Origin of the sequence: Nocardioides sp. NPDC058538 (assembly GCF_042719275.1) — a bacterium.
Lineage (GTDB): Bacteria > Actinomycetota > Actinomycetes > Propionibacteriales > Nocardioidaceae > Nocardioides.
In genome coordinates this window covers 265,585-322,036 of record NZ_JBHXNY010000001.1, presented here as the reverse complement: position 1 = coordinate 322,036, position 56,452 = coordinate 265,585, and the positions used below count along the sequence as shown (strand labels likewise).

At 69.5% G+C, this 56,452-nt stretch carries 49 protein-coding genes and 1 pseudogene (1 of these 50 cut by a window edge); 25 read left to right on the top strand and 25 right to left on the bottom strand.

Features of this window, described 5'->3' with window-relative positions; translation table 11 throughout:
* The 3 genes in view from ACFWQC_RS01540 to ACFWQC_RS01530 are tightly spaced (each overlapping or abutting the next) and all read right to left on the bottom strand, a layout consistent with a single transcriptional unit that may run on beyond the window.
* Positions 1–382 carry the start of an amino acid ABC transporter ATP-binding protein gene (locus tag ACFWQC_RS01540; protein WP_378672048.1) on the bottom strand. 437 nt of this gene lie to the left of the window's left edge, so the window shows 382 of its 819 coding nt (coding positions 1–382); the start codon lies at positions 380–382; the stop codon falls past the left edge of the window.
* The gene (locus tag ACFWQC_RS01535) at positions 379–1,275 is read right to left on the bottom strand and encodes an amino acid ABC transporter permease (protein ID WP_378672045.1); all 897 of its coding nucleotides are present in this window, start codon (positions 1,273–1,275) and stop codon (positions 379–381) included. Before ACFWQC_RS01535 ends, ACFWQC_RS01540 begins: the two co-directional genes overlap by 4 nt.
* Entirely contained in the window at positions 1,272–2,183 is a 912-nt protein-coding gene (locus tag ACFWQC_RS01530) for a transporter substrate-binding domain-containing protein (protein WP_378672042.1), read from the bottom strand. The genes ACFWQC_RS01535 and ACFWQC_RS01530 overlap by 4 nt, the downstream gene beginning before the upstream one ends.
* A 245-nt stretch (positions 2,184–2,428) precedes the next feature.
* Between ACFWQC_RS01530 and ACFWQC_RS01525 the strand changes: the two genes are divergently transcribed.
* The 5 genes from ACFWQC_RS01525 to ACFWQC_RS01505 are packed head-to-tail and all read left to right on the top strand — an operon-like array spanning position 2,429 to position 8,576.
* Positions 2,429–3,667 (top strand): CaiB/BaiF CoA transferase family protein, encoded by a 1,239-nt coding sequence (locus ACFWQC_RS01525; protein ID WP_378672039.1) that lies wholly within the window; start codon positions 2,429–2,431, stop codon positions 3,665–3,667.
* Complete coding sequence (locus ACFWQC_RS01520; protein ID WP_378672036.1) at positions 3,664–4,734, top strand: 2-hydroxyacyl-CoA dehydratase family protein; 1,071 nt, start codon at positions 3,664–3,666, stop codon at positions 4,732–4,734. Before ACFWQC_RS01525 ends, ACFWQC_RS01520 begins: the two co-directional genes overlap by 4 nt.
* Complete coding sequence (locus tag ACFWQC_RS01515; RefSeq protein WP_378672034.1) at positions 4,731–5,975, top strand: 2-hydroxyacyl-CoA dehydratase; 1,245 nt, start codon at positions 4,731–4,733, stop codon at positions 5,973–5,975. The genes ACFWQC_RS01520 and ACFWQC_RS01515 overlap by 4 nt, the downstream gene beginning before the upstream one ends.
* Before the next feature lie 4 nt (positions 5,976–5,979).
* The gene (locus tag ACFWQC_RS01510) at positions 5,980–7,209 is read left to right on the top strand and encodes an MFS transporter (protein WP_378672032.1); all 1,230 of its coding nucleotides are present in this window, start codon (positions 5,980–5,982) and stop codon (positions 7,207–7,209) included.
* 26 nt (positions 7,210–7,235) lie between these two features.
* Entirely contained in the window at positions 7,236–8,576 is a 1,341-nt protein-coding gene (locus ACFWQC_RS01505) for an alpha/beta fold hydrolase (protein ID WP_378672029.1), read from the top strand.
* Positions 8,577–8,933: 357 nt separating this feature from the next.
* Here ACFWQC_RS01505 and couO read toward each other — a convergent pair whose 3' ends face one another.
* From couO to ACFWQC_RS01480, 5 genes are read right to left on the bottom strand one after another with little or no spacing between them, the layout of a single operon-like run.
* Complete coding sequence (gene couO, locus ACFWQC_RS01500; protein WP_378672026.1) at positions 8,934–9,830, bottom strand: 4-hydroxyphenyl-beta-ketoacyl-CoA hydrolase; 897 nt, start codon at positions 9,828–9,830, stop codon at positions 8,934–8,936.
* Positions 9,827–11,353 carry a long-chain fatty acid--CoA ligase gene (locus tag ACFWQC_RS01495; RefSeq protein WP_378672023.1) on the bottom strand — a complete coding sequence of 509 codons (1,527 nt, stop codon included), beginning with the start codon at positions 11,351–11,353 and terminating at the stop codon, positions 9,827–9,829. Before ACFWQC_RS01495 ends, couO begins: the two co-directional genes overlap by 4 nt.
* 33 nt (positions 11,354–11,386) lie before the next feature.
* The gene (locus ACFWQC_RS01490) at positions 11,387–12,346 is read right to left on the bottom strand and encodes a 3-hydroxyacyl-CoA dehydrogenase NAD-binding domain-containing protein (RefSeq protein WP_378672020.1); all 960 of its coding nucleotides are present in this window, start codon (positions 12,344–12,346) and stop codon (positions 11,387–11,389) included.
* A complete protein-coding gene (locus ACFWQC_RS01485; protein WP_378672017.1) occupies positions 12,343–14,337 on the bottom strand; it encodes an acetoacetate--CoA ligase in 1,995 nt (664 codons plus the stop codon). Before ACFWQC_RS01485 ends, ACFWQC_RS01490 begins: the two co-directional genes overlap by 4 nt.
* Complete coding sequence (locus tag ACFWQC_RS01480; protein ID WP_378672014.1) at positions 14,334–15,131, bottom strand: crotonase/enoyl-CoA hydratase family protein; 798 nt, start codon at positions 15,129–15,131, stop codon at positions 14,334–14,336. Before ACFWQC_RS01480 ends, ACFWQC_RS01485 begins: the two co-directional genes overlap by 4 nt.
* An 84-nt stretch (positions 15,132–15,215) precedes the next feature.
* Here ACFWQC_RS01480 and ACFWQC_RS01475 point away from each other — a divergent pair, with 84 nt between their 5' ends.
* The 5 genes from ACFWQC_RS01475 to ACFWQC_RS01455 are packed head-to-tail and all read left to right on the top strand — an operon-like array spanning position 15,216 to position 19,609.
* Complete coding sequence (locus ACFWQC_RS01475) at positions 15,216–15,635, top strand: MarR family winged helix-turn-helix transcriptional regulator (RefSeq protein WP_378672011.1); 420 nt, start codon at positions 15,216–15,218, stop codon at positions 15,633–15,635.
* A gap of 48 nt (positions 15,636–15,683) precedes the next feature.
* On the top strand, positions 15,684–16,703 hold the full coding sequence (locus ACFWQC_RS01470; RefSeq protein WP_378672009.1) for an ABC transporter substrate-binding protein: 1,020 nt from the start codon (positions 15,684–15,686) through the stop codon (positions 16,701–16,703).
* 7 nt (positions 16,704–16,710) lie between these two features.
* Complete coding sequence (locus tag ACFWQC_RS01465) at positions 16,711–17,769, top strand: FecCD family ABC transporter permease (RefSeq protein ID WP_378672006.1); 1,059 nt, start codon at positions 16,711–16,713, stop codon at positions 17,767–17,769.
* Entirely contained in the window at positions 17,766–18,794 is a 1,029-nt protein-coding gene (locus ACFWQC_RS01460) for a FecCD family ABC transporter permease (RefSeq protein ID WP_378672003.1), read from the top strand. The genes ACFWQC_RS01465 and ACFWQC_RS01460 overlap by 4 nt, the downstream gene beginning before the upstream one ends.
* Entirely contained in the window at positions 18,791–19,609 is an 819-nt protein-coding gene (locus tag ACFWQC_RS01455; protein ID WP_378672000.1) for an ABC transporter ATP-binding protein, read from the top strand. Before ACFWQC_RS01460 ends, ACFWQC_RS01455 begins: the two co-directional genes overlap by 4 nt.
* Before the next feature lie 42 nt (positions 19,610–19,651).
* Here ACFWQC_RS01455 and ACFWQC_RS01450 read toward each other — a convergent pair.
* Positions 19,652–20,137: pseudogene (locus ACFWQC_RS01450) on the bottom strand (EamA family transporter); the annotation flags it as partial.
* A gap of 459 nt (positions 20,138–20,596) precedes the next feature.
* Here ACFWQC_RS01450 and ACFWQC_RS01445 point away from each other — a divergent pair.
* A complete protein-coding gene (locus tag ACFWQC_RS01445) occupies positions 20,597–21,061 on the top strand; it encodes an Lrp/AsnC family transcriptional regulator (protein ID WP_378671998.1) in 465 nt (154 codons plus the stop codon).
* 10 nt (positions 21,062–21,071) lie between these two features.
* On the opposite strand, the gene ACFWQC_RS01440 is transcribed toward ACFWQC_RS01445, so the two are convergent.
* Positions 21,072–21,479 (bottom strand): hypothetical protein, encoded by a 408-nt coding sequence (locus ACFWQC_RS01440; RefSeq protein ID WP_378671995.1) that lies wholly within the window; start codon positions 21,477–21,479, stop codon positions 21,072–21,074.
* 131 nt (positions 21,480–21,610) lie between these two features.
* On the opposite strand from ACFWQC_RS01440, the gene ACFWQC_RS01435 reads away from it, so the two are divergent.
* Positions 21,611–22,282, top strand: a complete 672-nt coding sequence (locus ACFWQC_RS01435) for a TetR/AcrR family transcriptional regulator (RefSeq protein WP_378671992.1) — start codon at positions 21,611–21,613, stop codon at positions 22,280–22,282.
* On the opposite strand, the gene ACFWQC_RS01430 is transcribed toward ACFWQC_RS01435, so the two are convergent.
* Positions 22,258–23,025 carry a crotonase/enoyl-CoA hydratase family protein gene (locus ACFWQC_RS01430; RefSeq protein ID WP_378671989.1) on the bottom strand — a complete coding sequence of 256 codons (768 nt, stop codon included), beginning with the start codon at positions 23,023–23,025 and terminating at the stop codon, positions 22,258–22,260. The two genes, ACFWQC_RS01435 and ACFWQC_RS01430, sit on opposite strands and share 25 nt — an antisense overlap.
* Positions 23,022–24,665, bottom strand: a complete 1,644-nt coding sequence (locus ACFWQC_RS01425; RefSeq protein ID WP_378671987.1) for an acyl-CoA dehydrogenase family protein — start codon at positions 24,663–24,665, stop codon at positions 23,022–23,024. The genes ACFWQC_RS01430 and ACFWQC_RS01425 overlap by 4 nt, the downstream gene beginning before the upstream one ends.
* 63 nt (positions 24,666–24,728) lie before the next feature.
* On the opposite strand from ACFWQC_RS01425, the gene ACFWQC_RS01420 reads away from it, so the two are divergent.
* Positions 24,729–25,466 carry a PaaX domain-containing protein, C- domain protein gene (locus tag ACFWQC_RS01420; protein ID WP_378671984.1) on the top strand — a complete coding sequence of 246 codons (738 nt, stop codon included), beginning with the start codon at positions 24,729–24,731 and terminating at the stop codon, positions 25,464–25,466.
* Positions 25,467–25,485: 19 nt separating this feature from the next.
* On the opposite strand, the gene ACFWQC_RS01415 is transcribed toward ACFWQC_RS01420, so the two are convergent.
* Positions 25,486–27,198: an aldehyde dehydrogenase family protein gene (locus ACFWQC_RS01415; RefSeq protein ID WP_378671981.1), complete on the bottom strand. Its 1,713-nt coding sequence runs from the start codon at positions 27,196–27,198 to the stop codon at positions 25,486–25,488.
* 1 nt (position 27,199) lies between these two features.
* Positions 27,200–28,780, bottom strand: a complete 1,581-nt coding sequence (locus ACFWQC_RS01410) for a GMC family oxidoreductase (protein ID WP_378671979.1) — start codon at positions 28,778–28,780, stop codon at positions 27,200–27,202.
* A gap of 182 nt (positions 28,781–28,962) precedes the next feature.
* On the opposite strand from ACFWQC_RS01410, the gene ACFWQC_RS01405 reads away from it, so the two are divergent.
* Positions 28,963–30,186 carry a PucR family transcriptional regulator gene (locus tag ACFWQC_RS01405; protein ID WP_378671976.1) on the top strand — a complete coding sequence of 408 codons (1,224 nt, stop codon included), beginning with the start codon at positions 28,963–28,965 and terminating at the stop codon, positions 30,184–30,186.
* Positions 30,187–30,582: 396 nt separating this feature from the next.
* Complete coding sequence (locus ACFWQC_RS01400) at positions 30,583–30,801, top strand: amphi-Trp domain-containing protein (protein ID WP_091045126.1); 219 nt, start codon at positions 30,583–30,585, stop codon at positions 30,799–30,801.
* 41 nt (positions 30,802–30,842) lie between these two features.
* Here the strand turns inward: ACFWQC_RS01400 and cls are convergent, their stop codons facing one another.
* The gene (gene cls / locus ACFWQC_RS01395) at positions 30,843–32,276 is read right to left on the bottom strand and encodes a cardiolipin synthase (protein WP_378671973.1); all 1,434 of its coding nucleotides are present in this window, start codon (positions 32,274–32,276) and stop codon (positions 30,843–30,845) included.
* Between the two features lie 358 nt (positions 32,277–32,634).
* On the opposite strand from cls, the gene ACFWQC_RS01390 reads away from it, so the two are divergent.
* The 3 genes from ACFWQC_RS01390 to ACFWQC_RS01380 are packed head-to-tail and all read left to right on the top strand — an operon-like array spanning position 32,635 to position 34,994.
* On the top strand, positions 32,635–32,994 hold the full coding sequence (locus ACFWQC_RS01390) for a carboxymuconolactone decarboxylase family protein (protein WP_378671971.1): 360 nt from the start codon (positions 32,635–32,637) through the stop codon (positions 32,992–32,994).
* Positions 32,966–34,081: an AI-2E family transporter gene (locus ACFWQC_RS01385; protein WP_378671968.1), complete on the top strand. Its 1,116-nt coding sequence runs from the start codon at positions 32,966–32,968 to the stop codon at positions 34,079–34,081. Before ACFWQC_RS01390 ends, ACFWQC_RS01385 begins: the two co-directional genes overlap by 29 nt.
* A gap of 7 nt (positions 34,082–34,088) precedes the next feature.
* The gene (locus tag ACFWQC_RS01380; protein ID WP_378671965.1) at positions 34,089–34,994 is read left to right on the top strand and encodes a YhjD/YihY/BrkB family envelope integrity protein; all 906 of its coding nucleotides are present in this window, start codon (positions 34,089–34,091) and stop codon (positions 34,992–34,994) included.
* A 24-nt stretch (positions 34,995–35,018) separates the two neighbouring features.
* On the opposite strand, the gene ACFWQC_RS01375 is transcribed toward ACFWQC_RS01380, so the two are convergent.
* On the bottom strand, positions 35,019–36,437 hold the full coding sequence (locus tag ACFWQC_RS01375; protein ID WP_378671963.1) for a DUF2252 domain-containing protein: 1,419 nt from the start codon (positions 36,435–36,437) through the stop codon (positions 35,019–35,021).
* 96 nt (positions 36,438–36,533) lie between these two features.
* Positions 36,534–37,481, bottom strand: a complete 948-nt coding sequence (locus ACFWQC_RS01370) for a 1,4-dihydroxy-2-naphthoyl-CoA synthase (protein WP_378671960.1) — start codon at positions 37,479–37,481, stop codon at positions 36,534–36,536.
* Positions 37,482–37,537: 56 nt separating this feature from the next.
* On the opposite strand from ACFWQC_RS01370, the gene ACFWQC_RS01365 reads away from it, so the two are divergent.
* Positions 37,538–37,987 (top strand): nitroreductase family deazaflavin-dependent oxidoreductase, encoded by a 450-nt coding sequence (locus ACFWQC_RS01365; protein WP_378671957.1) that lies wholly within the window; start codon positions 37,538–37,540, stop codon positions 37,985–37,987.
* A gap of 103 nt (positions 37,988–38,090) precedes the next feature.
* Positions 38,091–38,693: an amino acid-binding protein gene (locus ACFWQC_RS01360; RefSeq protein ID WP_378672292.1), complete on the top strand. Its 603-nt coding sequence runs from the start codon at positions 38,091–38,093 to the stop codon at positions 38,691–38,693.
* Between the two features lie 3 nt (positions 38,694–38,696).
* Here the strand turns inward: ACFWQC_RS01360 and recD are convergent, their stop codons facing one another.
* From recD to ACFWQC_RS01340, 4 genes are all read right to left on the bottom strand, one after another.
* Positions 38,697–40,451 (bottom strand): exodeoxyribonuclease V subunit alpha, encoded by a 1,755-nt coding sequence (gene recD, locus ACFWQC_RS01355; protein WP_378671954.1) that lies wholly within the window; start codon positions 40,449–40,451, stop codon positions 38,697–38,699.
* Entirely contained in the window at positions 40,448–43,750 is a 3,303-nt protein-coding gene (locus tag ACFWQC_RS01350; protein ID WP_378672289.1) for a UvrD-helicase domain-containing protein, read from the bottom strand. Before ACFWQC_RS01350 ends, recD begins: the two co-directional genes overlap by 4 nt.
* Positions 43,751–43,752: 2 nt before the next feature.
* On the bottom strand, positions 43,753–47,145 hold the full coding sequence (gene recC, locus ACFWQC_RS01345; protein WP_378671951.1) for an exodeoxyribonuclease V subunit gamma: 3,393 nt from the start codon (positions 47,143–47,145) through the stop codon (positions 43,753–43,755).
* 112 nt (positions 47,146–47,257) lie between these two features.
* Positions 47,258–47,848: a hypothetical protein gene (locus tag ACFWQC_RS01340; protein WP_378671948.1), complete on the bottom strand. Its 591-nt coding sequence runs from the start codon at positions 47,846–47,848 to the stop codon at positions 47,258–47,260.
* Positions 47,849–47,881: 33 nt separating this feature from the next.
* On the opposite strand from ACFWQC_RS01340, the gene ACFWQC_RS01335 reads away from it, so the two are divergent.
* Positions 47,882–48,415, top strand: a complete 534-nt coding sequence (locus ACFWQC_RS01335; protein WP_378671946.1) for a hypothetical protein — start codon at positions 47,882–47,884, stop codon at positions 48,413–48,415.
* Between the two features lie 678 nt (positions 48,416–49,093).
* Positions 49,094–49,819 carry a hypothetical protein gene (locus ACFWQC_RS01330; protein ID WP_378671943.1) on the top strand — a complete coding sequence of 242 codons (726 nt, stop codon included), beginning with the start codon at positions 49,094–49,096 and terminating at the stop codon, positions 49,817–49,819.
* A gap of 99 nt (positions 49,820–49,918) precedes the next feature.
* On the opposite strand, the gene ACFWQC_RS01325 is transcribed toward ACFWQC_RS01330, so the two are convergent.
* Positions 49,919–50,314, bottom strand: coding sequence for a RidA family protein (locus ACFWQC_RS01325; RefSeq protein ID WP_378672286.1), 396 nt, complete (start codon positions 50,312–50,314; stop codon positions 49,919–49,921).
* Positions 50,315–50,413: 99 nt separating this feature from the next.
* Here ACFWQC_RS01325 and ACFWQC_RS01320 point away from each other — a divergent pair, with 99 nt between their 5' ends.
* The gene (locus tag ACFWQC_RS01320; protein WP_378671941.1) at positions 50,414–51,385 is read left to right on the top strand and encodes a helix-turn-helix transcriptional regulator; all 972 of its coding nucleotides are present in this window, start codon (positions 50,414–50,416) and stop codon (positions 51,383–51,385) included.
* 6 nt (positions 51,386–51,391) lie between these two features.
* On the opposite strand, the gene ACFWQC_RS01315 is transcribed toward ACFWQC_RS01320, so the two are convergent.
* From ACFWQC_RS01315 to ACFWQC_RS01305, 3 genes are all read right to left on the bottom strand, one after another.
* Positions 51,392–51,889 (bottom strand): PGPGW domain-containing protein, encoded by a 498-nt coding sequence (locus ACFWQC_RS01315; protein WP_378671938.1) that lies wholly within the window; start codon positions 51,887–51,889, stop codon positions 51,392–51,394.
* Between the two features lie 56 nt (positions 51,890–51,945).
* The gene (locus ACFWQC_RS01310) at positions 51,946–52,320 is read right to left on the bottom strand and encodes a DUF805 domain-containing protein (RefSeq protein WP_378671936.1); all 375 of its coding nucleotides are present in this window, start codon (positions 52,318–52,320) and stop codon (positions 51,946–51,948) included.
* Positions 52,321–52,486: 166 nt separating this feature from the next.
* Positions 52,487–54,328, bottom strand: a complete 1,842-nt coding sequence (locus ACFWQC_RS01305; RefSeq protein ID WP_378671933.1) for a phosphoenolpyruvate carboxykinase (GTP) — start codon at positions 54,326–54,328, stop codon at positions 52,487–52,489.
* A gap of 332 nt (positions 54,329–54,660) precedes the next feature.
* On the opposite strand from ACFWQC_RS01305, the gene ACFWQC_RS01300 reads away from it, so the two are divergent.
* Positions 54,661–55,122, top strand: a complete 462-nt coding sequence (locus ACFWQC_RS01300; RefSeq protein ID WP_378671930.1) for a hypothetical protein — start codon at positions 54,661–54,663, stop codon at positions 55,120–55,122.
* 36 nt (positions 55,123–55,158) lie between these two features.
* Positions 55,159–56,307, top strand: coding sequence for a bifunctional glutamate N-acetyltransferase/amino-acid acetyltransferase ArgJ (argJ, locus tag ACFWQC_RS01295; RefSeq protein WP_378671927.1), 1,149 nt, complete (start codon positions 55,159–55,161; stop codon positions 56,305–56,307).
* Positions 56,308–56,452 lie beyond the last annotated feature (145 nt).

Here is a 56,452-nt window from a genome sequence, read left to right as displayed (position 1 = left end):
GGTTCTGGCCGTGGACGGAGACCGCGGGCTCGGTGATGTTCTTGAGCACGGTCCAGTGCGGGAACAGGTTGAACTGCTGAAAGACCATGCCCATCCGCCGGCGCTGCACGCACACCCGGCTCTCGCTCAGCGTGCGGTGGCCCCCGCGATACGCCTCGTAGCCGAGCAGCTCGCCATCGAGGAACACCGCACCGCCGTCGATGGTCTCGAGCTGGTGGATGCATCGCACCAGGGTCGACTTGCCCGAGCCGGACGGCCCCAGGACGGCAACGACCTCCTGCTCGTTCACCTCGAGCTCGACACCGTCGAGCGCCACCTTGTCGCCGTAGCGCTTGCGTAGGTCCTGGACCCGGATGACGGGTTCCGATGATGCCTGTGTCATGCGTGATCCCCTTCCAGGGAGCGGGCTCGGACGGACGTCGACCGGTCATAGCCGCGGCCGAGGCGCTTCTCGATGCGGCGCTGCACGAGGGTCAGCAGCGTGACGACGAGGAGGTACCAGATCACGGCCACGAGGAGCAGCGGCACGACCTGGTAGGTCCGGCCGTAGATGATCTGCACGGAGTAGAGGAGGTCGGTCAAGGTGATCACGCTGACCAGGGAGGTGCCCTTGAGCAGCGCGATGAACTGGCTCCCCGACGGCGGCACGATCACCCGCAGGGCCTGAGGGAAGACCACCTTCCAGAACGTCTGACGCCCGGAGTACCCCATGGCCCGGGCCGCATCGCGCTGCCCGCTGTCGACCGACATGATCCCCGCCCGGATGATCTCCGCCATGTAGGCGCTCTCGTGCAGGCTGAGGCCGATGATCGCGGCGGTCAGCGGGGTGATGAGGTCGTTGACGGACCAGGACGCGAACCCGACCGAGAGCCGCGGCACCAGGTAGGCGAGGTTGAACCAGAAGATCAGCTGCACGAGCGGCGGTACGCCTCGCAGCAGACCGACATAGAGCTGGCACGTCCATCGGATCGGGCCGAAGTCGCTCAGCTGACCCGCGGCCGCCGCGGTGCCGATGGCGGTGCCGAGCGCCATGCAGACGACGGTGAGGAAGAGGGTCATCACCAGCCCGGACATCACCGATGGGTCGAACATGAGGTCCGCGACGACGGCCCACTCGAACCGAGGGTTGGTCGCCGCCCAGATCAGGACCAGCACGGCGGCAGCAGCGAGGAGCACCACGGACGCGAGCCGCCCCGGCTGGAACCTCGGCCGAGCGGTCGCCGCATCGGGTCGGACCGAGTCCGGCCGCGCCAGGAGCGTGTCAGCGACGGTCATGAGGGCTCACGCTTCGTGGTCGGGTTGATCAGCGGCTCCTCGACGGCGACCGGCTCCAGGCCCCACTTCTCCAGAACCTGCTGGTAGTCACCGTTGTCGAATATGTTCTGGAACGCCTCGTGCATCGTCTCCCCCAGACCGCTGTCCTTAGGGGTCAGCAGGGCAAGCAGGCTCACGCCCGAGCCTTGCTCATCCGTCTGGGTGACGTAGTCGTACGTATCGTCCGCGGCCGTCACATCCAGCGCGGCGGTCTCGGTCATCCCGGCGAAGTCGGCTCGGCCGCTCTTCACCGCCAGGAGCGTGGCGTTGGTGTCGGCGTAGTCGGCGCGCTCGTTGGCCGGCTCACCCTGCTCCGTGCACCAGGCGTTGAGCCTCTCGACCTCGCTCTCGGTGATGCTGCCGCCCACGATGGCGATGGTCTGGCCGCACGGCGCCTCGTCACCGGCGAGCCCATCGGCGTTCTCCTTCGGGAAGACGTACGTCGTCCGGGTCTGCAGCCAGGTGATGGCGTCGAAGGCACGCTCGCGTTCCGGGTTCGCCTGCACCGGCCCGTTCCAGGCCAGCCACCGACCGGACTGCATCCCGGTCAGGATGCTGGGCATCGACTGGGCGACCTCCATCCGCACGGGGACGCCGAGCTGCTCGCCCAGCACCTTCCACAGGTCAGGGTCGATGCCGGTGATCTCGCCGTCGTTCTCGACGGTGCGATAGGGCGGGTGCGCATCGCCCACGACCACCAGCTCACCGGCGTCCTGGACGTTCTTCGGGAGCGCGTCGTAGAGCGGGGCGTCGGTGTCCACCTTCCCCGACGCCGCGCCCGACTCCTCGGCCGCGCCGTTGGCGCAGGCCGCGAGAAGGGCTCCGGCGAGGGCGATCGAGACAAGTGAGGCAGTCGTCCTTACCTGCATGGTGCACTCCAGTTCGGTCGTGATCCGGTCGTGCCGCAGGTCATGTGACGTACAGCACTTCTCATGTGACTTGATATCAGCATCAGTCAGGGATCCTGTCAATACCTTCGCGGAAATTGGTCGGCGGACGCGTCCGCGCGACGTGAGGGGTCCCCGAGGGCCAATGCCTTGTGGACTCACGAATCTCCGTGATATCAAGTTGCTTGATATTAAATGCCAGGAACCCTGAGAAGCCGAGGTGTGACATGAGTTCGGGACCTTTGGCCGGAAAGACCGTCATCGATCTGACGACAGCGCTCGCCGGCCCCTACGCGACACTGCTGCTCGCCGGTCTCGGCGCGCGGGTGATCAAGGTGGAGAACCCAACACGGGGAGGCGACTCCTCCCGCAACAACTCGCCCTACCTGACCGCCGAGGGGCTGCGGCTGCGTCGATCCTCGCCGGACGACATGTCGGTGTCGATGCTGTCGCGCGGCCGCGGCAAGGAGAGCATCACGCTCAACCTGAAGCAGCCGGAGAGCAGGCAGGTCTTCTTCGATCTGGTCCGCAACGCCGACATCGTCGTCGAGAACTACAGCGCGGGTGTCACCGAGCGGCTCGGCATCGACTACCCGGCCGTCCAGGCGGTCAACGAACGCGTCGTCTACACCTCCATCAGCGGCTTCGGTGCCCAGGGGGTGGCAGGCGAAGGCAAGGCGATGGACACGATCATCCAGGCGCTCAGCGGCGTGATGATGACCGCGGGCGAGCCCGGGGACCCGCCGGTGCGGTTCGGGCTGCCGATCGGTGACCTGGTCGCCCCGCTGTTCGCGGTCATCGGCACCCTTGCCGCCGTCCTCGACGCGGAGCGTACGGGCGAAGGACAGCACGTCGACGTCTCGATGCTGGGCAGCCTCACCTCGCTGGTCGCCTGCGAACCGTTCGATGCCCTGGAGTCGGTCGGCTTCCCGCTGCGTACGGGTTCGCTGGTGCCGCGGCTCGCGCCCTTCGGCACCTTCCGGGCGCAGGACGGCTGGTTCGCCATCTGTGCCCCGACCGATGCCTTCGCGAGTGGCGTACTGGCCGCGATCGGTCAGGGAGACCTGGTCGACTCGGACCTGTTCGACACCCGGGATGCCCGCGTCGCCAACGCCGACATCCTGCATCGCATGATCGGCGACTGGGCGGCCGGACGAACCCTGGAGTCGGCCCTCGCCGCGCTCGAGGCCAGCTCGGTTCCGGTCGCTCCGGTGCGCGACACGGCTCAGGCGGTCCGCGACGAGCTCGTGACCGGGCGCGGCGAGGTCACGCCGCTGGTGCACCCGAAGTTCGGACACCATGACGGCCTCTACGGCAGCGGGATCCCGATGGTCTTCTCCCGCAGCGAGGTCGACATCACCGCCCCGGCTCCGGGCCTGGGCGAGCACACCGAGAGCGTGCTCGGCGACCTGCTCGGCTACGACGCCGACCGGGTCGAGAAGCTCCGGGAAGCCGGCGTCCTGTGACCGGCGCGGTGCCACGGATCGGGATCGTCGGCGACGACGTCCCCCGCCAGCTCGTGCTCGCCACGGGCGCCGTCCCGCAGCGCCTGCTCGGGTCCTGGCACGAGCCCGTCTCCGCCGAGTCCGGCGAGCTGCTGGGCACCGTCGACGCGGCCGCGGGTCGGATCCTGGACGGTGTGTTGTCCGGTAGGCACGACGATCTCGCCGGACTGCTGGTCTGCCATGACTCGCAGGCCAACCTCCGCATCTTCTACGTCCTGCGCATCCTCGCCCAGCGCGGGCGCCTGCCGTTCCCGGTCCACCTCGTCGACGCTCCGCGTCTTGGCAGCCCGACAGCCCGGCGTTTCGTGGGGAGGCAGTACTCCCGGCTGCTCGAGTTCTGTGAGCGGGTCACGGGCGACCGCGCCGACACCAGATCGCTCCACCACGCGGCCGAGCGGGAGCTGGCGCTGGGGCGTGCGCTCGAGGCGATGCGTGAGCGTCGACGGACCGGCGGCTGTACGGGTGCGGCGGCCCTCCGGGCCTACCGTGCCGCCGTCGCGACGCCGCCCGAGGACGCGGTCGGAGCGGTGACCGAGGCGCAGGCTCCGACCGCACCGGGCGCGACGCCCGTCTACGTGACCGGGAGCAACCACCCCGACCCCGGCCTCTACGACGTCCTGGAGCGTACCGGGGACGTCGTCGTGGTCGGCGAGGACCACGACACCGGCGATCTGGCCTGGCTCGGCGTCGCCGTCGAGGCACCCACCATCGGCGAGGTGATCGACGGGTTGGCGGCCGCACACCTCGCCCGCCCCGCCGCGGCCACGGGTGGCCTGGCCGCGGCACGAGCGGCGTACACCGCGACGTGCGCCGAGCAGACCCACGCGAGAGCGGCCCTGGCGCTGGTGCGTGAGCACGACGACGCCCCTGCCTGGGATCTGCCTCACCAGCGGCTGGAGCTTCGCCGCCGCGGGGTCCCGCTCGTGGCTCGCACCCGCATCCGGCCCGGTGACCCCTTCGCCGCGGCACAGGAGGGCATAGCCGAGATCCAGGACGGGCTCGCAGCCACAGCAGGAGGCATCTCATGAGCCGGCTCGAAGCGGCCCGTGCCGCGACACAGCACCAGAAGCAGTGGTTCGCCGACATGGCACGGCGTGCGCACGAGGGTGACCCGATCGCGCTCGTCAACGCCGACGCGCCGCACGAGGTGCTGCGCGCGTTCGACGTGCCGTACGTGGTCAACCAGTGGTGGGCCTCAATCATCTCCGCCAAGCGCCTCGGACCGGCCAGCATGCGCATGCTGGCCGAGACCGGCCTGCCGGACCACAGCCAGCAGTACGACGCCATGCCGCTGGGCGCACAGGCCCTGCCGATCGACCAGCAGCCATGGGGCGGCCTGCCGAACCCGGCGTTCGCGATCGCGGACAGCCACGGCGACGTGACCCACAAGATATTCGAGCAGTGGGGCCGCCGGCCCGGGACCGAGACGTACCTCCTCTCGCGTACTGCGGCCGACCCGGTGCCAACGCGATGGTGGGAGCTGGTGCCGTACGAGTGGGAGACGGCGTTCGGCACCGATCGCCTCGATCTCCTGCAGGACGAGATCGACGACCTGATCGGGTGGCTGGAGAAGCGCACCGGACGCGCCTTCGACGAGGACCGCTTCGCGGAGATCATGCGGCTGGCCAACGAGCAGGCCGAGTGGAACCGGCGCACCCGCGATCTCCTCGCCGCGGCCCGACCGGCACCGGTCCTGGTCAACGACACGATGCCCGCGGTGATGGTCCCGCAGTGGCACCGTGGCACGCAGTGGGCGGTCGACGCGGCTCGCCGGCTTCACGACGAGGTGGCTCAGCGCATCGACGACGGGATCGCCGTCTGTCCTGGCGAGCGGCGCCGGCTGATGTGGATCGGTCGTGGCCTCTGGTCCGACCTCGACCTCTACCAGCGATTCCACGAGGACTTCGGTGCGGTGTTCGTCTGGTCGATGTACCTGGCGATCGCGGCCGACGGGTACGTCCGCTACGGCCCCGATCCGCTCCGGGCGCTCGCGGCCCGGTTCGTCGGCCTGACCGATCTGCTCTACGTACCGCCGTGGTCGGCGGAGTGGTACGTCAAGGAGGCGCAGGCCCACGGTGTCGACGGCGTCGTCCATCTCATTGCCGACGACACCCCGGGCGGCCGGTTCATCTCCGAGGCCCTGGAGGCCGAGGGCATCCCTGTCCTGGAGATCCGCGCCAACAACGCCGACTCACGCTCGAGCGGCGCGGCTCGCATCCCTGAGCGGATCGCCGACTTCCTGCGCGAGCGGGTGCCGGCCGGGAACTGAGCACATGTCGTACGACGGGATCCTGTCTCCGCTCGCCCAGCCCGGCTTCCGCCGGTACTTCGTCGGGCAGGTGGTCACGAACATCGGTACCTGGTTTCAGAATCTCGCTCTGTCGCTGGTGGTGCTCGAGGCGACCGGGAGCGCCCAGGCCCTCGGCGGCGTGACCGTCGCGCAGTTCCTGCCGATCCTGCTGCTCAGCGTCCACGCGGGCCGGATCGTGGACCGGGTCAGCTCGCGAGCCGTCCTGCTGATCGGCGCGGCACTGTCGGCCGTGGTGGTGTCGCTGCTGGCCGTTGTGGTCTCGGCCGACACCCCGAGCCTGATCGCGGTCTATGGATTGGTCGCGTGCCTCGGTGCCGTGAACGCGTTCGAGCGGGTCGCCGCTCAGGCGATCATCCGGTCGCTGGTGAACCTGGACCGGCTCGGCCGGGCCGTTTCACTGAGCACGATCGCGGTGGCAGCCGGCCGCTCGATCGGACCGGGCCTGGCCGGCCTGCTGTTCCAGGCGGCCGGCCCGGTGGTGTGCCTGCTGGCGAACGCCGTCTCCTTCCTGCTCGTGTTCGTGCTGCTGCTCTTCGTCCATCCCCACGAAGAGCGGCTGGCGCGGCACCCCGGCCCGGTGCCCGGTCGGCTCGGAGGGGTCCTGCAGGACTCGTCGTTGCGGCTCCTCCTGGTCGTCAACGCCGTGATCGCGCTGCTGGCGCTCAACCTGAACATCGTCCTCACGTCCGTGGTGGCGCTGACGTTCGACGGATCGGCGACGAGTGTCGGCCTCAACCACGCCCTCAATGCCGTCGGCGCCGTGGCTGGCGGCCTGGTCGCGACCGCGTTGCCCAGGGTGTCGACGGGCACGCTCGCAGCGGGCTGCGCACTGCTCGGAGCCACCCTGTTCACCAGCGCACTGCCCGGCACGCTCGCGGCCTTCCTCGTGCTCGCCCCGGTGCTCGGTCTCGGCTTCGGCTTCTACACAGCGGTCATCAACGCGGTCGCCCAGGCCGCGGCACCGGCGCAAGCGGTCGGACGCGTGATGGCCCTGATGCTGCTGGGCAACGTCGGGATGGCCCCGTTCGGCGGTCTGATCAGCGGCTGGGTCATCGACCGCACGTCAGGACGGGTGTCACTGCTGACGGGCGCTGCCGTGGCTCTGACCTGCGCGTTCGCCGTCGCCCTCCACACCCTTCGACGTGGCGAGAACCGCCTCGACGCACGACCCGACCATGAAAGTGAGATGTGATGCACCTCAACGCAAGACCGAGAACCATGATCGCCGCGGCGGTCGCTGCGGTAGTAGCGGCACCGGCACTGCTGGCCGTCAGCACCCCCGCGATGGCAGCGAAGGAGACCACCGTGATCAGCGGACACCTCGACGACTCGACGCCCTACCGTTTCCTGATCCCGGACGACTGGAACGGAACCGTCTTCGTCGACCTCGACTTCGCCGGCTCAGCCACCGTCTCCGCGACGGCCGAGCAACTGGTCGAGCAGGGTGCGGCGTACGGCGGCACGACCCGCACCGTGACGGGATGGAACATCCCTGGAGCCCTCGCCAACCAGGTGGAGGCGCTGGACCGGTTCGAGGACGCCGCCGGCGAGGCGGACCGGCGGATCACGATGGGCAGCTCGATGGGTGGCTTCGTCGCCGCGGGCGTCGCCCAGCACTACCCGGACTCGATCGACGGCGTCGTCTCGATGTGCGGCGGGCTGTCCGGCACCGTCTCGCAGTGGAACCAGAAGCTCGACACGGTGTTCGTCCTCTCGACGCTGCTCGATCCCGCCGGAACGCTGCCTGTGGTCGGGATCCCCGAGGACGTCAAGGGTTCGATCGCGGCCTGGCAGGAGCGCCTCGCCGAGGCTCAGCAGACGCCGGCCGGGCGGGCCCGGATCGCGTTGGCCGCCACGATCGGCCAGCTGCCTGCGTGGTCCGAGTCGGAGCCTCGGCCGAAGCCTCGGGACACCGATGCGTACCAGCGGGGCTGGTACGGCGCCCTGGCCGCTGACTCGCTTCCCTACATCGGCCAGGCGATGAGCAGCCGGCGGTCCTTCGAGGCCCTGGTCGGCGGCAACCCGTCATGGAACACCGGTGTCGACTACGTCGCGCAGCTCGCCAAGGCCTCGCCGGAGACGCGTCGGGTGGTCTCCCGGCTCTACCGGCAGGCGGGGCTGTCGCTCGAGGCCGACGTCTCGAGGATCGACGACGGCGGCAGGATCAGCGCTGATCCTGCCGTCGTGAAGCGCTTCGCTCTCGGGACCGAGTTCGACGGCCGGATCAGCGTGCCGGTCGTGACGATGAGCAACATCGGCGACCAGATCTCGACGGTCGCCCAGCAGAGCGAGTATCAGGACGAGGTCACGCGGGCGGGCAACTCGGACCTGCTGCGTCAGACGTACGTCGAGGCGCCGAAGCACTGCGGCTTCTCGGACGCCGAGCGCGTGACGGCAGCCAACCTGCTGCTGCACCGGCTCGACACCGGCGACTGGCACGGCCGGGAGACTCCGGCCCGGATGAACCGGGTCGCGGAGTCCCTCGACCTCGGAGCGGCGCGGTTCATCCCGTTCCGGCCGGACGCGTTCAACCGGCCGTACTCCCCCGACTGGCCGTGACCGGAGGGTGACGCGCTAGAAGGTGAGCACCGGTTTCACCGTGGCGCCCCAGACCATGTCGGCGACGGCCGTCTGGATGTCCTCGTACGTGGCGGGCGTGTCAGAGCCCCTTACCGCGGTGTGTCCCGACCGTCGGCCGAGGATCGTAGACGGGTCTGGGGCGGCCGATGGGGGTACTGGCGAGGATTCGGCCCATCTGCGTCCGTGGGCCAGCCGGGCATCTGCCGTCGGGGGTGAGGGTCATCGCGGGCTCCGTTCAGGATTCCTGTTAATCAGGATTCCTGTTAATGCTGGACGATGCCCGTTCCCCCGTCAATAGATGCCACGGTCAAAACCCCCGACCGGCCGGACTCGGACTCAGGCGAGACCGAGCAGGCGGATCGCGTTCTCCTTCAACAGCAGCGGCCGAACCTCGTCCTTGATCTCGAGCTTCTCCAGGTCGCTGAACCAGCGGTCGGGGGTGATCACCGGGAAGTCGGAGCCGAACAGCACCTTCCGGCGCAGTGGCCCGTTGAGCTGCTTGACCAGCTGCGGCGGGAAGTACTTCGGCGACCAGCCGGAGAGGTCGATGTGGACGTTGGCCTTGTGGGTCGCGATCGAGATCTGCACGTCGACCCAGGGGACGGCGGGGTGCGCCATCACGATCTGCAGGTCCGGGAAGTCCGCGGCGACGTCGTCGAGGAGCAGCGGGTCGGAGTAGCGCAGCTTGATGCCGCGTCCGCCGGGCAGGCCGGCCCCGATCCCGGTCTGGCCGGTGTGGAAAAGGGCGACCACGCCGATCTCCTCCAGGGCCGCCCACAGCGGGGTGTGCTCCGGGTCGTTCGGCGAGAAGGCCTGCAGGCCGGGATGGAACTTGAAGCCGCGTACGCCGTGGTCCTCGGCGAGACGACGGGCCTGCTTCACGGCGGCCTCGCCCTTGCGGGGGTCGACGGAGCCGAACGGGATCAGCACGTCGGCGTGCTCGGTCGCGCGCTCGGCGATCTCCTCGCTCGACAGCGGCGGATGGTCGAGGCCGGTCGAGGCGTCGACGGTGAAGATCACCGCGGCCATGTCGCGCTCGCGGTAGTAGGCGGCGAGGTCGTCGACGGTCGGGGTGCGCGGGTGGTCGCCGCGGAAGTAGGCCGCCGAGGCGTCCATCAGCTCCTGGTCGAGCGAGAAGTGACCGTGATGGTCGGCCTCGACGTGGGTGTGCATGTCGAGAGCTCGGATCGAGGCGGTGTCGATACGGGGCTCGTAGCGGGTCGGGGCGGTCATGAGGTGGTTCCTTCCGGGGTGCCGTACAGCTCGCGGACGCGGGACTTCAGCAGCTTCCCGGACGCGTTGTGCGGGATCTCGTCGACGAAGACGACGGCCTTGGGGATCTTGTAGCGGGCGAGCCGACCGTCGAGGTGTTTCAGCAGGTCGTCTTGGGTGAGGGCGGAGCCGGGGCGGCGTACGACGACGGCGCGGCCGACCTCGCCCCAGCGCTCGTCGGGGACGCCGATGACGGCGGCCTCGGCGACGTCGGGATGGGTGTAGAGCGCCTGCTCGACCTCAGCCGGGTAGACGTTCTCGCCGCCGCTGATGAACATGTCCTTCACCCGGTCGACCACGTAGAGGAAGCCGTCGTCGTCGAGGACCGCGACATCGCCCGTACGCAGCCAGGGCCCGTCGAAGGCAGCCTCCGTCGCCGCTTCGTTGTGCCAGTAGCCGGGAGTCACGTTGGGACCGCTGACGTGCACCTCACCGGCCTGGCCGGAAGCCGCCTCCTCGTTGCCGGGCGCCACGACGCGTACGTCGGTGAAGAAGCAGGGGGTGCCGGCCGAGCCGAGCTTGTCGAGGCCGTCGCCGGCGCGCAGCATGGTCGTCCCCGGGGAGGCCTCGGTCAGGCCGTAGCCCTGGATGACGTGCAGGCCGCGGCTCTGCCAGGTGTCGAGAAGCGTGCGCGGGATCGGCGCACCACCGCTCAGGGCCGAGCGGAGACTGTCGAGATCGGCGCTCGCCCAGGTCGGCTCCTGGGCAAGGGCCTGGTACATCGAGGTGACGCCGAAGAGCAGGGTGACCCGCTCCCGCTCGATGGTGGCGATCGCGGCGGCCGGGTCGAAGCGGGCCGCGATGAGGGACGTACCGCCCTTGAGGAAGGTCGGGAGCAGCACCTGGTTGAGCGCGGCGGTGTGGAACAGCGGGGCGGTGACCAGGGCGATCTCGTCGGAGCGGACGTCGACGTCGACGAGCAGGTTGAAGGCGTTCCAGGCGATGTTGCCGTGCGTCAACATCACGCCCTTCGGACGTCCGCTGGTGCCGGAGGTGTACTGGATCATGAAGACGTCGTCCAGGCCGACCTCGACGTCGATCCGCTCCTTCGACGGCACGGCGAGGGTGTCCAGCCCGTGACCGTCGGCGGCTGTGAACCGATGGCTCGGCAGCCCGAGAGCCGCAACCGCCTCGGAGGAGACCGCCTCGTCGAAGTCGTCGGCGTGGATCAGCAGCGCCGGCTCGGCATCGGTGAGGATCCAGGCCAGCTCGGGCGGCGCCAGCCGGGTGTTGAGCGGCAGGAACACCGCCCCCAGCCGGGCGGTGGCGAAGAGCGTCACCGCGAGCTCGATCGAGTTCAGGCCGAGGAAGGCGACCCGGTCGCCGGTCGCGACGCCGCGGGCCCGCAGCCCGTGGGCTACCGCCTCGACGAGACGGTCGACCTCGGCGTACGTCACCACCGCGTCGTCCTGCACGAACGCCCGCGCGCCGGGGGTCATCCGGGCCCGGCGGGCGGGCCACGATCCGATGCCGCTGTCCAACATGTCGATCCTCGTTCGTCTCGTGGGCTCGGGGTCTCAGCCGAGCCCGAGGTCGGTCTTGATCTCCAGCAGTCGCCGCAGCGCCTGGTCACGGCGCCCGACCAGGTCTTCGGCAGAGGTGCCGTCGAGCTCCTCGTCGACCCCGTCGACCAGCTTCTCGACCAGCCCTGCGGTGAGCTCCGGGTGACCGAGGTCGTCCCACCATTCGACCATCGGCGGGCCGAGATGCTCGAGCACGTGCCCGAGCCCGCCCGGACCACCGGAGAGGTGCTGGGTCGCGAAGGGGCCGAGCAGGGACCAGCGCAGCCCGGGGCCGTCGGCGATCGCGGTGTCGATGTCGGCGACCGAGACGATGCCCTGGTCGACGAGGTGGTAGGCCTCGCGCCACAGCGCCGCCTGGAGCCGGTTCGCCACGTGCCCGGGGACCTCGCGGCGGATGTGGATGGGGCGTTTGCCCAGGTGGCGCAGGGTCTCCAGGGCCGCGTCGACAGCCTCAGCCGACGTCGCCGATCCGCCCACGACCTCGACCAGCGGCACCAGGTGCGGCGGGTTGAACGGGTGCGCCACGAGCACTCGCTCCGGGTGGTGCGTGCAGGCGTCCTGGAAGGTGCTCGGCATCAGACCCGAGGAGCTGCTGGTCAGCAGTACGTCGGGAGCAGCCGCCGCGTCGAGGGCGGCGAAGATCTCGCGCTTGACCTCCAGCCGCTCGGGTCCGCTCTCGAGCACCAGGTCGGCCTCGCGTCCGACCTGCTCGAGGCTGTCCGCGAACCGGAGCGCGCCAGCGGACTGTGTTGGTCTCGACACGCTCGGCCGCAGGCGGCCTCGCGGCTCGACCGACGGGGCAGGAATCTGCGCCCGCAGCCGTTCCTCGGCGCCCTCGGCCGGGTCCCAGGCGATCACGTCGAGCCCGTGCTCGAGCCCGAGCACCACCCAGCTGACCCCGATCGCGCCGGTGCCGACGACCCCGAGCGTACGAACGTCCTCTCCGCTCCTCATGCGGTCCTCCTGCTCAGCGCGCCCGAGGTCGCCAGCGCGACGAACGGGTCCAGGGACGCCGGGTCCGCGAGCGCGTCCCGGCTGGCGACGTCCTCAGGACGTACTCCCTGCAGGATGCGTTTGGCCGGCAGCTCGAGCTTCTTGCCGGTGAGGTTGCGCGGCACCGCGGGCACCGCGATCACCTGGTCGGGGATGTGCCGCGGGGAGAGCGCCGACCGCAGCGCGCGGACCAGCCGGGCCCGGAGCGGGTCGTCCAGGCGGGTGCCCTCGTCGGTGACCACGAAGAGCAGCAGCTCGCCGTTGCCGCCGTCGGGGTCCTCGAGGTGGACGACCAGCGAGTCGGCGACACCGTCCACCTCCTCGGCGACGCGGTAGAACTCGGCGGTGCCGAGGCGTACGCCGCCGCGGTTGAGGGTCGCGTCGGAGCGGCCGGCGACGTGGCAGCTGCCGTTGTCGTGGAAGAGGATCCAGTCGCCGTGGCGCCACACGCCGGGATAGTGGTCGAAGTAGGCATCGCGGTAACGGGAACCATCAGAGTCGCCCCAGAAGCCGACCGGCATCGAGGGCATCGGCGAGGTGATCACCAGCTCACCGAGGGTGCCGGTGACCGCGCGGCCGAGCTCGTCGTAGGCGTGGGCGTCGACACCGAGGCAGCGGCCGGAGATCTCGCCGGCGTAGACCGGGAGCAGCGGGTTGTTCTGCACGATCCCGGAGCAGACGTCGGTGCCGCCGCTGCCGACGTTGATCTGCGCCCCCGGCAGCTGGTCCCGCAGCCAGGCGTAGCCCTCGGGCGGGAGCGGAGCCCCGGCCGAGCCGAGGACGCGAACCCGCAGGTCACCGAGGTCCTTGAGCTCGACGCCATCCTTGCGGCAAGCCATCACGAACCCCGGGCTGGCACCCATCACCGTCGCCCCCGTCGACGCCGCGAGCCGCCACTGCCAGGTCAGGTCGGGGTGCATCGGGTTGCCGTCGACCATGACGATCGAGGAGCGGACCAGGAGCGAGGAGACCAGGGCGTTCCACATCATCCAGGCGGTGGTGGAGAACCAGAGCATCCGGTCCTTGGGCCCCATGTCCCAGGAGAGCGCATGGTTCTTGAGGTGCTCGAGCAGGATGCCGCCGTGGCCGTGGACGATGGCCTTCGGCCGGCCGGTCGTGCCGGAGGAGAAGAGGACGACCAGCGGGTGGTCGAAGGGCACCGGCTCGAAGGCGAGCTCGGCACCGTCCTCCGCACCGAGCAGGGAGGTCCAGGAGAGCGCGTCCTCGATGCGATGCGGGCCGTACTCGACATCGACCACGTGTCGCACCGACGGCAGCTCGGCCCGGATCTCGGCCACCTGGGAGCTCCGGTCGATCTCCTTGGCCCCGTAGCCGTAGCCGCCGGCGACCAGCAGCACGACCGGCTCGATCTGGGCGAAACGGTCGATCACGCTGCGCGGCCCGAACTCGCTCGCGCAGCTCGCCCAGGTCGCGCCCAGGCTGACGGTGGCGAGATAGGCGACCAGGGCCTCGGGGATGTTGGGCAGGTAGCCGGCGACGCGGTCGCCGCGACGTACGCCCAGCTTCTCCAGCGCCGCCCGCGCCCGGGCCACCTGGTCGCGCAGGTCACCGAAGGTCAGCTCGACATCGTCACGCGTCTGCGAGCGGCCGAGCACCGCGACCCGGTCGACGTCCTCGTCGGTGCCGAGCGCGTGCTCGGCATAGTTGAGCAGCGCCCCCGGGAACCAGCGCGCCCCGGGCATCTCGCGTGAGGCGAGGACGGTGTCGTACGGAGCGTGCGTCTGCACCTCGAAGAACTCCCACACCGCCGACCAGAAGCCGTCGAGATCCGTCACCGACCAGCGCCACAGCTGCTCGTGGGTGGTCATCTCCAGGTCGCGCTCGCGGGCGAGCCAGGCCAGGAACTCACCGACGCGGGAGGTGGAGAGCACGTTCGCCGGCGGCGTCCAGACGACATCGCCCTGCTCGATCTGCTGCTGGGTCGCGCTCACTGGTCCGTCACCTTCTTGGCCCTGCCGTCGAGGAAGTCCTGCATCCGCCCCTTCGCATCGTTGGTCCCCTGCGCGATCGCGGCCATCAGCGACTCCATCAGGAAGCCGTCGCGCGGGTTGGCCTCGGCGATGCGCGGCAGCGCCTGCACGACGGCGAAGTTGGTCTGCGGCGCGTTCTGGGCGATCCGGCCGGCCAGCTCGAGAGCGGTCTTGCGACCGGTGCCGTCAGCCACGGCGTACTGGCTCAGGCCGAGACCCAGGCCCTCCTGGGCGTCGTAGCGACGGCCGGTCAGCATCATGTCGGCCATCCGGGAGACCCCGATGAGCCGCGGGACGCGCACCGACGCGCCGCCGCCGACGAAGAGTCCGCGCTGCCCCTCGGGCAGGGCGTAGAAGGTGGACTCCTCCGCGACCCGGATGTGCGCGGCCGCGGCGAGCTCCAGCCCGCCCCCGACCACGGCGCCCTTCAGCGCCGCCACGACCGGGACCGGCCCGAACTCGATCTTCTCGAAGACCCGGTGCCACATCCGCGAGTGGCTGACCCCGGCGAGGGTGTCGCGCTCGGTCATCTCGGAGAGGTCGAGCCCGGCGCAGAAGTGGTCGCCGTCCGCGTCGATGACGACGGCGCGTACGTCCGGCTCGAGGCCATCGAAGAACCGCTCGATCCCGAGCACCGCCTCGTCGCTGAGCGCGTTCCGCTTCGCGGGGCGGGCGAGGGTCAGCACCGCGATGTCGTCGACGCGCTCGGCTCGCAGCGCATCGGGCAGCGCCGACCAGGGGGAGGTTCCGGGCATGATGAACTCCTCGTGATTGACAGGAATCCTGATAATCGCAGAAGTATGAGTCTCCCGCAAGCGAAGCGATGCTTGAATGACCGCATGACCGACGCACCCCTGCTGCTCTACGTCGTCAAGCAGCTCGAGCTCGCCACCCGATCCCGCCTCGACGCCGTCCTGAAGGAATCAGGGGTCACCGCCCTGCAGTACACCGCCCTCTCGGTGCTCGAGCGCCGCCCCACGATGAGCGCCGCCGACCTGGCCCGCGCCTCGTTCGTACGCGCCCAGTCCGCCGCCGATCTCATCGGCGCCCTCGAGCGCCGCGGTCTCATCGAGCGCCGCATCGACCCCGACAACCGGCGCCGGATGCTGATCAGCCTCACCACCGAGGGCCGCGCCTTCCTCGACGCGTACGACCCGCGCGTCGAAGAGCTCGAGGAGCAGATGCTGGCCGAGCTCGGGCCCGAGGACCGAGAGTCGTTCCGTACGTTTCTCGACACCGCGCGCCGGGCGCTTTCCTAGTCAACGATCACCATCCCGCCCAAGGCGAAATTAGGTTAGCCTCGCCTCATGAGACCCCACCTCGCCGTCGCCACGGCCGCCGCCCTGGCTCTGGCGCTGTCCGCCTGCTCCTCCGACATCGCCGACGGCGATGGCGCGAAACCGGCATCGGGTGCGTCCTCGGTTCCCGACGGTCCGTGGAGCTTCACCGACGGCTCGGGTGAGGTCGTGAAGCTCGACGAGGCACCGACCCGGATCATCGCGCACGCTCCGGCGGCCGCCGCGCTGATCTCCTACGGCATCCGCCCGGTCGGCATCTACGGCGACGAGTCGGTCGAGACCGATCCCAACCTGGACGGCGTCGACCTGACCGACATCGAGATCCTCGGTGAGGAGTGGGGCTCGATCGACGTCGCCAAGGCGTCCACCCTGAGCCCGGACCTGATCGTCGCCGACTGGTGGCCGGCGGAGAAGGCCCACTCGGGGCTGGAGAACGGCACCAAGGCGAAGAGCAAGAAGCTCGCCGAGCTGGCCCCGGTCGTCGGCCCGTCCCAGGGCGGCTCGATCCTCAACCTGGCCGAGGGCTACGAGGACCTCGCCGAGAGCCTGGGCGCGGACGTCGAGAGCTCCCAAGGCGCCAAGGACAAGGAGGCCTTCGAGAAGGCCCGCGACGGCTTCATCGCCGAGATGAAGGACAAGGACCTGACCGCGCTGGCGGTCTCCCCCGCCGACGACCTGCTCTACGCCGCCAACCCGGAGTACGCCCCGGAGCTGCTGGACTTCACCGAGTGGGGCCTGCAGGTGGTCACGCCCGACTCCCCCGACCCGGACTTCCCCTACTGGGAGAACCTGAGCTGGGAGAACGCCGACAAGTACCAGCCCGACGTCCTGCTGATCGACAGCCGCACCTTCGTGGACGCCACGAAGACGGCCGAGGGCCAGCCGACCTGGACGTCGATCCGCGCGGCGAAGGAAGGCCAGGTCATCGAGTGGCCCGCCTTCTGGCTGCATACCTACGCCGACTACGCCGAGGCCCTGACCAAGCTGACCGCCGACCTGGCCGACGTCGACGACACCATCGGCGACTGACCCGGCGGTGACCGCTTCCGTCGCCACCGCGACGCCCACATCAGCTCGACGGCGGCGGGCCTCCGGGCTCGCCGTCGGCCTGCTGCTGCTCGTCGCGCTCATGCCCGTCCTCGCCTTCCTCAGCGTGACGCTGGGGTCGCGCGACATCGCCCTGGCCGATGTCCTCGACGCCTTCCGGCCCGGAAATGCACACAGCGCCGGCTCCTCGGTCGAGGACACCGTGACGGTTCGTATGCGGGTCCCCCGGACCGTGCTCGGACTCCTCGCCGGCGCGGCTCTCGGGCTCGCGGGCACCCTGCTGCAGGGACTCACCCGCAACGCGATCGCCGACCCGGGGATCATGGGCGTCAACGCCGGGGCGGCCTTCGCCGTGGTCGGCTCGATCACCCTGCTCGGCGTCGGCTCGCTCGGGTTCCACGTCGTCGCGGCGTTCGCCGGGGCGCTCGCGGCGACCGTGCTCGTCTACTCGGTGGGCTCGCTCGGACGCGACGGCGCGACGCCGGTGAAGATGGCCCTCGCCGGGGCCGCGATCACCGCCGGGCTGACCGCGGTGACGACCGGGCTGCTGCTCACCGACCTAGACGCCCAGCAGCAGTACCGCTTCTGGCAGGTCGGCTCGCTGGCCGGCCGATACGCCCCGATCGTGACGGGCGTGGCTCCGTTCCTGCTGGTCGGCATCGTCCTGGCGCTGCTCTGCGGCCGCTGGCTCAACGCTCTGGCCCTGGGCGACGACGCCGCTCGCGGGCTGGGCGTCTCCCTGACCAGGACCCGCATCCTGTCGTTCCTCGTGGTCGGGCTGCTCTGCGGCGCCGCGACCGCGGCGTGCGGTCCCATCGTCTTCGTCGGTCTGGTGGTGCCGCACGTGGCGCGGTTCCTGTGCGGTCCCGACTATCGCTGGGTGCTGCCCTACTCGATGGTCCTCGGTGCTCTGCTGCTGCTCGGCGCGGACATCCTCGGTCGCGTCCTCGGCGGCACCGGGGAGCTCCAGGTCGGCGTGGTCCTCGGCATCATCGGAGCGCCGTTCTTCGTGATCCTCGTCCGCTACGCCCGGCTGGCGGACCTATGACCGTCACCGCTCTGCGGCGTACGCGTCGCGACCGTCGAGTCCGGGCAGGCGTCGTGCCCGCGGTCCTGCTCGTCGTCGCCGCCGGCCTGGCCCTGCTCACGCTCTGCTTCGGGTCGGTGCAGCTCAGCCTCGACCAGGTGCTCGCCTCGTTGCTGCACCTGCGCGACCACGCCGCCGTCGACTTCATCGTGCGCGACCTGACCGGACCGCAGGTCAAGGCGGCCCTGTGCGTCGGCCTGGCCCTCGGCGCGGCCGGCACGATCTTCCAGCAGCTGCTGCGCAACCCGCTGGCCTCGCCCGACTTCGTCGGCATCTCCGCGGGCGCGAGCGTCGCGGCCGTCGCCGGCATCGCGGTGCCCGCACTCGGCGGGGTGAGCATCCCACTGCTGGCCTTCGGCGGCGGCCTGGTCACGGCCGCCGTGATGTACGTCCTTGCCTGGCGCGACGGCATCACCGGCTATCGCTTCGTGCTGATCGGGATCGGCACCGCGGCGTTCTGCACCGGGGTCACCGGCTACCTCCTCACCCGCACCTCGCTCACCGAGGCCAGGGCCGCGCTGCACTGGCTGACCGGATCGATCGGGCAGGCCGGCGACGCGGAGAACAACGCGCTGCTGGTCGCCATCGTCGTGCTCGTTCCGCTGGTGCCGCTGCTTCAGCGGCTGCTCCGCGCCGTCGAGCTGGGCGACGACACCGCCCGCGGTCTGGGCGTACGCATCGAGGCGACCCGGCTCGCGCTGATCGCGACCGGCGTCCTGCTGACCTCGTTGGCCACCGCGGTCGCCGGGCCGATCGCGTTCGTCGCCCTCGTGGCCGGGCCGGTCGCCGACCGGATGCTCGGCAGCGCCCGCGGTGGCATCGTCGCCGCCGGCGCGGTCGGCGCGATCGTGTGCCTGATCGCCGACTACGTCGCCATGAACCTGCTGCCGGTCGAGGTCCCGACCGGTGTCGTCACCGGCGCCGTCGGCGCGCCGTACCTGCTGTGGCTCATCGCCACCACCAACCGGAGAGGGATGGGCGGATGACCCAGCCGGAGACAACTCGGCCGGAAACGACCCTGGCGCCGCGGCTCGCGGCGCGCGAGCTGACGCTGGGCTACGACGACCGGGTGGTCGTCGACCGGCTCGACCTCGACATCCTCGACGGGCGGGTGACCGCGATCGTCGGCGCCAACGCCTGCGGCAAGTCGACGCTGATGCGGGGCCTCGCCCGGCTGCTGCGCCCGTCCACCGGCGAGGTGCTGCTCGACGGGAGCCCGATCCTCGACCGTGGCTCCCGCGAGGTCGCGCGGGTCCTCGGACTGCTCCCCCAGACCCCGGTCGCTCCGGACGGCATCACCGTCGGTGATCTGGTCTCGCGCGGACGCCACCCGCACCAGGGCTGGTTCCGCCACTGGAGCGCGCGCGACGAGGAGGCGGTCGCCGAGGCGCTCGCCGCCACTGACACCGGCGAGCTCGTCGACCGCCCGCTGCGCGCACTGTCCGGGGGCCAACGCCAGCGGGTCTGGATCGCGATGGCGCTCGCCCAGCAGACCGATCTATTGCTGCTCGACGAGCCGACGACCTACCTCGACATCAGTCATCAGGTCGACCTGCTCCGGCTGCTGCGTACGCTCAACCGGGAGACCGGGCGCACCATCGTCACGGTGCTGCACGACCTCAACCTGGCCTGCCGCTACAGCGACCACCTCGTGGTGATGGCCGACGGCCGGATCCTCGCCGAGGGGCCGCCGACCGAGGTGGTCACCGCGGAGGTCGTCGAGAAGGCGTTCGGGCTTCCCTGCGTCGTCGTGCCCGACCCGGTCGCCGGTACGCCGATGGTGGTTCCCGCGGGCGACTGAGCCGCCGACCCCGCCGGAGGAGACCCGGTTGAACGTGGCCACGCCGGCCACGATGAGGGCCAGCGCGACAGCGAGGCCGACACCGATGCGCTCACCGAAGATCGGAACCGCGACGACGGCGGTCAGCACCGGGCTCACCGCGCCACCGACCGAGGCCGGACCACTGCCGAGCGCCTTGACGGAGTAGGCGTAGCAGAGCGTCGACATCAGACCGGTCCCGATGCCCTGGAGCAGGGTGAGGAGCAGCACGTCGTCGAGCTCGGCGGTGCCCGCGAGCAGGTGTGACGGCATCGCGCCGAACGAGGTCAGGGCGAGCGCGGTCAGGCTCGAGACGGCGCAGATGGTCAGCACCATCTGCAGGAGCGTCAGGCTCGTACGCTGCAGGCCCGTCGTGAACACCGCCCAGGCGAACCCTCCGACGAGCAGCAGCCCGACCCCGCCCAGCGAGGCGCCGCCGCCGACCAGGAATCCGCTCACCGCCACACCAGCGGTGATGAGCCCCAGCGCGACCACCCGCCGCGGCGACATCGAAGCCCGGCCACGCGCCAACGCGAGCAGCGTGACGAAGAGCGGCACCGTGCCCGGGACCAGCATCCCGGTGAGCGCGGCGCTGGTCAGCTGAGCGCCGAACGCGAAAACGAGGAAGTGCGGGAGCCCACCCACGAGCAGCAGGGCGAGGACCTGTGGACGCTCGCGGCGTACGGCACGGATCGTGCTCGGCAGCAGCGGGGCCAGCAGGACCACCGGCGTCGCGAACCGGAGGAACGCCGCATCAGCGACGGTCAGGCTCGACCCGCCGATGCCGCGTGTGCTCAGCGCGAACGACGACCACAGCACCACCGTCATCCCGAGCGCCGACCATCCCGCCAGCGCCCGATTCCCACCACCCGGTTGCATCCCCATAGCGCGCCACGATAGGAAAATTGGAGGCGCACATGATTGCCCGATCTGCCACGTTCACGCGGCTCAGTGGCAGAATCTGCCAACATGCGCACGATCGACGAGACCGACAAGCACATCCTCTGGGAGTTGCAGCAGAACGGCCGCCTGACCAACCAGGAGCTCGCCGACCGCGTCGGCCTCTCCCCCTCGCCGTGCCTGCGCCGCGTACGAGCCCTGGAGGAGGCCGGCGTGATCAGCGGCTACCGCGCCGTCGTCGACCCGCACGCGGTCGGCATGAACATCACCGCGTTCGTACGCATCAAGATGGCCACCCACACGACCGACGCGGTCGAGACCGTCGAGGAGCACCTCCGCGACATCCCCGAGGTCACCGAGGCGTACGTCCTGGCCGGCGACCACGACTACCTGCTGAAGGTCGTCACCCCGTCGTTCGAGACCTACGAGAGGTTCCTGCGCGACAACCTCCGCACGATGCCGGCACTCGCCTCGATCGAGACCACCTTCGCCTTCGGCAACACGAAGGAGAGCTCCCCACTCCCCCTCGGCTGACCCCTCGGCGTCAGAAACCGACTTCTCGGCGGGCCGGGGTGTCGTCGCAGAACCGCTCGAACGCACGGGCGGCGGCGTCGATCTGGGCTGCCATGCCACGCAGCCCACCGCGCCCGACCGCTCGCCTGGTCTCGCTCTCGAACAACGCCCGGTCATACGCGGGAAGCATCGCCACCAGCCGTCGCCGGGCCCTTTTCGACACGGGCCGGTCCGGCTGCAGGGGCTGGACGAAGACCTCGACCACGTTGTCCATCCAGTCCAGGTCGAACTCGACGAGGTGGGGCGGCAGGACCAGCCGGACCACGGTGCCGCCCATCCGGTCCAGCTGCGAGTAGGACGTCGGCACGAAGCGAGCCGCGACCGACTCGGCAACCGCCTGGGATCGGCGCTTCAGGATGTCGTTGTCAGTGGTGAGCACTGCGCCTCCGCCCGAACGTGACCAGTGGTCATGTGACCACCGGTCACAGATTAGGGGCGCCGCCGCTGGACGGTCAAGGACCATGTCGGCGGCACGCTACGATGCGAGCGTCCAGCCATGAGAGAGGACTGGTGGCGCCATTGCCCACGCCGACCTGGGAGCGTCTCCCGGAGGCCAAACGCGATGCCGTGCGCCGGGCTGCGGAGGAAGAGTTCGGGGTCCGGGGCTACAACGCCGCCAGCCTCAACACCATCTGTCGTGAGGCCGGGATCTCCAAGGGCAGCCTGTTCCAGTACTTCCCCGACAAGTCCGACCTCTTCGTCCACCTGATCGCCCGGGCCAGCCACGACATCAGGGCGGCGATGGAGGCCGCGAGCGCCGACTTCCCGTGGATGACCGACTACTTCGGCTCGGTCAAGATGCTCATGGATGCGTGGATCGACTACTTCTACGACCACCCGCGCCACCGGCAGATGCTGGTCTCGGCCAACCTCGAGCACAACCCCAACGCGCTCGCCGCCGTCCGCGAGGCCGTCTACGTCGACTACCTCGAGGTCATCGGCGGCATGATCGACATCGGCATCGCCATCGGCGCCCTCCGCGAGGACACCGACCGCGACGCCCTCGTCGCCGCCATCATCATGCTGCTCCCGCACATCGCCCTCGGCCCTCACGTACGCGGCCTGGACCCGCTCCTCGGCCTCGCCGGCTCCGACCACACCCACGCCATGTCCGTCGGCCGCCGGCTGATCCAGGTGCTGATGGGCCAGTACGTCACTCAGTCGGTGCCGAAGGAGCCGTGACGTCCGGCGCCGTCGGCGAACCGGGTCGCGCCGGCGACGGTGTCGGTGGTGACCGAGACGACGCCATGGCTGTATTCCACGGCCAGGGCTTCCTGCTCGCTCAGACCCTCCTGCTCCAGCATGGAGAGACGGTCGTGGCGCATGCAGGTCTGCGGGAAGGCGGCGACCTGTCGCGCCAGGTCCTGCGCGACCGCGAGGGCCTGACCGGGTGGGACGACACGGTTGGCCAACCCCATCCGCAGGGCCTCCTCGGCCCCGACGGGACGGCCGGTGAGGATCAGGTCCATGGCGTTGCTCGCGCCGATCAGCCGTGGCAGCCGGACCGTGCCACCGTCGATCAGGGGTACGCCCCAGCGTCGACAGAAGACACCGAAGACCGCGTCCTCCTCCATGACCCGCAGGTCGGCCCAGATCGCCAGCTCCAGGCCTCCGGCGACGGCATGGCCGGTGACGGCGGCGATCACGGGCTTGCCCAGCCGCATCCGCGTGGGCCCCATCGGGCCGTCCCCGTCGGGCTCGAACCGGTTGGGGTCGCCACCGGCGACCGCCTTCAGGTCGGCGCCGGCGCAGAAGTTGCCGCCTTCACCGTGCAGCACCGCGACGGCGGCGTCGGGATCGGCGTCGAACTCCTCGAAGGCGGCCACGAGGGCTTCGGCCGTCGCCCGGTCGACGGCGTTGCGTACCTCTGGACGGTTGATCCGGACCGTGGTGACCGGGCCGTCCTTGGTGACCTCGACCGTCATGCCGGCAGCGCGCGCTCGAGGATCCCGGTCACATCGCCGCGTGGCGACAGGGTGCCGAACGCGCCGCCCCAGTCGCGCCCGAGGCGCGAGGAGCAGAACGCGTCGGAGACGGGAGCCGGTGCGTGCCGGACAAGCTGTGAGCCCTGAAAGACCAGGGCCATCTGCTCGACGACCCGCCGGGCGCGGAACTCGAGGTCGTCGAAGGAGGTGAACTCCTTCTTCAACCGGTCCAGCGCGGCGTCGTAGCGGGCGTCGGCACCGGAGGCGAGCTCCGCCTCGGCCACGAACGCGTCCAGGGTGTGCGGCTCCTTCGCCAGCGCTCGCAGGGCATCGAGCGCCGCGACGTTGCCCGATCCCTCCCAGATCGAGAGGAGCGGCATCTCGCGATAGATGCGGGCGACGTCGAAGTCCTCGATGTAGCCGTTGCCGCCCAGGCACTCCAGGGCCTCGTTGACCATGAACGGCGCCCGCTTGCAGACGTAGTACTTCGTGACCGCGAGGGCGATCCTGCGCAGCGCAGCCTCGCCCTCGTCCCCGCGGATCGCCCGGTCGTTGGCGCCTGCCAGCCGCAGCATCGCAGTCGTCGCGGCCTCGGACTCGACCTGCAGGTCAGCCAGTACGTTGCGCATCGCCGGCTGCTCGAGCAGCGGCTTGCCGAACGCCGAGCGATGCCGGGCGTGGTGTGCCGCCATGGTCAGCGCGGTGCGCATGCCGGCCGAGGAGCCGATCACGCAGTCGAGGCGCGTCATGTTGACCATCTCGACGATGGTGCGGACCCCGCGGCCCTCCTCGCCGATGAGCCAGCCGGTCGCGGCGTCGTACTCGATCTCGGAAGAGGCGTTCGACCTGTTGCCGAGCTTGTCCTTGAGCCGCATGAAGCGCATCGCGTTGCGCTCGCCACCGGGCAGTACGCGCGGGACCAGGAAGCAGGAGACGCCGGCAGGAGTCTGCGCGAGGGTGAGGAACAGGTCACTCATCGGGGCGCTGGTGAACCACTTGTGTCCACGCAGGACGTAGGTGCCGTCGGGCTGCTCGGTCGCGGTCGTCGTGTTCGCGCGTACGTCGGAGCCGCCCTGCTTCTCGGTCATCGACATCCCGGCGATCAGACCCCGCTTGGACTCGGGATCGCGCAGGCCGAAGTCGTACTCCCGGCTGGTCAGCAGCGGCTCGAACCTTGCTGCCAGCTCGGGGTTTGCGCGCAGCGCCGGCACCACCGCGTAGGTCATCGAGATCGGGCAGCCGTGGCCGGCGTCGACGTTCCAGGCGTAGAACTTCGCCGCCCGGGCGACGTGGGCGCCGGGCCGGTCGTCGGCCCAGGGGGCAGCGTGCAGGCCGTTCTCGACCGCGACGCCCATCAGCTGGTGGTACGCCGGGACGTACTCGACCTCGTCGACGCGGTGACCGTAGCGATCGTGGGTGTTCAGACGCGGGGGCACCCGCTCGGCGAGGCGGCCCCACTCCTGCGCCTCGGCGGTGCCGGCGAGCCGGCCGAGCTCGTCGATCTCCGGGAGCGCCCATGCGGCGCCCTCGCGCTCGAGACCCTCCCGCAGGACCGGGTCGCCGGCCGTGTTGTGGCCCACCAACGGCGGGACCTGGTTGGTGACCACGTGGGTGGAGTGGGTCTCATGCGTGCTGGCCATGATCAAGATGTTACATAATTTCTAACAGCCGTGTCTATAAATGTTGCATGAGAGGATGCCCAGGTGGTTACCGCGCGCGATGAACTGGCTCCGCTCTCCGCCCGATCCACCATCCTGAGCCTGATGCTCGGCGCGCACCCGAACCCGCTGACCCCGGCCGACCTCGCCCGCGCCGGCCAGTTCTTCGGCATCGCACCGGCGACCGTGCGGGTCGCGGCCACCCGCGCGGTCAGCGACGGTGACCTGAGCAGGACCGAGTCCGGCTACCGGCTCGGCGAGCGGCTCGTCCAGCGCCAGGCCCATCAGGACGAAGCGGTGCACACGGCGGACAAGCCGTGGGACGGCTCCTGGGAGATGGCCATCGTCGTCACCGCCGGCCGCCCCGGCCCCGAACGCGCCGTCCTGCGCGATGCGCTCAAGGCGCACCGGCTCGCCGAGCTGCGCGAAGGAGTCTGGACCCGACCGGCCAACCTTCGGCGGCCGCGCTTCTCGGACCCGGTGCTTCGGACCTTCACAGCGACACCGGACCAGGATCCAGTCGAGCTCGCCGTCTCGTTGTGGGATCTCGGCGGCTGGGCGCGCGAAGGCGAGCGTCTGCTCGAGCTCCTCTCGTCCACACCCCAGCCCGCGCTGCGTCTCGCAACGGCCGCCGCGATCGTGCGCCACCTCAGCGACGACCCGCTCCTTCCCGTCGAGCTCCGCCCGGCGGACTGGCCGGCGGCGGACCTGCGCGAGACCTACAGCATCTACCAGCGTGAGCTGAGCGAGCTCGTCGCGCTGAACGGCCTTCGTTCTCGCTGATCGCCGTTGACCGCCGCGATCAGCCCCGTAGCGCCGACGCGAAGACCCCGGGTAGCTTCCGCCAACGTGGCGCAGCCGCGAAACGGACCAGCCGCTCCCCGGTCGTCGCCGCCGTGCGGTTGTGCACGAACCACGGCGGGACCGGCGTGAGCGCCGGACTGCCGCTCGCCCACGAGCGAGGGAACGGGCGGAACGGCCCGCGCACAACGGTGCGCTCGGGGCGCGCGAGGAGGAGTCCGTTGTGTACGACGCCGTGACCGGACTGGATGTCGTCCGGGGTGTGACCGGGGAAGGCTCCCCAGGTCGCGAACGGCGAGAGGTAGCCGACTGCGGTCCACGCGTTGACGGCGATGGTGCCGTAGCGCAGGCCGGCGAGCAGCTGCTCGAACCGGTCGGCCCCGACCGCCTCCAGGTCGCGTGGATGGATGACGATGTTGGCACCGAGGGTGCCGCGGAGCCGGTCGTTGGCGAAGGCGATGGCTTGGGCGAGGAAGTTCGCCCCGCTGCCGGACAGCTCGGTCACGCCCAGGACCGGACCGAAGAACTCCGTCGAGTACGCCGCCTCGTCCTCGAACGGATCGAGGGCCGGGAGCAGGGTGCGCTCCGGCGTGCCGCCGAGCGCCTCGAACGGCGTGGCACCGCTCCGGGCGGCGTCGATCCGGGGTCCGGAGCCGGGATACCAGGCGGGACGTACGGGCGCATCGGCGAGCGCGCGCCGCAACGCGGCGAGGAAGTCGTCCTTCTGCTTCCAGTCCTTGCTGACGACGACCACCTGGCCCGCGACACAGTTGGCCCCGGAGTTGTGCAGCCGCATGGTGGCGACGTGACGTGCCTGGAACTCCAGATCGCGCTTCGACCATCGGCCGGGCGTGACGATGACGGGCGCGACCCCGCCCAGCTCGCTGGTGATCGGCTTGCGCATCAACGGCGTACCGGCCGCCTTGTTGGCCGCGCCCTCCGCACCTGGGCCCCAGACGATCGCGTCGTGAGTCGCCTCGGAGCCGGTCATGTGGACCGCGTCGAAGCCGTCGTGGGCGATGAGTGCCGAGCCGAGCTCGAGGTCGCTGGTGAAGACCTGCACCACGCCCAGCTCGATGAACGGAGCGAAGATCGCCTCGAACACCGGCAACAGCCGGTCGGTGACAGGGTTGAGCTTGAGCGCGACGGAACGGTTGTCGGCGTAGAGGACGTAGAGCGCGTCGAGCGGGGCGATCGAGAAGATGTTGCCGGCGCCGAGGACGACGCACGTGCCGCGCACCGCCTCGGGCTCGCACAGGCCGAGGCCGGCAGTCGCGCGCACCTCGTCGGCGGAGACCCCGGGCTCGCACCACACCTCGGCGGAGAAGCCGGACAGCAGCAGCCGGTCCCAGACCGAGTGCGGAAGCACCTCGACGGCGACCCGGTCGCCGGGAACGGGGCGGATGTCGAAGCCGTCCGTCGGCGCACCGCCCTGCTCCATCGTCGCCAGGGTCTGCGCGAGGTGCCCGGCGTAGTAGAGCGTGGCCCAGGGCCCGGAGATCCACTCTTCCCCGACGGGCGGAGTGCCCGGGGTGAGGCCCTTGATATCGGTGGCGATCCGAACCCACTCGGCGGCGTGCTCGTCGACGAGTCCGACGAACTGCTGCAGCAGGGCGCGACGTCCGGCCAGGCTGACGCCGGACCACGCTCTGGCGCCGGCCCGCGCTGCAGACGCGATCTCGTCAGCCCGCTGAGGAATGGTCTGGGTGGACATCTCAGGCTCCGCTCTTGATGAGATCCGCGGCCTTCTCGCCGATCAGCATGGTGGGTGCGTGGGTGTTGCCATGGGTGACCCGCGGCATCGCCGACGCATCGGCGACCCGCAGGCCGGTGACGCCCTGGACCCGCAGGGAAGCGTCCAGCACGCCCTCGCCCTCGACGCCGATCCGGGCGGTGCAGCTCGGGTGATAGGTGTGCTCGACCTCCGCGCGCACGGCTCGCTCGAGGTCGGTCCGGCTCGCGCCGTACGAAGGGCCGGGGTGGATCTCCTTGCCGACAGTCCCGCGCATGGTCCGGCTCGCCATGACCTCGCGCGCCCGCTCGATGCCGTCGATCATCGACTGCATGTCGCGCGGGTCGGCGAAGTAGTTGTTGCGGATCCTCGGCGCCGCCGCCGGGTCCGCGGACCGCAGCCGGACCGCCCCCTCGGATCGTGCGCCGACCATGGACAACCCGATCGCGATCGCGGTCTTGTCATAGGACGCCGCGCCGTGCTGGAAGAAGTAGACCGGCGCCGTGATCATCTCCATCTGAGGCGCGATGTCGTCGACGCTCGTGTGGAAGAAGCTTCCGGCCTCCCCGACGTTCGAGGTGAGCATGCCCTTCCGACGGGTGACGTACTTCAGCAGCTCGCCGGGCTTCTCGGCGTGGGTGAGGTTGTCCCGATCCGTCGTCTCCCAGTTCATCAGGAGCATCGGGTGGTCCATCAGGTGCGCGCCGACGTGGGCGTTGTCGACGACCGTCGCGATGCCATGTTCGGCGAGGTGATCTGCCGGGCCGATGCCGGAGAGCATCAGCAGCTGCGGCGTGTTGTAGGCGCCGGCGGCGAGCACCACCTCACGGGCCGCGCGGATCGTCTGCAGCCCGCCGCCGATGTTCACGACCACACCGGTGGCGCGGCCGTTCTCGATCAGGACGCGGTGCACCATGGCGTTCGGGGTGATGGTCAGGTTGGGCTGCTTGCGACGCGGAGCCAGATAACCGTCGTACGTCGTCCAGCGCTGCCCGCGGCGGGTGAACCGCTGGAACATCGACGTGCCCACCTGCTCGGCTCCGTTGAAGTCGTCGATCCGGGGCATACCGATCTCGGCCATGGCGTCGACGAACCGCCCTGACACCGCACGAGCATCGGGAGCGTCCTCGACGTACTGCGGGCCCGAGTCGCCGTGGAACTCGCTCGCGCCGCGGCTGTTGGTCTCCATCCGGCGATAGAGCGGGAGGATCTCGTCATAGGACCAGCCGGTGGCGCCGGACTTGGCCCAGCCGTCGTAGTCGGCCCGGTTGCCCCGGACGTACATCATCGCGTTCATGCCGCTGGAGCCACCGAGCATCTTGCCGCGCGGCTGATAGATCCGTCGGCCGTCGAGATGCGGCTCGGGCTCGGAGGTGTAGTCCCAGTCGATCTTCGTGTGGAACTGCTTCGCGAACGCCGCCGGGATCTGGACGTTCAGGTTAGGACGGCTTCGCCCGCCCGCCTCGAGCACAAGCACCGAGGTGCGCGGGTCCTCGCTGAGGCGACCGGCGAGCACCGCTCCGCCCGAGCCACTGCCCACCACGATGTAGTCGAACTCCTGCATGGCGATCCTCTCGTCGGGCCCGGCATGTTCGGGCGCTCACCATGGTGGTCGCACGCGCCCGCTCGGCGCTTGTGACGGCTACCACATTCGTGGCTCGCGTTTGTGGGAGACTCCAAAGCAGACCCGGGATCCGGGAGACCGACCCACGCAGGCATGTTCGACACCCCAAAGGCAGCCCGACGATGACCACACCAGCACCTGTCGAGAGGTGGCTGCAGGACTTCGCCCAGAACTCCCTCCGTCCGGGGATGGTGGACGCCTTCGTCCAACGCGTCGACGACGACATCGTGAGCGCGATCCCCGAGATCGCCACCGACCCGGTTCTCGTCGAGGAGCTGCACGCCTCGACCCGGGAGCACTGGCGCAACTTCCTGGTCAGCCTCGCCGACGACTATCGCCTCGCGCTGCCGTCGGCCGCCATCGCGTTCAGCCTGTCCATCGCGCGCCGCCACCTCGACATCAGTGTGCTGCTCAAGGTCTATCGCGTGGCCAACAAGACCGTGTTCAGCTACGTCGCGGAGAACACGGAACCCGACCACCTGCCCGAAGGCCTGGCCCGCGACGAGGCGCTGCTGGCTCTGTGGCTACGCGCCGAGCAGTGGATCGACGATGCGGTCGAGCAGCTCATCGGGCACTACACCCGCGAGCGCGCCTCACTGGTGGAGGGAGCTCAGGCACGACGTTCCGAGGCCATCGAGGCCCTGATCGCCGGCGCTGCTCCGACTCCCGACGGCGAACGCGTGCTCGGCCACAAGCTCACCTCCTGGCAGACCGCCTTCGTCCTCTCCGCACCGTCGACCTCCGACGGCGGCGCGCCGCTCTTCGACCTCGCGCTGCAGATCTGCGAGCGCCTCGGTCTGCCGCGGCCGCTGACCACGCTGGCCGGCAGCCGGGAGCTATGGGGGTGGGTGGCCACCACCGAAGAGCCGACCGTCGATCTCGGGGCCGTCATCCCGCTCCTCGAGGAGGCCGAGCTCCACTTCGCGCTCGGACGGGCCTGCCATGGACCGACAGCCTTCCGTGACAGCCACCTCCAGGCAGTCGCGACGCAGCGGATCGGCCGCCGGGCTCGCACACGGGCTCATGGCTACGCCGACGTGGAGCTCGTGGGACTGGTCGGGGACGGCGAGCTCGCCCGAGCGATGGTCCGAAGGGAGCTGGCTCCGCTGATGACCGGCGCCCGCGGCGAAGGGGACCTGCGCGGCACCGCGCTCGCCCACCTTCGGACCGGAATGAACGTGGAGGCGACGGCCGAGGCGCTCTACATCCATCCGAACACGGTTCGCTACCGCATCGGCCGTGTCGAGGACCGGCTCGGCGAGCGCCTGGCCGCGCGCGCGACCATGCTCGAGGTCTGCCTGACCTGGCTGGAGGTCTATGACATCGACGTCCTGGAAGGTCCGTGATCATGGCCGCGCAGTGGGAGCCGGGACGCTGCGCGCTGCTCGTTGTCGCGCAGCCGCCCCTCGTAGTGGCTGAAGAAAACCATGGTGACCAGGTCGGGCGGCTGCGTACGCCTGTCTTCTCGAAGACGTGCTCGAGGTGCTGCTGGACCGTGTGGGGCGAGATGACCAGCCACCTGTGGCTCCGATCGCGTCGCGAGAACGGAGTCGGGGCCGGAGGCCTCGGTGCACAACCGCAACCCACCGGCGTTCATGGGGCACGAGCGGGATTCACGCGTTCCGTATGACACCGGACTTTCACGTCGCTGGGTAGGTTGCGAGGGTGTCGTCTGTCGAGCTGGCACGAATCGCGCTCGGCCGAGATCAGCACCCCTCAACCTCACCAGCAAGGAGATCGAGATGGACCTGATGGAAGTCACTGAACGGGCAAGGCTGCGTCGTGAGGACGCTGCGGCTCGCCTGCGCGCCCTGGCCGACGCGCTCGCCAGCAACAACGAGGTCGAGTTCGAAAGAGAAGGACTGCGCTTCAAGGTGCGCGTCCCTGACGAGGTCGACTTCAAGCTGGAGGTCGAGATCGGGGACGACGAGCGCGAGGTCGAGATCGAATTGAAGTGGTGACAGGCTCGCCCAACTGAACCGGCGCGCTCGATCGGCGCGCTCTACTGCAGCGCCGCGGTCAGCCTCATCACGTTGTCCAGGTACGCCGCGCCGCGGGATCGTGTCAGCCAGTCCTCGAGGAGCAGCTCCTTGGAGATCGACCGGTACTGGTCCTCGACCTTGCGCATCTCGGCGACGACCTCGGGTCCGAGAAGCATCAACGAGACCTCGTAGTTCAGCACGAACGAACGCATGTCCATGTTGCTCGATCCCAGAACCGCGACGTCGTCGTCGACGCTGAAGAACTTCGAGTGCAGGATCGCGGGCGCCGGATACAGGTAGATCCGCACCCCCGCGCGCAGCAGCGCCTCGTAGTAGGAGCACTGGGCGTGGTAGACCATGAACTGGTCTCCGGCCTCGCTCACGAACAGCTCGACCTCGACGCCTCGCTGCGCGGCCGTGGTGATGGCGTACAGCAGCGACTCGTCCGGCACGAAGTAGGGACTGGTGATCGACAGCCGGCGTTGTGCCGAGTACAGCAGGAGCGTGAACGCGCGCAGATTGTTCTCCGTCGAGAAGCCCGGCCCGCTCGGGATCACCTGCCCCTCGATGTCGCCGGCCGGGTTCGGTACCGTGCCGAGCTCGTCGATCAGCTTGACCTCCGTCTCGCTGTACCAGTCGGTGCAGAAGAGCAGATTGAGAGCGCTGACCGCCGGACCTTCGACGCGCGCCACCAGCTCCGTCCACTCACGGCCGAGCTTGTGGTTCGCGGGCTTGTTGTAGCCGGGCTCGATCAGGTTCTGCGAGCCGGTGAACGCCACCATCCCGTCGATCACCAGGATCTTGCGGTGGTTGCGCAGGTCAGGCCGGCGCTTGAACGGTGCGACCGGCAGCATCGGGTGCCACTCGATACCGGCTGCGTCCAGCCGGGCAATGAACTCCTTGTACCCCGGGATGCCCTTGGATCCGAGGTGATCGAAGAGCAGGCGGACCTTCACCCCGCGATCTACGGCCCGCGCCAGTGCTTCGTAGAAGAGTCCGGTCACGTTGTCCCATGCGGTGATGTAGAACTCGACGTGCACCCAGGCGGAGGCCTTGTCGACCTCGGCGGCCATCGCCGCGATGGACTCGGCATAGACCGGGAAGAGGTCGATCCTGTTGCCGGGCGTCACCGGCTGCGCTCCCAGGTTGCGGCTCAGCGTTGCCACCGAGCGTACGTACGCAGGTCCGGGGAAGTCGCTCTCGAGTGTGGGCACGTGCGCCGCTCGCTCCGCCACGAGCGCGTTGACCTCGGCCTGCTGCTCGTTGCGACGACGCCCGAGCTTGGTCCGCCCCAGGACGAGGAAGATCACCCACCCGAAGAGCGGCACGACCAGGATCAGGAGCAGCCAGGCCATGCCGCTGGACGGTCGCCGGTTCTTGGGCACCACGCCCAACGCGACGATCTTCAACGCGAGGTCGATCAGGTAGAGGGAAACGGCGATCCATGGGGCCATGGTCAGGAGTCTGGTGCCGGCCCGGCCGCGCGTCCTCACCCAAGATGCGTGAAGCCCGACGCCGTGGCCGGACCCGGGCGGGTGCTCAGCAGGTTTCCTGGACGTCGGTGATGAGAGTCCGTACGTCGCTGCCAAACGTGGAGAGCGCGGTCGCGGCGGCGCCCAAAGTGGAGGCGGAAACACTCTCCTTGGCCGCCTCGATGCTCGCGTCGAGCGCGCTTCACCAGATCTGCATGATGCGGACTGAACCGAGGTGGGGGTGAATGAGGCGTACGGACGGCGAATCGAAGGGTCGCGGTCAACTCAGAGCGAGCCGGAAGGACGGTCCGGAGTGCACTACGCCGATCGACTCCACCGCTTGGCCATCAACCAGACGGAGTGGTCCGAAGACCCCATCTATGCGGTCGATGAGGCGTGGCTCGAACCCACGCTGGATGCCCGAACCCTGGCTCTGGTCAGGCTGGCGGCGCTGGTTGCGGTCGGGGGCGAGGTCCCCTCCTACGGTTCCGCTGCCGATGCGGCCGTCGATGCCGGCGCGAGCGCCACCGAGGTCGTCGACGTACTCATCGGCGTCCTCCCCATCATCGGTACGGCACGCGTGGTCGCAGCCGCTCCCAGGCTGGCGATGGCTCTCGGATATGACACCGACGCGCTCGAGGGGGAGCACCCGGCCGGGACAGGAGATCCTCATGAAGCACGCCTCCACCACCGCACCTAGCGAGATTCAGCCCCGATCGTTCGCCTGGACCTTGTTGCTCGGTGCCGCCGCGCTGACGCTCGCGCTGGCCGGCGTGAGATCCATCGCGGACATCGTCGGGCCGGTCCTCATGGCCTTGGTCATCACGATCACATTGCACCCGATCCGCCTGTGGCTGGAACGGGGACGACTTCCCGGGTGGGCGATCTCGACACTGATGCTGGCCTCGGCAGTCCTGCTGCTCTCGGTCTTTGCGGTGGCATTGATGGTGTCGGTCGCCCAGCTGGCCGCCCTGGTGCCCACCTACGCCGACCAGATCGCCGACGGTGTCGCGAACGTGGGGAACATCTTGCGGGACGCGGGGGTCCAGCAGGAGCAGATCAACGCGGTCGTGAACGCGTTCGACCCGGGCCAGGTCATCGACGTGGCCATGTCGGTGCTCTCCGGCACGCTCGGCGTGGTCACAGACCTGTTCTTCCTGATCACGGTGCTGCTGTTCATCGCCTTCGACACCGACTCCACGCGCCGCAACCTGAAGACGTTGGGTGACCGGTTTCCCGACCCCGTCTCCGCACTGGACAATTTCGCCCACGGCACCCGCAACTACATGGGTGTCTCGGCGGGCTTCGGGCTGATCGTCGCCGTCATCGACGGGGTCGCCCTGTACGTGCTGGACGTCCCTGGAGCCTTCGTGTGGGCGGTGCTCGCATTCGTCACCAACTTCATCCCGAACATCGGCTTCGTCATCGGCGTCATCCCGCCGGCCCTCATCGCCTTGCTCGACGGCGGGCTAGGCCCGATGGTCACCGTCATCGTCGTCTACTGCGTCATCAACTTCGTGATCCAATCCATCATCCAGCCTCGGGTGGTGGGCGACTCGGTCGGTCTCTCACCGACGTTGACGTTCCTCTCGCTGGTGTTCTGGACCTGGGTGATCGGACCGATCGGCGCGCTGCTCGCCGTCCCGTGCACGCTGCTCACCAAAGCCCTCTTGGTCGAGGCCGACCCGCGCGGCAGGTGGGCCCTGCCCCTGATCTCAGGGAAGCCGGACACAGAGCCGGGGCCGGCCGCTCCGGTCGAGCTTCGGCCTGAGGGAACGCCAGAATGAGATCGGCATGGACTCGAACGACGGGACTCCGTCCTCGGAGAACCAGGCAGACCCAGCCGTCGATCCGGTCCGGACCCGCGTCGACGCCGTCCTGGGACGTCTGCCGGCCGGGCTGCAGCGGTGGCTTGGTTGGCTGCTCGACAGGCAGCTGGGACGGATGCTCCTGCGGGCAGTCGCGGGGCTCGGCCGGATCGAGGTGTTCGACCGGTCGATGACCGTCGCGGCCCAGTTCTTCACCTCCGTGCTCCCGGTGCTCATCCTGATCGCCACCCTGGGTTCGAACAGCGACAGGTTCGCCGACGCGATCGAGATGCCGGAGCAGACCCGGCAGGTGCTCGAGGGAGTCGTCGACAGCGGCGGCGGCGCAGCGTTCGGCATCGTCGGGGCCGTCTTCGTGCTCGTCTCGGCGACCAGCCTGTCTCGCGCGCTGGCCCGCGCCTTCGCTGCGATCTGGGGAGTGCCGCGCCCACCGACCAGGCTGAGCTCGGCCTGGCGGTGGCTGGCCGTCGTCCTGGTCTTCGCGCTCTCGCTGGTCCTCGTCCGAGCTGCCGGCGAGCCCCTCGGGTCCCTCCCTCCTCGCGAGCTGTGGCCGCGGGTGGTCTCGTTCGCCTGGGACGTCGCGGTCGCAGCGTTCATCCCTTGGGCGCTGCTCGCCGGCGCCGTTCGTGCCCGGATGCTGATGCCGGGTGCACTGCTGTTCGCTCTCCTGATGATCACGGTCCGCCCCGCCACCCAGGCATGGCTCCCGGTGGCACTCGAGGCGAGCGCCGACCGGTACGGATCCATCGGTGTCGCCTTCACCTACCTGACCTGGCTCTACGTTGCCGCCTTCTGCTTCCTCACGACCGCACTCGTGGGCCAGGTGGTCGCGACCGATCCGGGACTGCTCGGTCGACGCGTACGGGGCAACTGACAACACGGCTGGTCGATGGCACCCTCAGCCCCGCTCAGCCACGACCCGCCCGTCGGCGACCGCACGACGCATCGCTGCGTAGTCCCGCTCGTTCTGGTCGGCGTAGGCCTCGGCGAACGTCGAGACCGCCCGATCGAACCGATCTCCGGAGCCGAGGTAGCTCGCGATGGCGACCGGGTCACCGGAGCGCGCATGAGCCCTTGCCAGCGTCGCTCCACACATTCGGGCGTAGCCGGTCATGGCAGCGGGATCCATGGCCTCGACGATCGCCGAACCATTGCCGTCCCACAACTGCCGGACGAAGAAGTCTCGCTCGACGCCGTCGAACCCGCTCGCCTTCACCCAGCCGAGCATCACGTCGCTGGCGGACTGCATCAGTCGCTGCCCCTCGACGACCCGCTGACCGTGACTGGTGTACGCGCTCCTGCCGAGAAATGGCTCCAAGACGGATGCCTGGGCCTCCTTGGCCTGGAGGAACAGCGGGTCCTGGTCGTCGTTGCCGATCAGCAGCACGATCCAGGTGCGGGTGCCTACGCTGCCCACCCCGACCACCTTGCGCGCGGCGTCGGTGAAGCGAAACCCCTCGAGCAGGTGTCGATGGTCGCTTCGCAGGGTCGCGCGGTACATCTGCAGGATGGCATGAAGCGTGTCTTCGACCTCTCGGACCTCGTTGTCGGGCATCAGCTCCTGGATCCTCGCGATCATCGGAGGATCGTTGATCAGGCGCGGACGCCCATCCACGATCTCCACGAGCTTGGAGAAGGCCTTCAGACTGTCCTTCGACCGGGCCTTGGCCACGTTCTTGCGGAATCGCCTGACGTGCTTGCCCGTGAACTGCGAGCTCAGCAGGGCGTCCAGCTCGTCCACGTCCAGGCGGGCGTACCACACATCGAGCTTGCGCATCTGCGCCAGATCCTGCATCGCCTCCCGGTAGGACGATGCGGCAGCCAGGTTGACGGCCCTGCGCTCGGCGTCGTCGAACTCGCGGTCACGCCCCGCGACCGCGAAGCTCGCCACCAGGCGCTTGACGTCCCATTCGAAAGGGCCGGGCAAGGTCTCGTCGAAGTCGTTGAGGTCGAAGACCAGGCGTCGGTCCGGTGCTGCGAACGACCCGAAGTTCGACAGGTGCGCGTCGCCGCACAGCTGGACCGTCAGGTCCGTGCGCGGCGCACTCGCCAGATCTGACGCCATCAGGTAGGCGGAACCGCGGAAGAACGTGAACGGGTCCACCAGCATCCGGCCGTAGCGGAGCGGTACGAGCTCTTGCACCCGACTGCTTCCCTGCTCCTCGAGGAGGCCGACAGGGTCGGCCCGGTCGGGCGCCGGCTGCCACTCGCCGTGCACCGAACGCGGGACCTTCGCCCGCGTCCCACGGCCCGACGACGCCCGCTCCGCCAGAGTGAGGTGGTGGGGCCGACGTGCCTGGGTCTCGATCGAGCTCATCAGTCCATGTGACCTCACGCACCCGCCGTTGGCATCACGCAGCCTGTGTGACCCGTCGGAGACCGGCCGGCGGGTAGCACCGCGTCGTTGCGCAGATCAGTAGTACCAGGGGTAGGGCGACCAGTCGGGCTCGCGCTTCTCCAGGAACTGGTCGCGGCCCTCCTGTGCCTCGTCGGTCATGTAGGCCAGACGGGTCGTCTCACCGGCGAACATCTGCTGGCCGACGAGACCGTCGTCGAGGAGGTTGAAGGCGTACTTCAGCATCCGCTGGGCCGTGGGCGACTTGCCGTTGATCTTGCGGCCCCACTCGAGCGCGACGTCCTCGAGCTCGGCGTGCGGGACGGCGCGGTTGACGGTGCCCATGCGTACGCCGTCCTCGGCCGAGTACTCCTCGGCGAGGAAGAAGATCTCGCGGGCGAACTTCTGGCCGACCTGGCGGGCGAGGTAGGCGGAGCCGTAGCCGCCGTCGAAGCTCCCGACGTCGGCGTCGGTCTGCTTGAAGCGCCCGTGCTCGGCGCTCGCCAGCGTCAGGTCGCACACCACGTGGAGGGAGTGGCCACCGCCGGCGGTCCAGCCGGGGACGACGCAGATGACGACCTTGGGCATGAAGCGGATCAGTCGCTGGCACTCGAGGATGTGCAGCCGGGCGAGCTTGGCCTTGTCGATCGGGGTGGGCTCCTCCGCGCCGGTCCGGCCGGCGGCGTACGCCTCGTCCTCCTCGTACTGGTAGCCGGCCTTGCCGCGGATGCGCTGGTCGCCGCCGGTGCAGAAGGAGTGCTTGCCGTTCTTGACCGAGGGGCCGTTGCCGGTGAGCAGGACGCAGCCGACGTCGGCGGAGATCCGGGCGTGCTCCAGCACGCGGAGGAGCTCGTCGACGGTGTGCGGGCGGAAGGCGTTGAGTACGTCGGGGCGGTCGAAGGCGATGCGTACGGTGCCGTGCTCCTTGGCCCGGTGATAGGTCAGGTCGGTCAGATCCTCGAAGCCGGGGACCTCGTCCCAGCGGCTCGGGTCGAACGTGTCGGAGACTCCTTCGATGGCGCTCATGAGGGTGAGGCTATCCGGGCTCGGAATAGCCCGCGTCCCCGGCTGTTGTAGTGAGCATGACCGAACTGCAAGGTGAATATGTCCCGAGCACGGCCGACTGGGTGCGCGAGCAGGTTGCCGCGTTCGAGGCCTCCGACGGCGCCGAGGCCAACGTCCTCGAGCGCGATGGCAAGCCGATCATCCTGATCACCAACCGCGGGGCGAAGACCGGCGCGATCCGCAAGACCCCGCTGATGCGCGTCGAGCGCGACGGCCGCTACCTCGCGGTCGCCTCGATAGGCGGCAGCGACAAGAACCCCGCCTGGGTCGCCAACTTCCGCAAGTACCCCGACATGGTGCTCCAGGACGGCGGCACCAAGAAGGCGTACGTCGCCCGCGAGCTCTCCGGGGCCGAGCGCGACGAGTGGTGGGACTACGCCGTGAAGACTTGGCCGACGTACGGCGAATACCAGCCCAACACGTCCCGGATCTTCCCGCTCTTCCTGCTGGAGCCGGCCGGCGAATAGCCCTTCGGCCGACCGGCAGATTGCCCGCCAGTTGACCGGTGCGTAACCGGGACAGTGCCACGGCTGTCGGTTCGCGACGCTAGGGTCTGTGAACATGCCGTTCCTGCTACGCGTCGACCTGCCCGACATCCCGGGTTCCCTCGGTCGCCTCGCCTCCGCCATCGGTGAAGCCGGTGGCGACATCGAGGCGATCGAGATCGTCGAGAAGAACAAGGTCGACGGAAGAGCTGTCGACGATGTGCTCCTCGAGACCCAACCGGGAACGATGCCGGACTCCATCGTGTCGGCGTGCAACGAGCTCGAAGGCGTGCACGTCGTCTGGATCTCCCGCTACGCCGCCGGCGGCAATCTCTTCCTCGACCTCGAGGCCGTCGAGGACCTCACCGAGAACGCCCTCGAGGCGCTCGACCGGCTCGTGGACGTGCTGCCGCTGACCTTCCGTGCCGACTGGGCGATCCGCGTCCACCGCGTCAAGGGCATCAGCCGCGCCACCGACGGCTCGCCCGAGAACGTCCCCTTCATCGAGCTCGACCGCCCCGAGCGGATCGAGGTCGAGGGTGAGGACGAGAACATGTTCGCCGGCGCTCGCATCGACGGCAACGAGATCGTCATCATCGGCCGCCGCGGCGGCCCCGACTTCCTCGACTCCGAGCTGGCCCGCCTCGGCCACCTCGCCTCGCTCGCCACCTCCATCGCCCGGTCCTGACGCTCAGTGGCCGAGCCGCTGGCGGAGGCCGGAGGCACGCTGGGCCCGGCGGGTGATCGCGGCGGTGACGGCGTCGGGGGTGCCGACGATGCGTACGCGCTCCTGCGCCCTGGTCACCGCGGTGTAGAAGAGCTCGCGGGTGAGCAGGGGTGAGTCGTCGGGTGGGAGCAGGACGGTGACGGACCTGGCCTGGCTGCCCTGGGACTTGTGGACCGTCATCGCATGGAGGGTCTCGATGTCGCCGAGGCGTGAGGGCGCATACGTCGCGCCGCCGGCGATCGCGACGCGGAGGTCGCCGCCGGCGTCGGTGTAGGTGACCCCGGTGTCGCCGTTGAAGAGACCGAGGCCGTAGTCGTTGGCGGTGACGAGGACCGGCCGGCCCGGATACCACTCGTGGCCCCAGCCGATGCCGAGCGGCTCGCCGGTGGTCTCGGCGAGGCCGCGCTCGATCTGCCGGTTCCAGTGGGCGACGCCCCACGGCCCGTCGCGGTGGGCGCAGAGGAGGCGCGACTCGTCGAGCATCCGTACGCAGCGCTCCGCGTCGCCGGCGAGCGCGGCCTCGTGGAGGGCGGCGGCGTGCTCGACCAGTCCGCGCTCGACCTCGGCCACCCGGGCCTCGTCGGCGGGGTCGACGAGCTCGACCGCGGGGTCGCCGGACTTCAGCACGTCGAGTGCCGCGTCGGCGTCGCCGACCCGCAGCGCCTCGGCGAGGGCGCCGATCGCGCCACCGAAGCGATGGGTGATGCGAAGCGCGGCGACGGCGTCGGGCGAGCGCACGGCGAGCCCGGCGACGAGGTCGGAGAGCACCGCGCCGGCCTCGACGCTCGCCAGCTGGTCGGGGTCGCCGACGAGGATCAGCCGCGCCTCGGGGCGTACGGCCTCGAGCAGCCGGGCCATCATCGTCAGCGAGACCATGCTCGTCTCGTCGACGACGATCACGTCGTGCGGCAGCCGGTTGGTGCGGTGGTGCTTGAACCGCGTCGACGAGCCGGGTCGCCAGCCGAGCAGCCGGTGGAGCGTCGAGGCGGTCAGGCCGTGGAGCCGGGCGCGGTCGTCAGCGGTGAACTGCGGCGCCCGCTGGGCACCCTCGACGGCCTCCTGCAGCCGCGCGGCGGCCTTGCCCGTAGGGGCGGTCAGCGCGACCCGCAACGGGGTCGAGGACTGCTCGGTGAGCAGCGCCAGCAGCCCGGCCACGGTCGTCGTCTTGCCGGTGCCGGGACCGCCGGTGAGCACGGTCGTCGACTGCCGGGCGGCGGCGAGCGCGGCGGCACGTTGCTCGGCGTAGCCCTCGCCCGGGAAGAGCCGGGCCGCGGTAGCCTCCAGGAGAGTCTCGTCGGCCACGGGGCGCGGCGAGGCCAGCCGGGCGAGCAGGTCGTCGCGCACCTGTCCCTCTTCGCGGTGATAGCGGTCCAGGTAGAGCAGGCCGTCCTCGACCTGCACCAGGGACTGTGCCGCCAGCGGACTGTCGGCGACGGCCTCCAGCCAGCCGGCAGCGGCCGGCCACGGCAGCGTCTCCTCGGTCTCCCGCAGCGTTCCCAGGTCGACGCACACCGATCCGTGCCGCACCGCGCGGACCGCCAGCGCCACCGCCAGTCGCACCTCGTCGCGCTCTTCTCCGGCGAGCGCGGCGGCGCGGGTCGCGACATGTACGTCGGCCGCGGTCAGCACGCCCTCGCGGTTGAACGAGGCGAGCAGGCCCGTCGCTGACCGGGCCAGGCGTGCGTCGAAGGGGTCCTCGGACTCCCAGCGCTCGATCATTCGGTCACTCCATCCAGAAGGTCGGACAGGGCGACCGCGAGGGACGCGGGCGGCTGCCAGGTGAAGACGCCGGTCGGGATGCCACCGGCGACCGGGGTGTCCGGGCCGAGCATCCCGCGCACGTAGAGATAGAGCACACCACCCAGATGCGTCTCGGGGTCGTACCCGGGCAGGCGCCAGCGCAGGAAGCGGTGCACCACGGCGGAGTAGAGCAGCGCCTGCAACGGGTAGTGGGAGTGGAGCATCGCCTCGGCGAGCTTCGGCTGGGTGTAGTCCATCGCTTCCACGCCCAGGAAGTTGGTCTTGTAGTCGACCACCACGAACCGTCCGCTCGGCAGCCTCAGCACCACGTCGACCGAGCCGGTCAGGTAGCCCCGCAGGGACTGGTCGCCGAGCGGCGGGGCCTCGAGCCGGTCGGCGTACGTCACCATCGGGTCGTCCGCCGGAAGGTGGGCGCGCAGGAGCGGCACGAGGTCACGGAGGCATACATCGGGATCCTCGGGCCCACGCTGATCTCCTCGGGCTCCACGTCGGCCATGGGTGTCACCGCCCCCGAGCGGGATCTCGAAGTCGAGCTCGCGCAGCCGGTCGCGCAGCGGGATCTCGGCCAGCGTGAGCCCGTCGGCCAGCGGGCCGAGCGGGGTCAGGTTGAGCGGCAGGATCCCGGTCGCGAGATCCTCCGCCGAAGCCGGAACCGGCCACCAGCGCAGCTGCTCACGGGTCCTGGTCAGCACCTCTTCGCCCAGGTCAGGAGCATCCGGGTCGGTGTGCTCGAGGACCGCGTGGACCAGCGACCCGAAGCCGGCACCCTTGGGCAGCTCGGCCATCGGCGAGAGCTGCTCCTCCTCCGCGGGGGTATCGACGCGATCGACGTCCTCGGCGATGGGCTCGTCGTCCTTGCCCTCGATCTCCGGCTCCGAGGTCGCCGCGACGCCCTCGTCGACCCGGATGAGCCCCGAGTAGGACGTACGCCGCCACTCGGAGTCGACCTCACGGGTGAACAGGCGCGCGACGAGCTTGCCGAGCGGCGCTTCTCGCACCGGCGTCGCTGTCGTCACCGGCACCGCTTCCTCGGCCGCCGGACCGCCGTGGCGCGCGACATTGCTCAGCAGACTTGCCGCGTCCTCGTCGCTCGGCACGGCGACGTTGTCAGGAACCGCAGCTTGGCCAGGACCTCGCCCGAACAGCAGTCGGTGCAGTCCGCCGGTGGCCGTGTTGGCCGTCGGCGCCCACCACGCGACGACCTGCGACTGCGCCCGGGTCAGCGCAACGTACAGATCTCGAAGCTCCTCCCCCAGCTCCTCGGCCTGGTGCCTGGCCAGGTGCTGTGCCCACTGCGCGCCGGTCCGGGAGACGTCGATCGTCCGCTGTCCCGAGGCGTCGTGGAACCGGGCGACCTCCGGGTCTCGCACGAAGAAGTCGTAGGCGAAGGGCAGGTAGACGATCGGATACTCCAGCCCCTTCGACCCGTGCACCGTGACGATCTGCACCGCGGCGGCGTCCGAGTCGAGCCGCCGCGGCCGCTCGGCGGCCGCAGAACGCCGCCGCTCGTCGCGGAACCAGGCCAACAGCGCCGGCAGCCCCAGCGAGTCACGCACGGAGATGTCGTGGAGCAGCTGCCCCAGATGACGTACGTCGGTGAGCAGCCGATCCCCGTCGGTGCGCCGCAGCACACGGGCGGTGAGCCCCCGCTCCTCCGCCGCCTCGATCAGCGCGGCGACACCTCGGCCACGCAGCAACAGCGCCCAGCCGCGCAGCGTGTCGGCGATGCGCGAGGTCATCGCCTCGCCGCCCGCGTCGAGCTCGGTCGCGGTGTAGCCGAAGAACACGCTCAGCCCGGCCGCCCGCACCAGCGGCGTCCGGTGGGGCGAGTCGAGCGCCTGCAGCAGCGCGAGCCAGTCCTCGCCTGCAGGGGTGAGGAACACGTCGCCGCCCCCGGCCATGACCGCCGGGATCCCGTGCTCCTGCAGGGTTCGCTGAACCAGGAGTCCGTGGGTGCGCACCGCGACGATGACCGCGACGTCCCCGGCCTTGACCGGAGCATCGCACCACGTTGCCCCGGAGCCGAGCAGCTCGGCGATGTCTCCGGCGAGGTCCCGGGCGATATGGGTGCGCGCGTCACCGGCGGTGATCATCTTGCCGCGGGTGAGCTTGAAGCCCCGGCGTCCGACCCGACGGATCCGGAACGGTGAAGGATTCGGGGCCCCCACCAGCCGGGACCCGGAGTGATGGGCCTTCACGTCGTGGACGACGATCTCGGGAGAGCCCAACGCCGCGCCCCGCAGGACCACCTGGAGCCGCTCCACCAGCGGGGCGTCGCTGCGCCAGTTGGTGCCGAGCGTGGCCTGTGTCTGAGCGGACCGGGCGGCTTCCAGGTAGGTGAAGACGTCACCGCCGCGGAAGGCGTAGATCGCCTGCTTCGGGTCACCGATGAGGACCAGGGTGGCGTGACCTTCGAAGGCGCGGGAGAGCACCTGCCACTGCACCGGGTCGGTGTCCTGGAACTCGTCGACCAGCACGATCCGCCACCGCTGTCGCATCCGTGCCCGGGCCGGCGCCGAGGTGTCCTCGAGGGCGATCGCGAGCCGGGACAGCAGGTCGTCGTAGGACAGGACCCCACGCATCTGCTTGCGACGGTCGACCTCGTCCCGCACCTCCTCGGCGAACCTGACCCGCGCGCCTGCGACCGGGTCCTCGGCCGGCGCCTGCGCCAGCACCGACTGCGGGTCCTCGACCGCGGTGCGTGCCAGTCCCAGCGCGTCGTCGCGGTCGAACGGCGGTCGCTCCCGGGCCTCCCCGAACCACTTCAGGTAGAGGTCGTCGACGACCTCCACGACCAGCTCGTCGAGTGACTCGACCAGCTCGGCACCGGCATCGGTGTCACCGGCGACCCCGAGCGAGCGCAGCACGAGCTGGCAGAACTGATGGGTCGTCGCGATCGTCGCCCCGTCGAAGGAGGCGAGCGCGTCGCGGACGCGCTCGTGGCGTACCCGGATCTCTTCGTCGGACACGTCCAGCAGCAGCTCGAGATGGGCGTCGAGCGGGTTCGGACGCCCACCGCGGACAGCCTCTGCGAGTGCCCGCTCGGCGTCGAGCAGGCTTTTCCGCACCCGCTCGCGCAGCTCCTGGGAGGCGGCGCGGCCGAAGGTGATCGCCAGGATCTCATCGAGCGTCGCCTCCCCTTCGACGACGTAGCGGGTGACCAGAGCGCCGATGGTGAAGGTCTTCCCGGTGCCGGCCGAGGCCTCGATCAGCGTGGTTCCGGTCGGGAGCGGACCGGTCAGGTCGAACGGGGTCATCGTCACCAGCTCCCCTGCTCGGCGGTGAGCAACGGCGACCAGACCCGCATCGCGAGCGCGCCGAAGCGGGTCGTCTCCCCGTCGAACTCCTCGCCGGCCTCCGGCGGGTCACCCAGACCGGGGATCCCGGATCCCTTGCCCCAGGCCCGCACCTGCTCCACATCGGACTCCTCGCCCTCGAACCGCCCGTCGTTCCACTCCCAGCCGGCCTTGTAGAGGGCGTCGTCGATGCCGGCCTGGGTCCGCCGCTGGCGTGCGTAGGTGAGCGAGGTCTTCAGCGGCAGCGGCAGCGGCGCGGAGAGCCCCCGGTCGCGTAGCCGCACCAGGTCACGCAGCACATCGACCGCGGTGTGGTCGAGCGGCCCGAGCTGGGAGAGCCCGAACGGCGTACGCGACCTGGAGTTGCCCGGCCGACCCAGCGTCCACGCACTCCAGGCCCGGTCCTCGTCGGAGGCGGCCAGCGCGACCAGCTGCACCCACGACTCGATCCGCTGCCTGGCGCCCAGGCGGGAGTACGTCACCGGAGCGAGCCGGTCGCCGTAGACCTGTGGCACGGTGCCGGTCAGGCGACGACCGTCACCGAGATCGACCTCGACGTCGACGGCCCGCGCCTGCCCGGTCAAGATGCCCGCCTGCCGCACCCGCAGCGCCTCGGCCGCGATCGGCTTCGCCTTGGTGATCACGTCGGTGAGGATGCGCCAGCCGAGCCACTTCGGAGGCAGTACGCCGCGGCGCCACTCCTGCTGAGTCGCCTGTTCCTCCGACATCCCGGCCAGCAGGTCGTGGAGCAATCGATCGCCCACCGACCACTGCCCCAGGCCGTCGAGCTCGACCGGCAGACCGTCGGAGAGCGGATCATCGTCACGCGGCAGCGCGAGGTCCAGCCGGTCGCGGAAGAACGCGCGCACCGGCGCGCGGTAGAAGGCCAGCAGCTCCTCGAGGGTCAGGTCTCCGGCGGCGGCCGGTGCCAGCGGTCCGGGCAGGAACTCCGGCGGCTCGACGCGGTCGGAGACAGCGGCGAGAGCGCCGGCCTCGGCGGCCTTGTCGAAGGAGAAGGAGTGTCCGGCCACCAGCGCCCCGGGCGTCAGGTTGCGCGGGTCGAACGGCTGCAGCGGATGCCTGGTCGTCACGACCTCCTTGACCGGCCTGCCATCCGCGGAGACGGCGGTCGCGTCCAATGTGTCCAGCAGCTCCCCCAGCGGCACCGCGGGTGGCCGCGGCTGGCCGGAGTACTCGTTGGCGCCTGTGTAGGTCACCACCAGCGTCTCGGTCGCGGCCAGCAGCGCGTCGAGGAACAGCTGCCGGTCCTCGCTGCGCAGGTCGCGCTCCCCGGTCTGCGGGTCGCGGGCCAGCAGGTCGTCGCCGTCGGTGATCCCGACCCTCGGGAACACCCCGTCGTCCATGCCGAGCAGGCAGACCACACGATGGGGCACCGACCGCATCGGCACCAGCGTGGAGACGGTCAGCGTGCCGGTGCGAAAGTTGGCACGCGTCGCCCGGCCGGCCAGTCGCGCCCCCAACAGCGCCCGTATGTCGGGCAGTCGCAGCTCGTCGACCTCCTGCCCCGCCGCGGCGTCCCTCACCCGGGACAGCTCCCGTGTCACCTGGCCCGACTGCCACTCGTCGTTGGTCGAGACCGACGTCAGCGCGGCGACACCCTCCTCAATCACCTTCAGCCAGTGCCTCAGCGGATGCACCCCGGCCAGCTCGTCGGTCACCTGCTCCAGCCGATCGACGAGCTCGGCGAACTTCCCGGCCAGCTCGACGCTGCCACTCCCCACGTCGTCCAACGGCAGCGTCGTGTCCAACCAGGTCGCCGAGTCCTCGGACATCGCGACCCCGGTGAGGATCCGGTCCATCCCGAAGCGCCAGGTGTTGGCGACGTACGACTCCAGCCCGAAGGGCTCGCGGTGCTCCGCGTCGAAGCCCCACCTGATCCCGGCGTCCTTGGCCCAGTCCTCGAGCTGCTCCAGGGCGTCGTCGTTGAGCCCGAACCGGCGTCGCACCGGATCGAGATGAGCAAGATCGAGTACGTCGCTCACCCCCGCCCGCCCGCCGGCCAGGTCGAGCAGCCGGGTGGCCACGTCCAGCAGCGGGTTCGTACGCGTCAACGACCGGTCCGCCAGCTTCACCCGCAGCCGGTGACCGGGGTGGCCGGTCTCGCCGGTCATCTCCCCCAGCCCGAACCCGGCCTCGATCAGCGGCGCGAAGGTCTCGATGTCGGGGCACATCACCAGGACGTCCCGCGGCTCCAGCGTCGGGTCGTCCTCGAGCAGCCCCAGCAGCACCTCGCGCAGCACCTCAACCTGCCGCGCCTCGCCGTGGCAGGCATGCACCTGGATCGAGCGGTCCCCCGGCTCGATCACCCGTCCGGCACTCTCCCCGACCGTGTTGCACCGAATGTCCTCCTGCAACCACGAGAGCAGCCCTCCGCTGGTTGAGCCGCCGGAGCCGCTAGGCGAAGGCGTGTCGAAACCAACACAGTCGCTCTCAGAGGCGAGCCCCGCAAGCCCTCGCTCCAGCTCCCGCGTATCCCGCCCCAGCGTCGCCAACAACGGATGCCCGACCGCGTCGTGCGACCGGTCCGCCGTACGCGCGACCGTCCCGTCCAGCCCGGCGAGCGCCTCCCAGAGCGCCTCGGAGGGATGCGGCAGCCACAGGTGCACCTCTCGGTGCTCCCCCAGCGCCGCGACGAGCTCGATGTCGGTCGCCGAGAGCCGGGTGTGCCCGAACAAGGAGACCCGCTCCGGCAGCTCGAACTCCCCCGGCGCCTCCTTCAGCCGGGCGACCGTCGCCGCCTGCCGCTCCACCGGCGTCGGCCCACCGACCATCCCGGCAACGGCCCGCCACAACGGCGGCTGCCACGCCAGATCCTCGGCGATCTCGGCCCCGAGCCCGTCCGTGTCCAGCCCCGCACTCCAGTCGGCGACCACCGCCGGCCGCTGGTCCGCGTACGCAGCGAACAACCGCGCCAGCCGACGGGCCATTGCCAGCCGCCGCCCGCGCCGGCGTACGCCTTCCTCCGTCGCGTCCCCGTGACCCAGATGCTGCGCGAGCGGCCTGGCCCAGGACTCGTCCAGCGATGCGTCGATCGCCGCCAGGACCGGCCAGGTCAGCGACTCCGGCGCCCAGGGATCCTCATCCCCCGTGCCCGCGACCTCAGCGAACAGCGACCAGGGAGACCGGAAGTCGACCCCCGCACATATCCCGTCCCCACGCCCGTCCGCAGCCCCCAACCGGTGCGAGAGCCGCTGCGACAACCACCGCTCCACCCCCCGCGCCGGCACCACCACGACCTCCGTCGCGAACGGATCCCCCAACGGCACCGACAACAGCTCACCGAGCGAGTCAGCGAGCAGATCGGTCCGCGGTGCGCGGTGCAGATGTACGACCACAGACCGCAACCTATCGGTGACCGCCGACATCAGATCCTTGGACTCGGGGCTACCTACTGAGGTCGTTCGGTCGTCCCCGCCTTGAAGCCCGCCGCCACGGGGCTGAAGTCGATCAGCCCTCGAACTTGAACGACGGCATCACCTGGTTGATGAACTCGTCAGCTTCGTCGCGCGTGACCCACTCAGGGTTGAACGACCATGCAACCACGACCTCCGAGTCACCTACGACCGTGCCGTAATGGTCGAACCTCTCAGTGGCATTCGTCCCGCGGAGGTGGAAGAAAGTGCTGCCGCCATACTTCACGTCAGGGAGACGCTTCCCATCCGGGTAGGCCGTCTCAACGCGTGATAGCGCCGCGTCTGCGAGTTCGTCCACATCGGAAGCGAGGGTGACATCGGCGTTGAAGACTCCAACACCAGTCGGATGGTCGTCATCTGGCGCACTGAGTACGTAGCTCGAGTCCTCGAACTCGACCTCCCATCCCGCAGGAGCTGTGAGCGTGGCGCCGTTGATCTCTGCCTTCCCACCGCCGCCACCCGCCGCAGTCGAGGACTCCGATGCCTCCGGGCTGCTCGGCGAGGATGATGCGTCAGGTCCGGAGGGCTCCTCCCCTCCACCACAAGAGCAAAGCACCAAAGTAGTCATGGCCGACACAGCGATTGCGGTGAGGGATCGGGAGAAGCCCGTCCGAGATCCAGTCATGCCGCAGAGGATAGTGGCTCGAGGCGAGAGTCATTGGCAGTGACGATCCGGGGCATCGTGTTTACACTTTGGGCACCGCATGCACACACCCTCGGGGAGGCCGACGTGGCAGGTCAATCAACCGGAGTCGACGAGACTCTGGTCAACAAGATCAAGCAGGTGCTCATCGACGCGAAGGTCGACGTGGACAAAGTACATGTCGACAAGCCTGCTGCTGGACACCTTGGGGGCAGTCAGACTGCGGATTCTCTCGCCGGACTCGTCAATCTAGCCACAGAGCGGATCAACTCCGCGCTTTCGGAGACGTCGGACGCTCTGATCAAGTTCGTTGATGGTTTGGACAACGCGGTACGCGCCGTCAAAGACGCTGACGAGGAAGCCAAGGATGCTTTCGACCGTCAGATGACCGATGCCGTCAAACTTGTCGAAAAGCCGTTCTTCGAGAACCTGGTGAAGGACAACCGCCCCGACATGCCGGGCTTCCAATTGCCGTTCTTCCCGTTGTCTCCCGATGCGCTGCAAGAGATCGCGTCGCGTTCCGAGTTCGGTCAGGATCAGGAGGACTAACCGATGAATGCAATCGCTACGGGTGGTGGCGTCGCCAAGGGCCCGATGATGGTCATCTTGAAGCAATACGTCGCAACGGCGAATCCCGAAGCGGTCAAGGCCAAGCTCCGAGACTGGACTCAAGCACGCGAGTCGTTGGCGGACGCGGCTCGAGACCTGGAACTAGCTAGCGGCAGACTTCCGGAAGCATTCGAGGAGACGTCGTTCACCACCGAGGCTGCCACGCGAGCGTTCCGCGCCGCATCGGAAAGGTTGAACACAAAGGTCAGGCAGCTTGACGCCGCCATCGCGGCTCTGACAACGGCCCAGAATACGACCCAGCGCGCACGGGATGCCCATGAGCAACTAGAAGCTTCCCTCCCCGCCAACCACGGTCCGGCCCCGGACCCCTCGTCTCCTCAGTACGCTCAGTCCGGCCCTGGCGTCGACAGTGCTCAGGCCGGCCAGAACCAGAAGGCGCTCCAAGCAGACCGCGCTGCCCACGCCGCACGAGAACAAGCGATCGCCGACGCCGAGCGAGCCGCCGCCGAGCAGATCAAACAGGTAGACAGCGGCAACTACACCGCCGAACCACCGGTCCGTGAGATCACCGACGAGCCGAACACCGAGAGCAGCAAGACCCCAGCAACGGCCTCGTCCCCTGGGTCATACAGCGACATCGCAGCATCTCGAGCCCGTATGGCGAAGTACAGCTCCGGCACCCTCTACCCCGACGGCTGGGGGCACGAGCTGATCGCTCAGGAGAAGGCGAACATCGCGGCGCACGAGGCTGAGAACAAGCCTGAGTGGAACGGCACGCAGTGGGTAAATGCGGACGGCACACCGGCGCCATCGACGTCGTACGCGATGGTCGAGACGGCTGATGGGCTGGCTCCGCTTGCCGGTGGGACGGGTGGCATGGCGGCGCTCGCGATCGCCGGCGGCGGCGCTCTGCTCGGTGCTGGTGTGGCCAAGGCCCTTGCCAACAAGTTCGCGTCCGGAGCTTCTGCAAAGGCAGCGACGGCCAGTGCGACGTCGAGGTCTGCAACCGCCAGGGCCGGCGCTGCCGGTGCCCGCGCGGGCGGAGCGGGCGCAGGTGCACGCGGAGCTGGGGCCGGCGCACGTGGGGCCGGCGCAGGAGCGGGTGCCCGCGGCGCTGGCGGGCGCGGTGCCCGCGGCGGTCCGACGGGAGCGGGCAGCCGTGGCGGACGCGGCGGAGCCGGCGGTGCCGGCGGTGCCGGCCGCCGGGGCGGCAAGAAGGACGACAAGAGGAACGGCCAGGACCAGGACTGGCAGGCCGATTACACCGACGACTGGACCGAGACGGCGAGCGACGTCCTGGATCCCAACGCGAGCCGCGGCTGGACCCCGAACGCGCCACAGGGTGATGACTCCGGCGCCGACAAGAACGGCCGCAAGCCCTAGTCGGACGAGCACTCGCAGCTGAATCGCCGGCTTTATCCACGGCCCGCAGGATCGTGGATAAAGCCGGCGCTCTGCGTTGTCCAGAGGGCTGCCAGCTGCTCAGACGACGGCGGTCCCCTCGAGCTCGACGAGCTGCCCTGGGATGGCCAGGCGGGTCACGCCGAGCATGGTGGTCGCCGGCGCCACCTGGGCAGCTCCCAAGCGCGACGCGAGGAGGCCGTGGTGCTGGAAGAGCAGGTCGACGTCGGTGGTGTAGACGTTGAGTCGGACCAGGTTGCCTAGGGACATGCCGGCCGCAGAGAGCACGGCTTCCAGGTTGTCGAGACTCAGCCCGAGCTGGGCGGCCATGTCTCCCTCGTACCGGGGCGTGCCATCAGCGCCCATCGCCGTCTGGCCGGAGCAGTAGAGAGTCCGGGTGTCTCCGGTGACGACCTCCCCTTGGTTGAAGCCCATCTCCAATGACCACGTCACGGGGTTGACGGCCGTTCGTTCGATTGCCACATCAGCTCCATTCCCGCGGGGACCTCCCCCGTCAGTTCCAGCCTGGCAACGAATCACGCCATCTAGTGTCAGGTATCTCGATAAAGTGCTGACGTGCGTGCCGACCGGCTGGTCTCCCTGGTTCTCCTCCTGCGACAGCGGGGGCGGCTGACCGCGGATGTTCTGGCCCGCGAGCTCGAGGTCTCGACGCGTACGGTGCTGCGCGACATCGAGGCGCTGTCCGCAGCGGGGGTCCCGGTCTATGCCGAGCGCGGTCGCTACGGCGGATTCTCGCTGCTGCCCGGATTCCGGACCGAGCTCACCGGACTGAACCACGACGAAGCCCTCGCCCTCCTCACCGCCGGATCAGGCCGGGGCGAGCGGATCTTCGGACTCGGCTCGGCGCTCGCCTCTGCCATGAGGAAGGTGGTCGACGCACTCCCCGAAAGTCATCAGACGGCTGCCAGCGATGCGGCGCAGCGGTTCCTCTTCGATCCCGAGACCGATTTGCTCTCCCGTCGCCTGGACGTCGACGAGGTTTCCAAGGAGGCGATGGCCGAGATACGCCAGGCGGTCCTCGCCGGGCACAAGCTGCGCCTCCACTACGCTTCACGCGGCCAGGCGCCCCGCCGGTGCATCGTCGACCCGATCGGCCTGGTCACGGTGCGCGAGAAGGGCTACCTGCTGGCCACCGAGTCCGGCATCGACCGCACCTTCCGGATGTCACGGGTCCTCGAGGCGTACGAGCTTCCTGAACGGGCGCAGCGAGCGGATGACGTCGACCTCGAACGCATGTGGGCGGACCGCTGTGCGCAGTTCCTCTCCGAGGGCCACATCGCCGTCCAGGTTCGGGTGGACCCGGCACGCCGCGACCAGCTGCTGGACATGGCGGAGGCCGTGCGCGCTGAGGAGCCCGACCCCGATGGCTGGCTTCGTCTCGAAGTCACTTTCCAGGATCTATGGCACGCGGAGTGGGCGATGTGGCAGCTCGGCACCAACGTCGAATCGCTCGGTCCGCAGGAGCTGCGCGCGGCCTTGCATCAGCGCGCCCAGACCGTCGCCGACCGATATCGGGACCGCCCGTGACCCGGCCTACGCCACCTTGTTCATCTCACCCGTTTGCTCGATGTCCTCGTCGAGCTGGTGGCGAGCTTCGGGGTGGCCGTGGAAGCGGTGGTAGGAGTAGCCCAGGATGGCAAGGGCGATGATGCACGACCCCAACAGCGTGACGCCGGTCCACGCGCCACCGAGCAGCCAGAAGGTTGCTTCGAGGGGCCACCAGTGTGGCGCGGGCGGGCTGATCAGGAAGATGACGCCGACCGCACCGATGGAGAGCGCCCCCAGCGTCGAGGCCACGATGCGCGGCCAGGTCTCGACGCCCTCGGCGACACCGCGCATGGCGCGGAGGCGGACCGGCTCGACATAGCGACGAGCCCAGGCGTACTGGCGGGAGAGCACGGCCAGCCCCCCGAAGAGCATCAACAGCCCAGGCCCCGGCAACACCATCGCGGCGATACCGGCGACCACGAGCAGCCACCCAACGGTCTCGTAGGCGAGTCGCTTCGCTGCGGCTCCTGCGAGGGACTTCATGCCAATAGCCTGCCATTCGGGGACAACCCCGAGAACAACTAGGGGAATTTTACGCCTCATGCGGCCAAGTCGTACTTGACACCCTCAGGGCTCGGGAAGGTCAGCCAGAGAACCGCGAGGACGATGTCACCGATCACAGGTACGACCAGGATCAGCTGCCACCACCCCGAACGGTTGATGTCGTGCAGCCGCCGCGCACCGAGCGCGATGGTAGGTACGAACGCCACCAGCCCGTAGAGACCGATCACGAGGCTCACCACCTCGTCTCGCGCCAGTACGAGGACGATGAGCATCAGAAGGTTCACGAGCATCGGCCAGAGCAGCTCGGTGCGGCTGGCGCGACCCGAGAATGTCGCGTACTTCTTCCAGAACCGCGAGTACGCCTCGGTGATCGAGGCCGCACGAAGCGGCTGGCTCAAGGGGATCGTCACGGGCAGGAACCTTAGGTGGAGGACATCGGCTGCGTAAATGTCTGGCCGGGCATCTGTCCCAGATGCGAACAAAGTTCATCTTCCCGTAGGAAACGAACGCAGACGGAGACAACGGGGGCGGCGTACGGAAAGAAGTTCCGTACGCCGCCCCCGGCTGTGGTCTCGATCAGGCCTGAGCGGCCTCGTCGATGGCGGCTGCGACGCGCCTGTGCGCCTCCCAGATCTCCTCCGGCAGCTTGAACTGCTTGAGGTGCTCCTCGCGGAAGCCCATCTCCTGCTTCCAACGCTCGACATCGATGTTGAGGATGCGGTCGAGGTCCTCCTGCGGCAGGTCGAGGCCGCGCAGGTCGAGCTCCTCCTGGGTCGGGATCACACCGACGGCGGTCTCCTGGCCCTTGACCTCGCCCTTCTGGAAGGCCTGCAGCCACAGCAGCGCCCGCACGTTCTCACGGAATCCCGGCCACAGGAAGTGACCGTCCTCCGGGTCACGCTGGAACCAGTTGACGTGGGCGAAGATCGGCTTCTCGGTGGCCGCGTTGATGATGTTCAGCCAGTGGCGGGCGTAGTCGCCCTCCTCGTAAGCAAGGAACGGCCGCATCGACATCGGGTCGTAACGCAGCTGACCCTCGACACCCTCGGCGGCGAAGGTCGCCTCGGCGCCCAGCGTCAGGCCGTCGTACACACCCTCGGCGACGTCGCCGATCGCGCGGATCAGCGGCTCGCGGTCACGGGTGCGCCCGCCGAAGATGATCGCGTCGACCGGCACGCCGGCCGGGGCGTCGTAGTCGGCCGCAGCGTTGGGCACACGCGAGATCGGGATCGTGAAGCGGGAGTTGGGGTGGGCCCACGGGTCGCCCAGCTCGTCGGCGATCCGGTTGGCGATCTTCTCGCCCTTCCAGTCGATCCAGCCGTCGAGGTCGTCGGGGTGGTGCTTGGTCTTGCCCTCCCACCAGACTTCCTGGGTCTTCTCGTTGTAGGCGACGTTGGTGAAGATCGCGCCGGAGCCCTCTTCGATACCGGTGATGGCGCCGGGGTTGGAGCCCTCGTTGGTGTCCTTGGCGACACCGAAGACACCGTTCTCCGGGTTGAAGGCGTAGAGCTTGCCGTCCTCGCCGACCCAGATCCAGGCGATGTCGTCACCGTAGAAGCTGACCTGGTAGCGGTCGCCAAGCGCGTCCGGGGTGAAGGTCATCGAGAGGTTGGTCTTGCCGGAGGCCGAAGGGAAGCCACCGACGACGTGGAACTCCTCGCCGGTTTCCTTGTCCTTGATGCCCAGCAGCAGGAACTGCTCGGCCAGGAACTTGCCGGAGGCGCGACCGTCGTAGCAGGCCTGGCGCAGGCCGTGGGCGATCTTGCCCAGCAGCGCGTTGCCGCCGTAGGACGAGCCGAAGTGGAGGATCGTACGCTGGTCGGCGACCGTCGCGAAGAGCCGCTGGTCCTTGTCGGTCCCCTGCCCGAGGTTGGGCAGGTCGCCGGTCACGTGCACCGCACGGACGAAGGAGCTCGGGTCCTCGAGGTCGTTGATGTAGTCGATGCCGACGCGGGCCATCCGGATCATCTGCTGCACGACCGGGCGGCTGTCGGTGAGCTCGACGCCCGCGGCGTAGGCCTCGAGCGGGCTGCCCGCAGGAGCCATCAGGTAGGGGATGACGTACATCGTCTTGCCTGCCGAGGCGCCGGTCATCCGCTCGGTGAGCGTCTTGACGGTCTCCTCGGCGGGCTTCCAGTTGTTGTAGACGCCCTTGTCCTCCGGGTTGGAGGTGGCGACCACAGTGCGCTCCTCGGAGCGCGCGGTGTCCTTGCTGTAGGAACGGCTGTAGTAGCGACCGCCCGTGACCGGGAGAAGCTCACCCGCTGCGAGGGACTCCTGGAGGAGCCGCTCGTCGTCGGCTGCGCTGACAACCTCGATCTGCTCGGCTCCGGTCACCCCTGCCCAGTAGGAGACATACTCCCGAACATGAGGATTCGTCAGCCCCGCCTCATCGAGGACCTTGTCCACGTCAACCATTCCGACACCCTTCAAAAGTTTCGCCGATTGCAGGCACGTTACCCCAGTTGAAGAGGCCTCCAACCGGGGTACCGTGCACCAGAGTGGGTCATCGATCACGGGCCTGGACAATTGATCGATCCAACTGCAGGCGATGTTCCGATAGCCGGTCCTGAGACCCTTGTGACCCCCATGTTTAAGTGAGAAAGGCCTCATTTCGGCGAGCGGTCCGTAATGTGGATGTGACGCCGATGTCGCATCGTGACACGGATTACATCTAAGGTTTCGCGAGTGATCCCCCAACACACTGACGTTGAATTGTTTCAATTCGTGAGCGGTCCAGAGGTCGCCTGATGGACCTCGTTCTCGGGACCTTCGCAGCCTCCTTCGCCGGAGGACTCTTCCCCGTCATCAACTTCGAGACCTACCTCGCGGTGGCCGCCTCGAACCTGACCTTCTCCGCCCTGGTGCTCGCTCTGGTGGCGGGAATCGGCCAGACGAGCTCCAAGGTCGTCTGGTATTACGCCGGCCACGGCACCACCTCGCTCCCCTTCGTCCGCAAGAAGATGTCCTGCGAGAAGTGGCAGCAGCGGATGGAGAAGTGGGAGCGGCGTACGCAGGGCCGGCCCGCCTACGCCGGCGGGCTGCTCGCCGTGGCCGCGCTCAGTGGGCTTCCGCCGCTGGCGATCCTGGCGGTGGTCTACGGCACGCTCAAGGCCAACCTGATGCTCTTCGTCGCGATCACGTTCGTGGGCCGCGTACTTCGGTCCTGGATGATCCTGGAAGCCGCCGCGTTCGCGTGGTTGCGGACATAGGGCGCCGCCCGCTCTGACTGGTTCTAGGCTGTCCGCATGCCTCAACCAGCCGGATTCGTCGGAGTCACCGCCAACCTCGGACTCAAGGAGGGCGCTGACGACTTCGCGGTCGTCGCCGCCCCCTCGGGCCCGGTCACCAGCGCCGCGGTCTTCACCCGATCCCGCTTCGCCGGCGCCTCGGTGCTGCTCTCCCGAGCCTCCGACCTCTCCGCATTCCGCGGGATGGTGACCATCTCGAAGAACGCCAACGTCGCCACCGGGCCGACGGGCGAGGCCAACGCCCTGGAGGTACGCCGCCTGGCGGCCGAGGTGGTCGGCGTCCGCCCCGAGGAGCTGCTGGTCGCCTCGACGGGCGTGATCGGCGTGCAGTACCCGATGGACGTCCTCACGCCCGCGCTCGAGAAGCTCGCCGGGACCGCCGGCGACGCCGACTTCGACGCCGCGGCTGCGGCGATCATGACGACCGACACGATCGCCAAGATCGAGACCCGCATCGTCGGCGAGGCCACGATCACCGGGATCGCGAAGGGCGTCGGGATGCTCGAGCCCGACATGGCCACGATGCTGACCTACTTCTTCACCGACGCCGCGGTGCCCGCCGCCGAGCTCGACGCGGCCTTCCGCCGGGTCGTCGACCGCACCTACAACGCCGTCTCGATCGACACCGACACCTCGACCTCCGACACCGCCGCGATCTTCGCCTCCGGTGCTGCTGGCCCGGTCGACCTGGACGAGTTCGAGGCGGCGCTCTACGACGCCGCGCTCGCGCTGGTGAAGAAGATCGCCTCCGACGGGGAAGGCGCCTCCAAGCTGATCACGGTCTCGGTCAGCGGCGCCCGCGACGATGCCCAGGCCAAGCGGGTCGGCAAGGCCATCGTCAACTCGCCCCTGGTCAAGACCGCCGTCCACGGCGCCGACCCCAACTGGGGCCGCGTCGCGATGGCCATCGGCAAGCTCCGCGAGGAGACCGACATCTCCCCCGAGCACGTACGCATCGCCTTCGGCGGCACCGAGACCTACCCCGCCCAGGTCTCTGCAAATCTATTGGCAGATTTGTCGACTTATCTGTCTGGCGATGAAGTCTCGATCGAGGTCGACCTCGGCATCGCCTCGGGTGAGTTCACGGTCTACGGCTGCGACCTCACCGACGGCTACATCCGCATCAACGCCGACTACACGACCTGAGCACAGGCTGGTCGAGCCGCGAGCGCTAGCGAGCGTGTCGAGACCAACACGGTCACCCGAGCGCGGATGTGACCGTGTTGGTCTCGACACGCCACCGCCGAGGGGGGGCGGGCGCTCGGCCCGCGGGTTAACCGCCAGCGCGGAA

Bases quoted from the DNA above. Each gene is read 5' to 3' on its own strand.
- ACFWQC_RS01535 (WP_378672045.1), bottom strand. From the start codon at position 1,275: ATGACCGTCGCTGACACGCTCCTGGCGCGGCCGGACTCGGTCCGACCC.
- ACFWQC_RS01530 (WP_378672042.1), bottom strand. From the start codon at position 2,183: ATGCAGGTAAGGACGACTGCCTCACTTGTCTCGATCGCCCTCGCCGGA.
- ACFWQC_RS01525 (WP_378672039.1), top strand. From the start codon at position 2,429: ATGAGTTCGGGACCTTTGGCCGGAAAGACCGTCATCGATCTGACGACA.
- ACFWQC_RS01515 (WP_378672034.1), top strand. From the start codon at position 4,731: ATGAGCCGGCTCGAAGCGGCCCGTGCCGCGACACAGCACCAGAAGCAG.
- ACFWQC_RS01510 (WP_378672032.1), top strand. From the start codon at position 5,980: ATGTCGTACGACGGGATCCTGTCTCCGCTCGCCCAGCCCGGCTTCCGC.
- ACFWQC_RS01505 (WP_378672029.1), top strand. From the start codon at position 7,236: ATGATCGCCGCGGCGGTCGCTGCGGTAGTAGCGGCACCGGCACTGCTG.
- couO (WP_378672026.1), bottom strand. From the start codon at position 9,830: ATGACCGCCCCGACCCGCTACGAGCCCCGTATCGACACCGCCTCGATC.
- ACFWQC_RS01495 (WP_378672023.1), bottom strand. From the start codon at position 11,353: ATGTTGGACAGCGGCATCGGATCGTGGCCCGCCCGCCGGGCCCGGATG.
- ACFWQC_RS01490 (WP_378672020.1), bottom strand. From the start codon at position 12,346: ATGAGGAGCGGAGAGGACGTTCGTACGCTCGGGGTCGTCGGCACCGGC.
- ACFWQC_RS01480 (WP_378672014.1), bottom strand. From the start codon at position 15,131: ATGCCCGGAACCTCCCCCTGGTCGGCGCTGCCCGATGCGCTGCGAGCC.
- ACFWQC_RS01475 (WP_378672011.1), top strand. From the start codon at position 15,216: ATGACCGACGCACCCCTGCTGCTCTACGTCGTCAAGCAGCTCGAGCTC.
- ACFWQC_RS01470 (WP_378672009.1), top strand. From the start codon at position 15,684: ATGAGACCCCACCTCGCCGTCGCCACGGCCGCCGCCCTGGCTCTGGCG.
- ACFWQC_RS01460 (WP_378672003.1), top strand. From the start codon at position 17,766: ATGACCGTCACCGCTCTGCGGCGTACGCGTCGCGACCGTCGAGTCCGG.
- ACFWQC_RS01455 (WP_378672000.1), top strand. From the start codon at position 18,791: ATGACCCAGCCGGAGACAACTCGGCCGGAAACGACCCTGGCGCCGCGG.
- ACFWQC_RS01445 (WP_378671998.1), top strand. From the start codon at position 20,597: ATGCGCACGATCGACGAGACCGACAAGCACATCCTCTGGGAGTTGCAG.
- ACFWQC_RS01430 (WP_378671989.1), bottom strand. From the start codon at position 23,025: ATGACGGTCGAGGTCACCAAGGACGGCCCGGTCACCACGGTCCGGATC.
- ACFWQC_RS01425 (WP_378671987.1), bottom strand. From the start codon at position 24,665: ATGGCCAGCACGCATGAGACCCACTCCACCCACGTGGTCACCAACCAG.
- ACFWQC_RS01415 (WP_378671981.1), bottom strand. From the start codon at position 27,198: ATGTCCACCCAGACCATTCCTCAGCGGGCTGACGAGATCGCGTCTGCA.
- ACFWQC_RS01410 (WP_378671979.1), bottom strand. From the start codon at position 28,780: ATGCAGGAGTTCGACTACATCGTGGTGGGCAGTGGCTCGGGCGGAGCG.
- ACFWQC_RS01405 (WP_378671976.1), top strand. From the start codon at position 28,963: ATGACCACACCAGCACCTGTCGAGAGGTGGCTGCAGGACTTCGCCCAG.
- ACFWQC_RS01400 (WP_091045126.1), top strand. From the start codon at position 30,583: ATGGACCTGATGGAAGTCACTGAACGGGCAAGGCTGCGTCGTGAGGAC.
- cls (WP_378671973.1), bottom strand. From the start codon at position 32,276: ATGGCCCCATGGATCGCCGTTTCCCTCTACCTGATCGACCTCGCGTTG.
- ACFWQC_RS01385 (WP_378671968.1), top strand. From the start codon at position 32,966: ATGAAGCACGCCTCCACCACCGCACCTAGCGAGATTCAGCCCCGATCG.
- ACFWQC_RS01380 (WP_378671965.1), top strand. From the start codon at position 34,089: ATGGACTCGAACGACGGGACTCCGTCCTCGGAGAACCAGGCAGACCCA.
- ACFWQC_RS01375 (WP_378671963.1), bottom strand. From the start codon at position 36,437: ATGAGCTCGATCGAGACCCAGGCACGTCGGCCCCACCACCTCACTCTG.
- ACFWQC_RS01370 (WP_378671960.1), bottom strand. From the start codon at position 37,481: ATGAGCGCCATCGAAGGAGTCTCCGACACGTTCGACCCGAGCCGCTGG.
- ACFWQC_RS01365 (WP_378671957.1), top strand. From the start codon at position 37,538: ATGACCGAACTGCAAGGTGAATATGTCCCGAGCACGGCCGACTGGGTG.
- recD (WP_378671954.1), bottom strand. From the start codon at position 40,451: ATGATCGAGCGCTGGGAGTCCGAGGACCCCTTCGACGCACGCCTGGCC.
- ACFWQC_RS01350 (WP_378672289.1), bottom strand. From the start codon at position 43,750: ATGACCCCGTTCGACCTGACCGGTCCGCTCCCGACCGGAACCACGCTG.
- ACFWQC_RS01340 (WP_378671948.1), bottom strand. From the start codon at position 47,848: ATGACTGGATCTCGGACGGGCTTCTCCCGATCCCTCACCGCAATCGCT.
- ACFWQC_RS01330 (WP_378671943.1), top strand. From the start codon at position 49,094: ATGGCGAAGTACAGCTCCGGCACCCTCTACCCCGACGGCTGGGGGCAC.
- ACFWQC_RS01315 (WP_378671938.1), bottom strand. From the start codon at position 51,889: ATGAAGTCCCTCGCAGGAGCCGCAGCGAAGCGACTCGCCTACGAGACC.
- ACFWQC_RS01305 (WP_378671933.1), bottom strand. From the start codon at position 54,328: ATGGTTGACGTGGACAAGGTCCTCGATGAGGCGGGGCTGACGAATCCT.
- ACFWQC_RS01300 (WP_378671930.1), top strand. From the start codon at position 54,661: ATGGACCTCGTTCTCGGGACCTTCGCAGCCTCCTTCGCCGGAGGACTC.
- argJ (WP_378671927.1), top strand. From the start codon at position 55,159: ATGCCTCAACCAGCCGGATTCGTCGGAGTCACCGCCAACCTCGGACTC.